54 protein-coding genes and 3 pseudogenes are annotated in these 56,488 nt (G+C 71.2%); 22 read left to right on the top strand and 35 right to left on the bottom strand.

The features are described 5' to 3' along the window. The first annotated feature begins 171 nt into the window (after positions 1-171). On the top strand, positions 172-438 hold the full coding sequence (locus ABD332_RS35785) for a hypothetical protein (protein ID WP_344507134.1): 267 nt from the start codon (positions 172-174) through the stop codon (positions 436-438). 567 nt (positions 439-1,005) lie between these two features. Here the strand turns inward: ABD332_RS35785 and ABD332_RS60200 are convergent. From ABD332_RS60200 to ABD332_RS60480, 6 genes and pseudogenes are all read right to left on the bottom strand, one after another. Continuing rightward, positions 1,006-1,290, bottom strand: a complete 285-nt coding sequence (locus ABD332_RS60200) for a hypothetical protein (protein WP_425552343.1) — start codon at positions 1,288-1,290, stop codon at positions 1,006-1,008. Continuing rightward, positions 1,291-1,422, bottom strand: a pseudogene (locus tag ABD332_RS60195) (ABC transporter); the annotation flags it as partial. It lies immediately after the preceding gene. 76 nt (positions 1,423-1,498) lie between these two features. Continuing rightward, a complete protein-coding gene (locus ABD332_RS60190) occupies positions 1,499-1,744 on the bottom strand; it encodes an ATP-binding cassette domain-containing protein (RefSeq protein WP_425552340.1) in 246 nt (81 codons plus the stop codon). 3 nt (positions 1,745-1,747) lie between these two features. Then, the gene (locus ABD332_RS35775) at positions 1,748-4,447 is read right to left on the bottom strand and encodes an FtsX-like permease family protein (RefSeq protein ID WP_344507132.1); all 2,700 of its coding nucleotides are present in this window, start codon (positions 4,445-4,447) and stop codon (positions 1,748-1,750) included. Between the two features lie 1,104 nt (positions 4,448-5,551). Further along, the gene (locus ABD332_RS60485) at positions 5,552-5,716 is read right to left on the bottom strand and encodes a WCX domain-containing protein (protein WP_486303845.1); all 165 of its coding nucleotides are present in this window, start codon (positions 5,714-5,716) and stop codon (positions 5,552-5,554) included. 266 nt (positions 5,717-5,982) lie between these two features. Further along, positions 5,983-6,486: pseudogene (locus ABD332_RS60480) on the bottom strand (helix-turn-helix transcriptional regulator); the annotation flags it as partial. 115 nt (positions 6,487-6,601) lie between these two features. Between ABD332_RS60480 and ABD332_RS35765 the strand changes: the two are divergent. Next, positions 6,602-7,051: a hypothetical protein gene (locus tag ABD332_RS35765; RefSeq protein ID WP_344507128.1), complete on the top strand. Its 450-nt coding sequence runs from the start codon at positions 6,602-6,604 to the stop codon at positions 7,049-7,051. A gap of 311 nt (positions 7,052-7,362) precedes the next feature. Here ABD332_RS35765 and ABD332_RS35760 read toward each other — a convergent pair. Next, positions 7,363-8,002, bottom strand: a pseudogene (locus ABD332_RS35760) (IS6 family transposase). 305 nt (positions 8,003-8,307) lie between these two features. Then, complete coding sequence (locus ABD332_RS35755; RefSeq protein ID WP_344507267.1) at positions 8,308-8,721, bottom strand: tyrosine-type recombinase/integrase; 414 nt, start codon at positions 8,719-8,721, stop codon at positions 8,308-8,310. A 646-nt stretch (positions 8,722-9,367) separates the two neighbouring features. Here ABD332_RS35755 and ABD332_RS35750 point away from each other — a divergent pair. Then, the gene (locus ABD332_RS35750) at positions 9,368-9,850 is read left to right on the top strand and encodes a hypothetical protein (protein WP_344507126.1); all 483 of its coding nucleotides are present in this window, start codon (positions 9,368-9,370) and stop codon (positions 9,848-9,850) included. 91 nt (positions 9,851-9,941) lie between these two features. On the opposite strand, the gene ABD332_RS35745 is transcribed toward ABD332_RS35750, so the two are convergent. Further along, positions 9,942-10,109 (bottom strand): hypothetical protein, encoded by a 168-nt coding sequence (locus ABD332_RS35745; RefSeq protein WP_344507124.1) that lies wholly within the window; start codon positions 10,107-10,109, stop codon positions 9,942-9,944. 148 nt (positions 10,110-10,257) lie between these two features. On the opposite strand from ABD332_RS35745, the gene ABD332_RS35740 reads away from it, so the two are divergent. The 3 genes from ABD332_RS35740 (at position 10,258) to ABD332_RS35730 (ending at position 13,834) form a co-directional block, all read left to right on the top strand. Then, positions 10,258-11,055: a hypothetical protein gene (locus ABD332_RS35740; protein WP_344507122.1), complete on the top strand. Its 798-nt coding sequence runs from the start codon at positions 10,258-10,260 to the stop codon at positions 11,053-11,055. 139 nt (positions 11,056-11,194) lie between these two features. Then, on the top strand, positions 11,195-13,048 hold the full coding sequence (locus ABD332_RS35735; RefSeq protein WP_344507120.1) for a hypothetical protein: 1,854 nt from the start codon (positions 11,195-11,197) through the stop codon (positions 13,046-13,048). 345 nt (positions 13,049-13,393) lie between these two features. Continuing rightward, positions 13,394-13,834 (top strand): cytidine deaminase, encoded by a 441-nt coding sequence (locus tag ABD332_RS35730; protein WP_344507265.1) that lies wholly within the window; start codon positions 13,394-13,396, stop codon positions 13,832-13,834. A gap of 355 nt (positions 13,835-14,189) precedes the next feature. On the opposite strand, the gene ABD332_RS35725 is transcribed toward ABD332_RS35730, so the two are convergent. Continuing rightward, entirely contained in the window at positions 14,190-14,876 is a 687-nt protein-coding gene (locus ABD332_RS35725; protein WP_344507118.1) for a hypothetical protein, read from the bottom strand. 958 nt (positions 14,877-15,834) lie between these two features. Here ABD332_RS35725 and ABD332_RS35720 point away from each other — a divergent pair. After that, positions 15,835-16,371: a hypothetical protein gene (locus ABD332_RS35720; protein WP_344507116.1), complete on the top strand. Its 537-nt coding sequence runs from the start codon at positions 15,835-15,837 to the stop codon at positions 16,369-16,371. Positions 16,372-16,392: 21 nt separating this feature from the next. On the opposite strand, the gene ABD332_RS35715 is transcribed toward ABD332_RS35720, so the two are convergent. From ABD332_RS35715 to ABD332_RS35705, 3 genes are read right to left on the bottom strand one after another with little or no spacing between them, the layout of a single operon-like run. Further along, positions 16,393-17,622 carry an NAD(P)/FAD-dependent oxidoreductase gene (locus ABD332_RS35715; RefSeq protein WP_344507114.1) on the bottom strand — a complete coding sequence of 410 codons (1,230 nt, stop codon included), beginning with the start codon at positions 17,620-17,622 and terminating at the stop codon, positions 16,393-16,395. Beyond that, a complete protein-coding gene (locus tag ABD332_RS35710; RefSeq protein WP_344507112.1) occupies positions 17,615-19,003 on the bottom strand; it encodes an NAD(P)/FAD-dependent oxidoreductase in 1,389 nt (462 codons plus the stop codon). The genes ABD332_RS35715 and ABD332_RS35710 overlap by 8 nt, the downstream gene beginning before the upstream one ends. Then, positions 19,000-20,403, bottom strand: coding sequence for an FGGY family carbohydrate kinase (locus tag ABD332_RS35705; RefSeq protein ID WP_344507263.1), 1,404 nt, complete (start codon positions 20,401-20,403; stop codon positions 19,000-19,002). The genes ABD332_RS35710 and ABD332_RS35705 overlap by 4 nt, the downstream gene beginning before the upstream one ends. A 113-nt stretch (positions 20,404-20,516) precedes the next feature. On the opposite strand from ABD332_RS35705, the gene ABD332_RS35700 reads away from it, so the two are divergent. Then, a complete protein-coding gene (locus tag ABD332_RS35700) occupies positions 20,517-21,098 on the top strand; it encodes an HD domain-containing protein (RefSeq protein WP_344507110.1) in 582 nt (193 codons plus the stop codon). A gap of 31 nt (positions 21,099-21,129) precedes the next feature. Here the strand turns inward: ABD332_RS35700 and ABD332_RS35695 are convergent, their stop codons facing one another. The 5 genes from ABD332_RS35695 to ABD332_RS35675 all read right to left on the bottom strand — a co-directional run bounded on the left by ABD332_RS35695 (position 21,130) and on the right by ABD332_RS35675 (position 24,992). Continuing rightward, positions 21,130-21,363, bottom strand: coding sequence for a cold shock domain-containing protein (locus ABD332_RS35695; protein WP_344507108.1), 234 nt, complete (start codon positions 21,361-21,363; stop codon positions 21,130-21,132). A gap of 182 nt (positions 21,364-21,545) precedes the next feature. Beyond that, entirely contained in the window at positions 21,546-22,178 is a 633-nt protein-coding gene (locus tag ABD332_RS35690) for a hypothetical protein (RefSeq protein ID WP_344507106.1), read from the bottom strand. 13 nt (positions 22,179-22,191) lie between these two features. Then, complete coding sequence (locus ABD332_RS35685; protein ID WP_344507104.1) at positions 22,192-22,713, bottom strand: DUF3592 domain-containing protein; 522 nt, start codon at positions 22,711-22,713, stop codon at positions 22,192-22,194. Positions 22,714-23,081: 368 nt separating this feature from the next. Then, entirely contained in the window at positions 23,082-23,552 is a 471-nt protein-coding gene (locus ABD332_RS35680) for a hypothetical protein (RefSeq protein ID WP_344507102.1), read from the bottom strand. 393 nt (positions 23,553-23,945) lie between these two features. Beyond that, the gene (locus ABD332_RS35675) at positions 23,946-24,992 is read right to left on the bottom strand and encodes an NAD(P)-dependent alcohol dehydrogenase (protein ID WP_344507100.1); all 1,047 of its coding nucleotides are present in this window, start codon (positions 24,990-24,992) and stop codon (positions 23,946-23,948) included. 167 nt (positions 24,993-25,159) lie between these two features. On the opposite strand from ABD332_RS35675, the gene ABD332_RS35670 reads away from it, so the two are divergent. From ABD332_RS35670 to ABD332_RS35650, 5 genes are all read left to right on the top strand, one after another. Next, entirely contained in the window at positions 25,160-26,065 is a 906-nt protein-coding gene (locus ABD332_RS35670; RefSeq protein WP_344507098.1) for a helix-turn-helix transcriptional regulator, read from the top strand. Between the two features lie 190 nt (positions 26,066-26,255). Beyond that, positions 26,256-26,783 (top strand): MarR family winged helix-turn-helix transcriptional regulator, encoded by a 528-nt coding sequence (locus tag ABD332_RS35665; RefSeq protein WP_344507096.1) that lies wholly within the window; start codon positions 26,256-26,258, stop codon positions 26,781-26,783. 71 nt (positions 26,784-26,854) lie between these two features. Continuing rightward, complete coding sequence (locus tag ABD332_RS35660) at positions 26,855-27,520, top strand: SDR family NAD(P)-dependent oxidoreductase (protein ID WP_344507094.1); 666 nt, start codon at positions 26,855-26,857, stop codon at positions 27,518-27,520. Positions 27,521-27,691: 171 nt separating this feature from the next. After that, positions 27,692-28,141 (top strand): GNAT family N-acetyltransferase, encoded by a 450-nt coding sequence (locus ABD332_RS35655; RefSeq protein WP_344507092.1) that lies wholly within the window; start codon positions 27,692-27,694, stop codon positions 28,139-28,141. A 48-nt stretch (positions 28,142-28,189) separates the two neighbouring features. After that, on the top strand, positions 28,190-28,825 hold the full coding sequence (locus ABD332_RS35650; protein ID WP_344507091.1) for a LysE family translocator: 636 nt from the start codon (positions 28,190-28,192) through the stop codon (positions 28,823-28,825). Positions 28,826-28,975: 150 nt separating this feature from the next. Here the strand turns inward: ABD332_RS35650 and ABD332_RS35645 are convergent, their stop codons facing one another. From ABD332_RS35645 to ABD332_RS35620, 6 genes are all read right to left on the bottom strand, one after another. Continuing rightward, on the bottom strand, positions 28,976-29,674 hold the full coding sequence (locus ABD332_RS35645) for a hypothetical protein (RefSeq protein WP_344507089.1): 699 nt from the start codon (positions 29,672-29,674) through the stop codon (positions 28,976-28,978). 132 nt (positions 29,675-29,806) lie between these two features. Then, positions 29,807-30,079, bottom strand: a complete 273-nt coding sequence (locus ABD332_RS35640) for a hypothetical protein (protein WP_344507087.1) — start codon at positions 30,077-30,079, stop codon at positions 29,807-29,809. Between the two features lie 167 nt (positions 30,080-30,246). Beyond that, positions 30,247-31,383, bottom strand: coding sequence for a glycosyltransferase (locus tag ABD332_RS35635; protein ID WP_344507085.1), 1,137 nt, complete (start codon positions 31,381-31,383; stop codon positions 30,247-30,249). 22 nt (positions 31,384-31,405) lie between these two features. Then, positions 31,406-31,987, bottom strand: coding sequence for a TetR/AcrR family transcriptional regulator (locus ABD332_RS35630; RefSeq protein ID WP_344507083.1), 582 nt, complete (start codon positions 31,985-31,987; stop codon positions 31,406-31,408). 1,161 nt (positions 31,988-33,148) lie between these two features. Then, the gene (locus tag ABD332_RS35625) at positions 33,149-33,373 is read right to left on the bottom strand and encodes a hypothetical protein (RefSeq protein ID WP_344507081.1); all 225 of its coding nucleotides are present in this window, start codon (positions 33,371-33,373) and stop codon (positions 33,149-33,151) included. A gap of 190 nt (positions 33,374-33,563) precedes the next feature. Then, positions 33,564-34,070 carry a hypothetical protein gene (locus ABD332_RS35620; protein WP_344507079.1) on the bottom strand — a complete coding sequence of 169 codons (507 nt, stop codon included), beginning with the start codon at positions 34,068-34,070 and terminating at the stop codon, positions 33,564-33,566. A 249-nt stretch (positions 34,071-34,319) separates the two neighbouring features. Here ABD332_RS35620 and ABD332_RS35615 point away from each other — a divergent pair, with 249 nt between their 5' ends. Next, positions 34,320-34,802 (top strand): hypothetical protein, encoded by a 483-nt coding sequence (locus ABD332_RS35615; RefSeq protein ID WP_344507077.1) that lies wholly within the window; start codon positions 34,320-34,322, stop codon positions 34,800-34,802. A gap of 248 nt (positions 34,803-35,050) precedes the next feature. Here the strand turns inward: ABD332_RS35615 and ABD332_RS35610 are convergent, their stop codons facing one another. Continuing rightward, entirely contained in the window at positions 35,051-35,320 is a 270-nt protein-coding gene (locus tag ABD332_RS35610) for a hypothetical protein (protein ID WP_344507075.1), read from the bottom strand. 370 nt (positions 35,321-35,690) lie between these two features. Beyond that, positions 35,691-37,661: an AfsR/SARP family transcriptional regulator gene (locus ABD332_RS35605; RefSeq protein WP_344507073.1), complete on the bottom strand. Its 1,971-nt coding sequence runs from the start codon at positions 37,659-37,661 to the stop codon at positions 35,691-35,693. Between the two features lie 105 nt (positions 37,662-37,766). Here ABD332_RS35605 and ABD332_RS35600 point away from each other — a divergent pair, with 105 nt between their 5' ends. Beyond that, positions 37,767-38,645, top strand: coding sequence for an alpha/beta fold hydrolase (locus tag ABD332_RS35600; RefSeq protein ID WP_344507071.1), 879 nt, complete (start codon positions 37,767-37,769; stop codon positions 38,643-38,645). 120 nt (positions 38,646-38,765) lie between these two features. Here ABD332_RS35600 and ABD332_RS35595 read toward each other — a convergent pair whose 3' ends face one another. From ABD332_RS35595 to ABD332_RS35585, 3 genes are read right to left on the bottom strand one after another with little or no spacing between them, the layout of a single operon-like run. Then, positions 38,766-39,641, bottom strand: coding sequence for a bile acid:sodium symporter family protein (locus ABD332_RS35595; RefSeq protein WP_344507069.1), 876 nt, complete (start codon positions 39,639-39,641; stop codon positions 38,766-38,768). A 10-nt stretch (positions 39,642-39,651) separates the two neighbouring features. Beyond that, positions 39,652-40,917, bottom strand: coding sequence for a Dyp-type peroxidase (locus tag ABD332_RS35590; RefSeq protein WP_344507067.1), 1,266 nt, complete (start codon positions 40,915-40,917; stop codon positions 39,652-39,654). 15 nt (positions 40,918-40,932) lie between these two features. Beyond that, positions 40,933-41,076, bottom strand: coding sequence for a hypothetical protein (locus ABD332_RS35585; protein ID WP_344507065.1), 144 nt, complete (start codon positions 41,074-41,076; stop codon positions 40,933-40,935). Positions 41,077-41,253: 177 nt separating this feature from the next. On the opposite strand from ABD332_RS35585, the gene ABD332_RS35580 reads away from it, so the two are divergent. Together ABD332_RS35580 and ABD332_RS35575 are read left to right on the top strand one after the other, a co-directional pair. Then, positions 41,254-41,829, top strand: a complete 576-nt coding sequence (locus ABD332_RS35580) for a hypothetical protein (RefSeq protein WP_344507063.1) — start codon at positions 41,254-41,256, stop codon at positions 41,827-41,829. 56 nt (positions 41,830-41,885) lie between these two features. After that, positions 41,886-42,680: a hypothetical protein gene (locus ABD332_RS35575; protein WP_344507061.1), complete on the top strand. Its 795-nt coding sequence runs from the start codon at positions 41,886-41,888 to the stop codon at positions 42,678-42,680. On the opposite strand, the gene ABD332_RS35570 is transcribed toward ABD332_RS35575, so the two are convergent. Beyond that, positions 42,667-43,887 (bottom strand): M48 family metallopeptidase, encoded by a 1,221-nt coding sequence (locus ABD332_RS35570; protein WP_344507059.1) that lies wholly within the window; start codon positions 43,885-43,887, stop codon positions 42,667-42,669. The genes ABD332_RS35575 and ABD332_RS35570 overlap by 14 nt on opposite strands. A gap of 146 nt (positions 43,888-44,033) precedes the next feature. On the opposite strand from ABD332_RS35570, the gene ABD332_RS35565 reads away from it, so the two are divergent. Beyond that, positions 44,034-44,573, top strand: a complete 540-nt coding sequence (locus ABD332_RS35565; protein WP_344507057.1) for a hypothetical protein — start codon at positions 44,034-44,036, stop codon at positions 44,571-44,573. Positions 44,574-44,617: 44 nt separating this feature from the next. Here ABD332_RS35565 and ABD332_RS35560 read toward each other — a convergent pair whose 3' ends face one another. After that, a complete protein-coding gene (locus tag ABD332_RS35560) occupies positions 44,618-45,289 on the bottom strand; it encodes an HAD family hydrolase (protein ID WP_344507055.1) in 672 nt (223 codons plus the stop codon). 89 nt (positions 45,290-45,378) lie between these two features. Here ABD332_RS35560 and ABD332_RS35555 point away from each other — a divergent pair, with 89 nt between their 5' ends. Then, positions 45,379-46,125 (top strand): SDR family NAD(P)-dependent oxidoreductase, encoded by a 747-nt coding sequence (locus ABD332_RS35555; protein WP_344507053.1) that lies wholly within the window; start codon positions 45,379-45,381, stop codon positions 46,123-46,125. Positions 46,126-46,186: 61 nt separating this feature from the next. Here the strand turns inward: ABD332_RS35555 and ABD332_RS35550 are convergent, their stop codons facing one another. Continuing rightward, positions 46,187-47,584 carry an NAD(P)/FAD-dependent oxidoreductase gene (locus ABD332_RS35550; RefSeq protein ID WP_344507051.1) on the bottom strand — a complete coding sequence of 466 codons (1,398 nt, stop codon included), beginning with the start codon at positions 47,582-47,584 and terminating at the stop codon, positions 46,187-46,189. 81 nt (positions 47,585-47,665) lie between these two features. On the opposite strand from ABD332_RS35550, the gene ABD332_RS35545 reads away from it, so the two are divergent. The 3 genes from ABD332_RS35545 to ABD332_RS35535 are packed head-to-tail and all read left to right on the top strand — an operon-like array spanning position 47,666 to position 50,200. Next, positions 47,666-48,499 carry a hypothetical protein gene (locus ABD332_RS35545; protein WP_344507049.1) on the top strand — a complete coding sequence of 278 codons (834 nt, stop codon included), beginning with the start codon at positions 47,666-47,668 and terminating at the stop codon, positions 48,497-48,499. Between the two features lie 48 nt (positions 48,500-48,547). Then, positions 48,548-49,198, top strand: coding sequence for a HEAT repeat domain-containing protein (locus ABD332_RS35540; RefSeq protein WP_344507047.1), 651 nt, complete (start codon positions 48,548-48,550; stop codon positions 49,196-49,198). 6 nt (positions 49,199-49,204) lie between these two features. After that, entirely contained in the window at positions 49,205-50,200 is a 996-nt protein-coding gene (locus ABD332_RS35535) for a HEAT repeat domain-containing protein (RefSeq protein ID WP_344507045.1), read from the top strand. A 28-nt stretch (positions 50,201-50,228) separates the two neighbouring features. Here ABD332_RS35535 and ABD332_RS35530 read toward each other — a convergent pair whose 3' ends face one another. From ABD332_RS35530 to ABD332_RS35520, 3 genes are read right to left on the bottom strand one after another with little or no spacing between them, the layout of a single operon-like run. Beyond that, positions 50,229-51,833: an SCO2524 family protein gene (locus ABD332_RS35530; RefSeq protein WP_344507043.1), complete on the bottom strand. Its 1,605-nt coding sequence runs from the start codon at positions 51,831-51,833 to the stop codon at positions 50,229-50,231. Position 51,834: 1 nt separating this feature from the next. Continuing rightward, positions 51,835-55,215, bottom strand: a complete 3,381-nt coding sequence (locus ABD332_RS35525) for an NACHT and WD repeat domain-containing protein (RefSeq protein WP_344507041.1) — start codon at positions 55,213-55,215, stop codon at positions 51,835-51,837. Between the two features lie 32 nt (positions 55,216-55,247). After that, complete coding sequence (locus ABD332_RS35520) at positions 55,248-56,438, bottom strand: MFS transporter (protein ID WP_344507039.1); 1,191 nt, start codon at positions 56,436-56,438, stop codon at positions 55,248-55,250. Between the last annotated feature and the right edge of the window lie 50 nt (positions 56,439-56,488).

Here is a 56,488-nt window from a genome sequence, read left to right as displayed (position 1 = left end):
TGCAAGGTAGGTACTTCACCGCTTTGCGCTTGTCAGTAGGCCGAGGACCTGCAGCGGTCGGCGGGGGGTCTCTGGCGTTGGCGCGGAGGGCTCGGGCGGATCGAGGTCACCTTCTTCGACACCCGCCAGACCCTCGGCGTCGGCCAGGCCCGCAACCGCACCCCACAAGCGGTGAACCGCACCTGGGCGTTCGGGATGTACATCTACACCCTCGTCGTGCTCTGGTACGCACTGCACGGCCACCGGTCCGGGATCGTCGCAGACCGCCGCGTCCACGCACCCTGGTACCTGCCAAAGACCGACTCGTCGTTCGCCGACATGCTCACCACACTGCGACGAACCCTCATCGCCGCCCGATTTATGGGCTCTCGCCCAGCTCAACCCACCAACGCCGAAATCCGTCAGGTCCAGCGAGCATGCGCACTCGCCGCAGCATAGACCGCGAAAGTCGCGATCCTCGGCACTGCGCCACTATTGCCGGTCAAGATGGCATTGAGCAGCCGAAATGCTGACGCCGGCCGTCTACTGTGGATCTGAAGCGCTCCGTGGATGCTCGTCTGTTTCGGAGCGATTGAGTGTGCCCACGTCCAACCGAAGGCGACGTTGCCCGACGGTGTCCCGCAGGACAAGCGAGCCTCGGAAGCCGGCGAATGATCGAGCCGCGCGCTGGCCATGTCAACGGTTCTTCGTTAAATCGGCAGTGCGGTTTCGAGCCGTCCTGGCGACCACATTGCCACGCACTCCGCGCGACTTCTCACGCAGGCAGGCCAGCTGGTATGCCCCTTGGCATTCGAAGGCGGCGGCCCTGGAGAGGCCGGCGTGCTCCGCGATCCTGGCAACGGACGCCTTCTCCAAACCCATCTCCGCGATGACAGCCACGGTGGCTGACGTCCTCGATCCCCCCGGTCTACTCGCGGACCCCGACCATGACCGCGATGACCGCGGCTGGCCTGGACTACGTCCTGATCACCTCGATGCCCTCGGCTTCGTACACCGCAGGCCCGGCTAACGCCGCAGTTGGGCGGCTCGGGCCAGTGTCGACTCCGGAGGCTCGCCGGCCGTCAGGTCTATGTCTTCGGTGATCCGCCCGTCGGCGAGGTGGAGCAGTCGGTCGCAGCGGGCCGCGATGTGATGCTCGTGGGTCGCCAGCAGCACTGTCATCCCGCGTGCTCCGCGCAGGTTGAGCAGCAGGTCGAGGATCTGCGTGCCGTTGGCGGAGTCGAGGTTGCCGGTCGGCTCGTCTGCGAGCAGTAGTCTCGGCTCGCCGATGAGCGCGCGTGCGATCGCCACCCGCTGCTGCTGGCCGCCGGGCAGCTGAGCCGGCAGCGCTCGCTCCCGCCCGGCGAGGCCGACCGCGTCAAGTAGGTCCCGTGCGCGTGCGCGCTTGTCGAAGCCGACCCGGAAGGGCAGGACCGGCGCGATGACGTTGTCCAGGGCCGTCAGGGCGGGCAGTAGATGGTACCGCTGGAAACGAATCCGACCGTCCGGCGATACTCGCTCAGCTGCTTGCGCCGCAGCGCCGTCGCCTCGACTCCTCCACCACGATCGTGCCGTTGTGCGGTGCCTCGATGGCGCCGATGAGGTGCAGCAGTGTCGATTTGCCGGACCCGCTCGGCCCGGTGATCGCGGTGCAGCTCCCGCCGGCGACTTCCACGATGAGGTCGTCGGCCGCGATGATCTCCTGGGCACCGGTGTGGAACCGGTTCGTGAGTCCGGAGATGGTCAGTGCGGCACCTGTTGGCATCGGTCACTCCTCGGCGAGCAGTCGGGCGGTCGGGATGCGCTGGACGAGCAGGGCGGGTACGAGCGCGGCGGCGGTGGCCGACAGCGCGCCGGCCACGATGGCGGCGACCGCGGTGACGACGAGGCCAGTGGTGATGTCGCCGACCAGCCAGGCGGCCCCGACGAGACCCAGGCTGGCACCGAACGCGCCGCCGAGCACGCCGATGCCGAAGCCTTCGGCGGCGATCAGTCGCGCCAGCGCTGCGGCGGTCCAGCCGAGCGCGCGCAGTGTCGCCAGCTCGGCGGCGCGGTCGCGGATGTTGAGGTACAGCACGTCGGCGACGGCGAACGCGCCCAGCAGTACCGTCGCCACCACGGCGATCGTGTCGACCGTCCGGACCTGGAGCGACACCGCGTCGCCGAGCAGCGTTCCGACGATCGCACCGTGGAAGGCGAACGTGACCGCTCCCAGCAGCGTGGCCGCGGTGGTACCGATCGCCAGTGCCGATGCCCCGAGCAACGTCCGCCCCGGCACTCTGAGCAGGTTCGCCAGCCCGAGCATGAGCGGACCGCGTGGACTTCCGGTCCGGCGGAGGAGCGCCACGGCGGGACGCAGCCCGCAGGCCGGGCGCATCCGTGCCGCGTTCGCCGCCGGCACGGCGCCGGCGAGCAGCGCAAGCGCGAGCGCGATCGGTACGGCGAGCAGCACCTGCGACCACGTCAGGCGAATGTCGAGCAGCAGCCCGAGTGGCGCGGCCAGCAACACCGTGCCAGCCCCGGCGACCAGGCCGATTGCGGCGACCTCGCCGAGCACCGCAGTGAAGACCTGGCGGGCCGGCCAGCCAAGAGCGGTGAGCGTGGACAGTTCGGCACGCCGGTCGCGGACCCCGGCGGCGACCGCGTTGGTCAGAAACAGCGCGCACACGACCAGCACCAGTGCGAACAACACGACGCTCTTGCGGTCAACGGCGCTGACGATGGCCGCGGCGACGCCCTTGTGCGTCCAGGGCTCGGTGACCCGCAGTTCGGGTCGTTGGTACTTGCCTGCGGCCAGGGTCACCGTCTGCGGCGTCGGCGACGATCCGTAGGCGATGTCTACATCGAGCCCGGTCGCTGCGGCAATCTGCTCTGCGACGATCCGGACCCGCTCGCGGGAGGTCGACGTGAAGCCTTGCACCCCGGTGACCCGTACGCGAACGGCGCTGATCGGAGCGTCCTTGTTGGGCGCGTCGGTTTCCCGCAGGGTCTCGGCCAGCGCCTCCAGCGTGGTGAGCAGCATCGGCGGGGAGGAGAGGTAGCCGGCCGGGTTACCGTCGGGTCGTAGTGCCTGGTCGCCGAGCAGGTCACGGGTGCGCTGGTCGGCGCCGACCGCCTCGGGCGCTTGGTAGGTCTCCAACGACACGCGGCTGAGCGGGTCGAACGTGGCGAGCTTGCGCGGGTCGAACGTTCCCACCACTTCGGTGCTGTGGAAGACGCTCGAGGGGTTGTTCCAGTTGACCTGGCCGATCTCTCGGAACGCGGTGTCGTCGATCTGCCACGGCACGGCGAGTCCGCGTACCTCCGGCGTGCGCCACGCATCCGGGTCAGCGTCGATGGTCTCGGCGACCAGCGTGCCGTCTGGAGCGGTGCGGTACCGCACGCCTCCGACCTGCATGAACTGAATGAGGTCGGGGCGGTAGCCACGCTTGGCGAGCGTTTCCGCGAAGGCCTGCTCGGCAGTGAAGTTGCGGGTGGCCAACTGCTGGCCGTGCAGGCCGTCGAGCATCGCGAGCGCGTCCTGGGCCGACGACCCCGGCGGCGGTCGGTCGAGCGCCGTCCGGGTCATCGTGACGATCGCGCTGTTGTCCGGGTACGCCCGGTCCGTCGCGATTACCGGCAGGATCCTGTTGATGCTGTCGGACCGCGTCCGGTCGGTGCTGTCGAGATACCGGCCGCCGGTGAGTGCCTGGCGCAACCCGACGAGCCGCTCCTCGGCGATGGGGTCGACGCCGGCGACGAGGAGCGGCACGTGCCAGGTGAGGCGGGCGACCGCCCGGTCGGAGGCCGGCGACGGAGGGCGCTGCTCGAACCGGCCGTCCCGGGTCAGTTGCAGGACCTGCATGTCGGTGTAGTCGCGGTCGGTCATCAGGTCGGACATGGTCGCCCGGGTCAGCCAGGCGCAGAGCGGCGCGCCGTCCTCCAGTACCGCGAAGCCGTCGCACAGCTGATCGACGGGAAGTACCTCGCCGCCGGTGAACCGGACCGTCGTCCCCCGGTTCTCAAGCACGGGCCAGGAGATCTCGTGCCTGGTGACGTAGACGTACAGCGGGCGGGCGGTCACGGTGGAAAGCCCTCGGTCGGCGAGAAACGTGCGGTCGAGGCGGATCACCTGCCGGTCGAGGTTCTTGTCGATCAGGTCGGTGATGTCGACGTCGACGGTGATCCCCGCGTTGGCGTAGCCGGCCATCGCGATCGGCGCCGCGACGTCTACTCCGGGCACCGCGGCGACCTTGTTGACGTCGTCGAACGTGAGTCCGCCGTAGATGCCGGACAGCGAGTTGGGCCGGATGAGGGCGCGTTCGTTCTCCAGCGCCGTCCGGGTGCCCTTGGGTCGGACCAGGATCTCGTAGGCGGTTTTGGCGCTGCTGTCGACCTCGCCGGTGACCTCCAGCCGCGCGGTGTCGGTGGCGCCGGTAAGCACGGTGAATCCGGTGGTCGCGGTGAGCACGCCTAGCAGGAGTGCCACCGACCTCGCCGCGCGCCCTCGCAGTGAAGCCCAGATGAAGGAGATCACGGCGCTACTCTGTCGCAATACATTGCGACAATGCAAGATGCGGGCCCAGTCCGGGTATGCCGATCCACCACGCGGTGCTCTCACTGCTGGCCCACGGGCCTAGCTACGGATATGAGCTCAAGAGCGCCTTCGAAGCGGCAGTCGGCCCGCAGTGAGGCCCGCTGAACACCGGCCACCTGTACCAGATCCTCGACCGTCTGTACCGCGACGGCATGGTGAGCTCCGAACGACGGGTCCCAGGCGGTGAAAACCGGACCGCGTGATCTACGAGACCACCGAAGCTGGAGCGGTCGAGCTGCGGCGCTGGCTCTCCGAAGCAAGCCCCCCGTAGCGGCGGCTTCCGGGACGACTTCTTCCTGAAAGTGACAGCGGCCGCACGAACAGGCGATTCGGATACGGTGCAGATGGTGCTCGGCCGGCAGCGCACTCATCTGCTAAGGGAACTTCGCAACCTCGACGGCCTGCGGCCGCGCGGCGACAGACCCGGTGGTCGGCCTGTTGCTGTCGTCCGCAACCCGGCACGTGCAGGCGGACCTGTCCTTCATCGACGAGGAAGTCGTCGTCACGGAGGTCCGCGACCTTGAACCACTCGCCGAGCAGCATCGACGCCACCCGGCGGGCCGGCGCCGGGCCTCTGCGGTTCCGGGTGTCGGGGCCGGTGACCGTCGTGGCGGATGCCGGCGAGGCGGTGGTGGTCCTGTGCGCGAAGCTGCGACCGCTGCTCGCAACACGGCCATCGCGCACACGATCAGACCGTCGTGGTCCTGGCCAGGAAGGCGACCACCTCCTCGCGCAGATCCGCCGCTCCGACGATCGCCGTGCTCACCAGCAGCCCAACGACGGCCGGTCCGAGTTTGGCCAGCGCCTTGTCGCGGTAGCTCGGGGTGGGGAATCGCAGTATCTCATCCGCCGATTCCGAAGCGGGGTCCAGGCGGCGGACAGCAGCCAGCCCACCGACCCACCGGTTCGACCGCCGCGTGCAACGCCTCGCATATGGTCGGCAGCGACCTCAGCCAGCCCGCGCGCTGCGGCTGCCGCACAAGCGGACTCGATATGTCAATCCTTCGACGTCGTCGGGTACAGCCTGGTCATTGCCCGGAGCGTAGTGGTGATGCGTGCGACCAGCTCGGGAGGGGCGAGCGCCTGCGCGTCCGCACCGAGCCGGAGCAAGCTGGCCGCGGCGTGGTCCACGTTTCCAGCGGGATGGTGACGCGTCGCCATCCGTCCGGGTCGGCGGGTGTGAGGGTGCGCGCTGCCAGCCGGCCGGCCCTCGGGCCAAGGATGTCGGGTAGCGCGGCGATCCCGGCAGGCGACAGGCGTACCACGGCGACCTCGGCCGTTTCGGCCCGCTCGTATCGTTCGACGTGTGCGTGCCAGAACGTGGTCAGGTCGAAGCCGTCCGGGCGGGTGAACAACTCCGGCAACTGCCGGAGCTCGACGATGGCGGAGACCCGGTAGGTGCGCGGCTCACCGCTCCCGGCGGCGATCAGATACCAGACTCCCGCCTTGAGGACGAGGCCGAGCGGGTGCAGCCGCCGGCCGACCACGCCCGGCCGAGGGGCCCAGCGACGGTACCGGACCTCGATGACCTGGTCCTGCCAGAGCGCCTCCGCGACGGCGAGCAGGTGCGGCACCGCGTCCGGCTCCCGGTACCAGCCCGGCGCGTCGAGGTGGAAGCGCTGCCGGATCCGTCTCGACGCCTCCCGGTACGGGGTGGGCAACGCGGCCATCAGTTTGAGTTCGGCGGCGGCTACCTGGGCACCGAGTCCCAGCTCGGCGGCCGGCTGCGGCATGCCGGTCAGGAACAGCGACTCGGCCTCGTCAGCGGTCAGCCCGGTCAACCGGGTGCGGTAGCCGTCCATCAGCTGGTAACCGCCGGTGGGTCCCTGCTCGGCGTAGATCGGCACGCCCGCCGCGGCCAGCGCCTCGACGTCGCGGTAGACGGTCCGGGCGGTGACGCCGAGCTCCGCGGCGAGCTGTGCGGCGCTCATCCGCCCACGGTTCTGCAGCAACAGCAGCAGGGACAACAACCGGCTGGCACGCACCGCGACAGTCTTCCAGACCACTGACAGAAGATGTCAGGGGTAGCGCCCCATGATCGCCGGCATGAACGACTTCGACTTCATCATCGGCTCGTGGAACGTGGCCAACCGGCGCCTCAGGACGCTCTTCGCCGGCAGCGAGGAGTGGGACCACTTCCCGAGCACGGTGACCAGCCAGAGCATCTTCGACGGTGCCGGCAACACCGAGGAGATCGTCTTCCCGACGCTCGGCAGCCGCGGCTTCTCGCTGCGACTGTTCGACGTCGAACGCAAGGAGTGGTCGATCCACTGGGCGAGCAGCACCACCGGCCTGCTCTACCCGCCGGTGGTGGGCACCTTCACCGACGGCCGCGGCGACTTCTACGGCGACGACACCCACGACGGAAGGCCGATCAAGGCGCACTTCATCTGGTCAGACATCACCTCCACCTCGGCACGTTGGGAGCAAGAGTTCTCCGCCGACGGTGGACACACGTGGGAATCCAACTGGGTCATGGAATTCTCCCGCGCCTGACCAGCGGCCGGCGACACGGCTCCCCTGACTTCGGGACGGTCGGCGCCACCACAGTGGATGGTCGACGGACCCAGTTCCTCATCACCGGCAACTCCACCACGCAGGCGGTCCGGCAAGCCTGCACACCGTATCGGAGGTCGCCCTGTACGACGCGAACCGACCGTGAGAGCTTCCAGCGCACGGCCGTGTTCGAGGCCGACTTGGCCCGTTGCTGCACCAATTCGACAGGGCGGGTTGCTGCCGTACGCGACGACGGGCACTGTTGCACTTGGCGATCGGGAGACCGCGGTTAAGGCCGGTGCGGGCCGGTGTCAGATGGTGGCGGCGAGCGCGGTGAACGCGGCAGCGAGTCGGAGTCCGCGTGGAGCGTCGACGCCGAGTTCGTAGTGGCCGCGGCGAACGTTCTGCATGAACGCGTGCCCGGCGATGATCGTCTGCGCGGTCCGGGCAGTACGGAGTCCACGCATCGGTCTGAGCCGGTGTTTGAGCTGGCTGTGTTCGGCCTCAATCCGATTGTTGGCGTGCCGTTCCACGTGGTGCCAGGCCGAAGGGACCAGCTCATCGAGCACGGCCGGGTACACCGGTGCCGCGTCTGTGACCACCTCGCTCGGTGTCACCTTCAACGTGGCCAACGCCCGGCGGAAGAACCGGCGGGCCGCGGCAGCGTCACGGCGGGCGGAGAAAAGCACGTCGATGACCTGGCCATACTGGTCGACGGCCCGGTACACGTACCGCCATACGCCGTTGACCTTGATGTACGTCTCGTTGACGAACCACCTGTCGCCTGGTGAATGCCAGCCGAACCTGGCTGCGTCAGCCAGCAGCGGTGTCAAACGCTGGACCCAGCGGAAGATCGTGACGTGATCGACCTCGACACCATGCTCGAGCAGTAACTTCTCGACGTCGCGGTAGGAAAAGGTTGTACCGCAGGTACAGCCGAACGGCGACCATGACCACCTCCGGCGGGAACCGCAAGCTGGCGAACGCTGACTGCGGTGGTACGGCTGCCCGCCGGTTCGAGAACCTCACTGCTCACGTCTGCTTCGATCTTGCCGAACGGCGGATGCAACAGAGCCCACGCAGGATTACAACTTACCTTCGTACCGACGACCCGAAGTGTTGGCGGCACGGTGCATGAATCATGACCATGGCAGTTCCCGCCCATCCGTGCGCGAACGGCGGCAGATCCGGACGCTTGACCGATCGTGTTGGCGGGCAGTGGGCTGCCCGCTGCGTCGGGGGAAGTGGCACCGGGTTCACCAGAGTTGCTGTTGCCCGGGAACCTCGTCGCTGATCGAGTCGGGGAGTTGCCACAGCCGTACGGTGGCATCCTGCCCCCTGGTGATCCAGCGGCCATAGCCGTCGGTGGCGGCAATTGCGTTCTGGGTCATGTAGTGGCCGTAGTTGACGTTGGCCTGCCAGCGCAGGCTGGTCGTGACGAAGGTGTGCCGCAGCATGTGTGGGTGCTTCCTCGGCATCCGGACGCCGGCGGTGGAGGCCAGGTGCTTGAGCCGGCGGGTCGCAGCGTGTCGGTCCATCCGGGTGCCGAGCGTGCTGCGCAGGATCGGCCCGTCGAGGCGGCCGTTGACGGCGCGTTCGATGGCCCGGGCGACGGCCGGGGGCAGCGGGATGAGCACGACCCTGCCGCCCTTGCCCCGGACCCGTAGGATGCAGGTGCCCGAGCCCGAGGGTGGGTGACTCCGCAGGCACGGTGGCCGGCGGGTGAGTGGGCAAGGATGCCGTCGATGACGCAGGTCCGGTAGAAGACGACCACGATCGACAACCGTCGGGACACTGTAGATGGTTGGTACTGGCGTACGTCCTGCAGCCAGCGCAGGTACCGTTCGATATCCGTCCGGACCGCTGCGAGCGGATCGAGGTCATGGTCGGCGCACCAGCATAGGAAGACCCGTAGGTCTGACTCTCAGTGTAGCCGGGTCTGACCGCGGTAGAGGCCGAGGTGCTCGGCGGTCGCCGCACGCAGTACGAGCTCGTTCGGGGGCCCGCCGCTGACGGCTGGGACGGTGATGGCAGCCATACATCACGATGCATCACCCGTGGTGATGAACGCCAGGGCGCTCGCCGCGGCATACGTGCGCGCCTGATCTTGTAGCACGCGTCTGCGTGGGTGACCATGGCAGCCATGAGCCGGCCAGGCCGAGCCGGCGCCACGTCGGGTGGGGCATGAGGATGCGTCGCATCAGGCTGTCGTGGCTGCGTCGCCGACCCGCCGGAGCCGGGCAGGACCGTCGGTGGGCGTAGCTCGCGTCGACACTCGCGGACGTCGGCTTCTGGAGCGACCTGCCAGCCGCCGCGGTGGACGACCAGCGGCGCGAGGTGGCGGCAGGAGGGTATCCCTTCAACTGCGCCGTCCTTGACGATGTGACCTTTCGTGCCGACGGCGAGGACCTTGCGGAGGGCGGCGTTGAGGACCTGTTCGGCGAGATGGCTCCGGCGCTGCGGCGATTCGGTGTCACACTGCGGATCCGCACGGTATGCGGCAACGGCGACGAGGAGGGTTACGTCCTGGACATCAACGGATGCCGTTTCCCGGTCCTGGACGCCGACGATTGGCGTTACAACTCGCCGTGGTTGGAAGCGACCGTTCGCCCCCTCGCCGTCGTGAACGACCTGCTCGCCGCGGCGGGCACGCCGGTTCGTGTCTTCACGCTCTACGCGGGCGAAAACGACGGTCTGGCATTGCTGCTGGACCCAGCGGTCGTTCACACCGTACGACGCAGCGGCCTGGTCGATGACCGCAACACTCCTGAACTTCCAAGACCCAACCGCGACCGCTGAAACTCCACGCCCTCAGCGGGTCCTCCGCTGTGGAACGTCAGCGACGCCCGTGCCTACCGCGCGACCAGCGGCTACGGATACGACCGACGCGTCAAATCGCGCGTCTCGGCGAGCGCATCCCGGCCGCGGTCGCAGACAAGCGCGCAATCGCGTTCGGACGGCGGCTGCTGCCCGGCACGTAGACGTCGATGAGAATCAAGTCGCGCAGCCGTGCTGCGACGGACAGGTAGCGCACCGATCCAGACAGGGCGGAGCTCATGTCCCCAACTGGGTCATGTGTCCCTGACGAGTGGTCCCCGCAGCCGTCGTGAAGTCCGCTGGAGCTGAAGCCTGCACCTGCGGCGGGCACCGAGCCGAAGCGTCGCACATGCTGGCCAGCGCTGGCCGTACCCCCGTACCCTGCCGGGATGTTCTCCGCGATCTTCGACGGCATCGGACGGCATCCACGTTCGATGATCGGTGGTGTGGTCCTCATCGCGGTAGGGTCCGCCGGGGTGCAGCTGCTGGCGGCGCCGGACAGCGACACCAGGTACGCGATCCCGGCGGTGCTGTCGTTGCTCGTGCTCGCGTCCAGCGTGCTGTCGCTCGTCGCGTTGGCCAGGCCCCGGCCTGCGGCGTTCGTCGTCGATGCCCGGTCGGCAGCGTTTCGTACCGTCTCGCACCCCCGTCAGGTCCTCGCCCGCGCCGCCGCTGTGTTGATCAGCACGGCCCAGGCCACGTCCCGGATGGCCGCGCATGCCCGGGAGGGCGATCCCGCCTGGGACCCGATGTCCAGGACGTCGGACGTGCTCGCTGCCGTGCTGGTCGTGCTGGCGGCGCTGCTCGTCGCGGCGGTATGGCGCGGCAGCGGTCTGTGGCTTCGACAGGACGGGCTCACGGAACGCAACCCACTCGGCTCCGTCACCGTGCCGTGGGACGCCCTGTCCCCAAGTGCACTACCGCCGACCACACCGTCCGCTTGGTCGTTGCGGCTCGGGTACGCCAAACCCGAGCTGGTTCGACGCCGTGGACTGGCCAGCAGCCGGCGGATCAGCACGGACACCGTCAACGCGCTGTTCCTCGTGCATACCCTCCACTACTACCTCACGCATCCTGAACAACGGCAGGCCATCGGCACCGAATCCGGGTACGCCGACCTGCTGCGGGTGCTGTACGGCGCGACACCGCGTCAGCCGGTCGACGGGTACACCCGGCGAACCCCATGAACATCCCGACGACTACTGCGGCGGAGACGCCGTCAATCGCCGCGTCATCGACTGACACATGGCTGTTCGGGGGACCTCGAGCATGGGTTCCTCGCTACGATGCCGGCCATATCTACGGGGGAGGCAATACCGCATGTCCGTGCCCGGTTCCGAAATCCCTGAGGGTCCTCCTGCTTCGCAGGCCGCCGCTGCGTCGGCGCCCGGCGACTACCCGGCCCTGCCCGACGCCGGCCTGCCGCCCGGAGGTGCCCCGGCTCCCGCGTCCGGCGGAGCTTCAGCGGCCGGCAACGGTCCGACGTTTGGCGACGGCGCCGCGTTCGGCAACCCTCCAGCATTCGGTGACGGTCTGGCGTCGGTGGACACGACCCTGCTCGCCGGCGTCCCCGCGTCCGCCGAGGTGATGTTCGAGGACGGAACCCCGGGGCCGCGCAAACCCCGCCGCCTCGGCGCGGTCCTGGCCGCCGCCGGCGTCGCCACCGCGGTACTCGTGGCCGGCGGCGCGTTCGCCGTCGTCCGCTACTGGAACGGCCCGGTCGGCACCCTCCCCGAGGCGGTCATGCCCGCCTCGGTCGCCGCGTTCGCCCGCCTGGACCTGGCACCTGGCATCGGGCAGCGGGTCAAGTTCGACGCGCTGTTACGCCGCGCGGGCGGCAGCGGCCCGAAGTCGGTCGACGAGGCCAAGCGCCAGGCGTTCAGTGACCTCCAGGCATCGATCTCCTACGACGACGTCGCCGCCTGGTTCGACGACCGGATCGGCGTCGCCGTCTGGCCGGACGCCGCAGGCAAGCCCACGGTGCTCGCAGCCGTCGCCGCGAAGGACTCGCAGAAGGCGAAGAAGAGCCTCGCCGCCGTACAGCAGAAGCAAGGATCGGACCACTTCGGCTTCGCCATGCTCGACGGCTACGCGCTGCTCGCCTTCGCGAAGAAGGACTCCCAGCAGGCCGCCGACGCCGCTGCGAAGGCCCCGCACCTGTCGGCCGACCCGGCCTTCACGGCCGCCCTCGCCAAGCTCCCCGCCGACCAGCCCGGCCTCGCCTGGGCCGACCTGAGCCGCGCCGCCGCCCTGGAGCCCACCGTCTCCGACCTGGCCTTCGGCGAGTCCATCGGCGGCCCGGGCGCACCGTTCGGTGGGCCGGGCGAGCTCACGGACACCGCGGGCGCCGCACCCATGCCCGAGCTGTCCGGCACCCTGATCGCCGGCCTGCAGGCCACCGACGACGCGCTCGAACTGCGCGCCCGGTTCATCAACACCAAGAACGTCCCCTTCACCGGTACGGGCAACGGCGCCGACCTCATCGCCAACCTCGGCGCGCTCCCTTCCGACGCGCGGATGGCCGCCGCGGCCGACAGCCCCGCAGGCGACCTGTCCGCGTTCGGCGCCGAGGGCATGTTCCTCACCGCGTTCCTGTTCCCCGAAGCCCTCATGGGCGCCGAGCCGGCGGGCTCCGACGAGCCCCCGTTCAAGCTCCCGCCGAACATCGACCCGAACGACGACGAGGCCGTCGACAAGTACCTCAGCGAGCACCCCGAACTCTTCACCGACCTCCTCGCGGGATCCGTCGGCGACCCGGCCGTACTCAAGGGCGGCGAATCCCTGGCCAAGGCGCTGCCGACCGCCAAGTCCTTCACCCTGACCATCGCCGGCGCCGACACCGACGAGCAGGGCCTGCCGGTCCAGCTGGACCTCCGGCTGCCCACTGCGGCAGCCGCCACGCAGCTCAAGAACGACCTGGCCTCCGTCGTGAGCACCGCCAAGGCCACTTGCACCGTCCAGGGCGACCATCTGGTCCTGCGCACCGCCAAGTACGCCGGCGCCCAGACCCCGCTGTCGTCCACCCCGCTCTTCAAACAGACGATGCAGGGCGCTCTGCAGAACCCGACGGCCGCGATCTACGTGCCCGGCACCGCCGACATGGCCCCGATCAAGTCCATGGGCCTGACCACGGCCCGAGACGGCCAAGACACCGTGCTTCTGGCCCGCATCCTCCTCTGACCCTCCTCCAAGAATCGAGATCATGATCGGGTGCGCGCTTCTCGGCACAAGCGCGCACAGCCGCACGGTTCGATGCGCCCGCCAGTCACCACGAAGCGTGACGATCTTCGAACCGGTTGCCGCGCGAGACCTGCGGCAGAAGAGTAAGGCGGCTGAATCGAGGACCGGAGCCACGCCCGAGGCCCTGCTGACGCATCGGTCAATTTAACGAAGCTGACCATCGTGTTCCGAGCTGCGGAGCAGCCACCACTTCACCTCCAGCCTGTCCGTGCTCGGCTGATCGGCACGCCAGCCGACGGTGGTCGGCCGCGCAGTCTGTATGCATGGCAATATCTCGGCGTGACCATGAATCAGCGGCTCGTCGACGCCGCGATTGACCAGATGAATCGCCGGTGGCCCAGCGGAGAGACTGGTGGCGCTGCGGCCGTGTGCCTGGACGACGGCCAGATTCTGACCAGCGTATGCCTCGACAATCTCAATGGCGGCGTCTCGCTGTGCCATGAGACGGGGGCGATCTGCCAGGCCTATACGCTGAACAAGCGGGTGACCGCGTCAGTTTGCGTGCTGCGTGAGGTGGGCAGCTCGGAGATCGTCGTGCTGGCGCCGTGCGGCATCTGCCAGGAGCGGCTCGCATTGTGGGGCCCAGAGGTGCAGGTTGGCGTCGGCGATCCGGGCAGTCCGTCAGGGTGGTCGGTGCGCACGCTGCTCGAGGTAAATCCGTACTACTGGGGTGCTCACTTCGCCGACGGCGGGCGCTGGCCGTCGTCGGCGCAGCACTCCTCGTGACGGATCGCGTGCGGCCGGACGCGTCCGAGTTTCGTGGCCCGAGGGCCAGGCGGTCAGACGGGATCACGGCTACTCGCGGTTGAGAAGGCGCCGGAGCGGAAAGAGCGGCCCGAATGGCAGCGACCGTCCTTACGACGTCAGCGATGCATTCGTGGGCGCCGGCGTCGGTAGTGAAATGATCCGGCCCGTTCCCTCCGGCATGATCATGTGCACTCAACTCGGCATGTGCGAGCGTCCAGGAGATGCGGCAGACGACAAGCGAGCCTACGGACCGTGATGGCCGTACAGTTGGCCAGCGCGCACGGTCGGCGGCTATGAGCGGATGCGGAACCGCTGGCGTGGCTGCGGGTGGCCCCTATCGGGAGGATTCGTCGATGAGCCAGGTCGTCACGACGGTCGGCGTCGGGCTCATGCCATGTCCGTCGGCCGTCAGCCGCGCCTCGAGTCCGTTGATGCACACGGGCCTCTCATCATCGGTCCACCATCCCACCGAGAATCCGCTCGCCGAGTTCGTCGGCCGTAGGCGTGGATGACGGGCACGTAGGGCGGTCAGGTAGGCATTGGCGTCCGGCGGTGTCTCCGTGGACAGGAGCCGCTGTTGGTGGGCGTGGTGGAGCAGGGCGTCGCACTCCAGAAAGTGATCGAGTGAGGGAAACGCCGGCGCGTCACGGTCCAGGAAGCCGAACCACACCGTTTCGTCGGGGCGCACAGATCCACTGCGGCAGCCGTCGGGCGTGGCGTCCATGACGGCGTACGCAAAGACGACGTGTCCATCGAGATCGACCTCGAATGTGGGCTCGAACAGGATCTCGGCTTGACGAAACACGCTGAAGTAGGTCAATCCCGAGTATCGACGCTGAATACGCCGAAACGTGGCCAGGATACCCTCATCGCTGTATCCGAGCACCGAACGCATCGCAGCCCGGCACTCGTCATCACTCGGCCCCGGCTCGAGCGGAGCCACCCGCGCGTGCATGGTCAGGAACTCCTGCGCACGCGCGCCCAGCGGTGATGGGGAGACAAGGACGTGCGCTTGCGACATCAGCCAATTCTCCGACACGCCGCGGCACGCGCTTACCGTCCGCCTCTCGGCATGTGCGAGCGTCCAGGAGATGCGGCAGACGACAAGCGAGCCTACGGACCGTGATGGCCGTACAGTTGGCCAGCGCGCACGGTCGGCGGCAGATGCGGAAACCAAGAGGGCTTGCCAGGCGCCTCACCGGTACAGGGTATGGACCGCTGGATTTGCCTGGTCGCGGCAAGATGGGCGGGCGTGCAGCCACCAGTGGTCGACCTGGCGGGACACCCAGGGCGTCACGCCGGGCTCCTCGGCCCGAACTTTTCGCGAAGCTTGGCAAGGTGCTGCGGCGCGTCTACCCACTCTTCGACGAAGCCGCAGTTCAGGCATACATAGCGGGCGACCGGGACAGGCCTTGTGAACTGGCCTACCTGGATGTTGTTACCGGATCCGTACGCACCTGTGTGGCCTGGAATGCGAATGATGTCCGACGCATGACACTTGGGACACGCATGGCTGTACTTCATGGTGCGATCATCGGTCATGACCGCAAGGCGCAGGGCCTCCGCCAACCTCCTGATCTTCGATCGTTTCTGCGGGCGGCAGCGGCGTCAGCGTGCACGCACATCGGCAGATGCGCGCGACTCGCAACTACTCGTCATGACGGTCAACCCCTACTGACAGTGACTTGACGTCGTGGTTCGACTCGTCCGGTGCCTTGCATCTTGGTCAATAGCTGGTGCCTGTCGTGACGGTGGCGGGCTGCAGGAGCCGCCGGCCGTCCGCAACGGCCTGGCGGCGCTGGCTGGCGTCGGGGTGTCAAGCAGCGGACGGGGCTGGCGCGCAAAGGCGACACGGAGGCGGTGATCAGGTAACTACGATCACTGGCTCTGAGCGTCGGAGGCGTTGAATGACCGTGCAAGAGCAGACATCGACACTGGCCAGTGGGGTTGAGTGGGTCCGCAGGTTGGGGGTCGCGGTGTTGGCCGGTGGCGTTGCCGGGCTGGTCGCCGGGGGTGTCGGCGGGCGGCTGATCATGCTCGCGCTGGCCCGGATGAACCATCCCCGGGCGACCGGGGTGCTGAGCGATGACGGCTTCGTCATGGGCCAGTTCACCCTTGCCGGCACCGTCAACCTCATGCTGGTCTGCACCGTCATCGGCGCGATCGGCGGGCTGGTCTGGGTTGCCATCCGGGGTCTGCGCTTCGGTCCAGTGTGGTGGCGGCGGGTCAGCGTGCCGCTCGGAGCGACGCTCGTCATCGGGTCGATGATGGTCCACAGTGACGGTGTCGACTTCACGCTGCTAGACCCGCCGCTCGTCGCCGTGGCCCTCGTTCTCTGTATTCCGCTGCTCGCGACGGTCCTCGTCACGTGGCTCGGCGACCGCTGGATCGGCAGCGACCAGACCGTCTGGCAGCGGATGCCGGCGGTGGTCGCCTGGATCGCCAGGGGCGCCTTGGCCCTGTTCGCCGGCTGGGCGCTGGTCGACATCGCCACCAAGGTCAGTCAGATCCTCTGACGGACGCCGCCCGGAAGCCCGTCAGGAGGCGAGCGAGATGGTCACGGGGCCGCCGGTGGGGTCGGCGGCCGTGACGAGACTGAACGGGACCCGGAAGACGCGGCCGGGGGCGGCGGGCCAGGGGAGACGGGCGGCGCCGATGCGGTGGCCGTCCTGGGTGGCGAGGACGTGGGGGAAGCGGCGGTAGGTGTCGGTCCACAGCTGGAGGCGGCCGCGGACCGGGGGCGGGCCGGTCGGGTGGAACCGCTGCGGTGCGACCCAGCGCAGCGGGGGCTCGCAGGTCAGGGCGACGGGTCGTACATCAGCGGCGGCACCGGCGAGGAAGGACAGGACGGCGGGGGTGACGTGGCGGCCGTCGAGGGCGGCCAGGTCGGCGGTGTCGACGGGGTGCAGGAGGTTGCCGGCCGCGAACACGCCCGGGACGCTCGTCGCGAGGGTGGTGTCGACGCGCGGGCCGCGGGTGCCGGGGTCGAGGGCGAGGCCGCCGGTGCGGGCGAGCTCGTGCTCGGGGATCCAGTCGCCGGTGAGGACGACGGTGTCGCACGGGACCCGGTGGCGGCGGCCGGTGCGCAGGTCCTCGATGTCGACGGACTCGACGCGGCCGTGGCCGTTGACGGCGGTGACGCGGGTGCGGGTCAGGACGGGGACGCCGAACGCGAGCCGGCCCGGCACGCGCAGCGTCGCGTGCGGCGACTCGGTGGTCATGAGCGCGGGGCGGCAGCCGGCGTGGCGCAGGGTGAGGGCGGCGGACCAGCTGACGAGGTCGGCACCGACGATGATCGCCCGGGTGCCGATGTCGCGCCGGTACAGGTGGACGAGCTGCTGGAGCTGGCCGGTGGTGTACACGCCGTCGGGGCGGTCGCCGGGGATGTGCCTGGCTGGTCTCGGGCGTTCGCGGGCGCCGGTGGCGAGGACGACCGCATCGGCGGTGATGACGCGCCGGCCGCGGGGGGAGGTGACCTCGAGGGAGCGGTCACCGGTCCAGCCGGTGACGGTCGCCTCGGTCTCCAGCCGGGCGCCGGCCGACAAGGCGGCATCGGTGAGGTGGCGGGCGTAGGCGGGGCCGGAGACGAAGCGGCGAAGGTCGCGGATGCCGTACCCGAGGTGGGCGCTGTGTCTTGGGATGCCGCCGGTCGCGGCCTCCCGCTCCAGGACGAGGACCCCGTCGCCGAGCCGCCGGGCGAGGGCCGCGGCGGCGGTGAGCCCGGCCGGCCCGCCGCCGACGATCGCGACCCTGACGTGCTCATTCATGCCCACCACCGGTGCCTCCGAGCGTCTCGACCAGGTCGCGGAGCTGGGCGCCGCAGTAGAAGCCCTGGCAGCGGCCGTTCATCGCCCGTGTACGACGGCGCAGGCCGTTCAGATCCGCCGGCGGGATCGGGGACGTGTACGCGTCGCGGATCTCGCCCATCGTGACCCGCTCGCAGAAGCACACGACGCGCCCGTACTCGGGGTCGGCGGCGATCGCGGCCGCGTCCTGGTACGGGCGGGGGAACGCCTCACCGAGGTTCGGCATGCGCGGCGGGTCCGGCAGTTCGTCGCGGGGCGTCACGTCCAGATGGCCGGACAGCAGCGAGCCGACGTGCTCGGCGATCGCCATCCCGGCGGTGAGGCCGGTGGAGCGGATGCCGCCGACGAGCACGTACCGGCGCGCGGGGTCGACGTCGATCAGGTAGTCGTCGCGGTCGATCGCGGCGCGCAGCCCGGCGTACGTGGCGGTGACCTCCTCGTCGAGGAGGCGCGGCAGCAGCGCGCGGCCCTTGTCGAGCAGGAAGTCGAGGCCCGCCGGGGAGGTGCCGGTCGCGGTGCGGTCGTCGAGGTCCTCCGCGGTCGGGCCGAGCATGACGTTGCCGTAGACCGTCGGGCTGACCAGGACGCCCTTGCCCACCTTGGACGGCACGGGCAGCACGATGCACGGCACCAGCGGCCGGGCCGCCTTGTCGAACACGAACAGCTCCCCGCGGCGCGGCGTCACGGTGAACCGTTCGTGGCCGAACAGCCGGTCGACGGTGTCCGCGCCGAGCCCGGCCGCGTTGACCACCCAGCGTGCGGTGACGTCGCCGCCCGTACACACGAGGCGAACGGCATCGGGAGTGCTGTCGACGGCCATGACGCGGTGCCCGAGCAGGAGCGTCACGCCGCGGTTGACGGCGTCGGTGGCGAGGGCCAGGTTGGTCGTCCACGTGCAGGTGATCGACTCCCCGGGCACGGTCATACCGCCGAGAGCGCCCGTACCGAGGTCGGGGACGCTCGCGTAGATGTCGGCGGCGCTGACCAGCTCGCACTCGAGGTACCCGTTGCGCTCCGCCTTCGTCCGCAGTGCGGGTAGCGTCGCGAGCTGCTCGTCGTTCCACGCGACCAGCAGCGCGCCGGTGCGCTCGACCGGGATGCCGGTGGCCTTCGCGTAGTCGCCGAGCATGGTGTACCCGCGGGCGACGAGACGGGCCTCGAGCGTGCCCGGGGTGGCGTCGAACCCGGTGTGCAGGATCGCCGTGTTGGCCTTGCTGGTGCCGTCGCCGACGTCGTCGCGGGCCTCGACCAGCGCGACGGTGAGCGAGGTGCCGCCGAGCATGCGGGCGATCGCCGCGCCGACGAGGCCGCCGCCGATGACCGCGACGTCGTAGGTGGTCATCGGTGTTCGACCGCGGCGTGGAAGCGGGCCATGTGCTCGGCGGCCCGGTCCGGCGACCATCGCGGCTCGTAGACCGCGGACGGCTGCCACCCGCCGGTCACGTCCGCCGCGGTCAGTGCCGGGTCGAGGGCGAGCGCGGCGCAGGCGGCGGCGCCGAGCGGGGTCGCGTGCGGCGACGGGTACACCTCGACCGGCAGCTGCGCGAGGTCCGCCTGCGCCTGCATGAGGACCCGCGAGCGGGTGAGCCCGCCGTCGACCCGCAGCCGCGTCAGGGGCGTGCCGAGGTCGTCGCCGGCGAGCCGCGCGACCGCCGCGACCTGCGCGGCCACGCCTTCCAGGACGGCTCGGACGAGATGGCCGCGGCCGGTGCTGAGCGTCATGCCGGTGAGCTGCGCGGTCGCGCTGGCGTCCCACCACGGCGCGGCGAGCCCGGCGAGCGCCGGCACGCACAGCACGCCGCCGTTGTCGTCGGCGGCGACGGTGTCGAGCTGGTCGGCGCCGTCGATGAGCCCGAGGTCGGCGAGCCAGCGCACCGCGGACGCGGCCGTGTACACCTGCCCGTCGAGGCAGTACTCCACCCGGTCGCGCAGCCGCCACGCGATCGACGCCGACAGGCCGTGCGCCGACCTTCTCGGTGCCGCGCCGAGCTGGGCGAGCATGAAAGCGCCCGTACCGTACGTGCACTTCGCCTCCCCGGCCCGCAGACAGGCCTCGGCGAGCAGCGCCGCCTGCTGGTCGACGATGAGCCCGGTCACCGGCACCTCGCCGCCGAACGCCGTGGTCGTGCCGACGACCGCGTCGCTCGCCACGACCTCCGGCAGCGCCTCCCCACCGAGGCCGAACACGTCGAGCAGCTCCCCGCTCCACGCGCCCGTGTCGAGGTCGAGCAGCAGCGACCGGCTGGCCGTGGACGCGTCCGTGACGAACGCGCCGCACAGCTGGTGCACCAGCCACGTGTCGGTGGTGGTGACGACACCGTCGGTGGTGAGGTGCTCGCGGATCCAGCGCATCTTCGGCGCGGAGAAGTACGGGTCGAGGACCAGTCCGGTACGGGCGGCGACCGTCGTCTCGTGGGCCCGCCGCGCGTCACAGACCGCCTCCGCGCGCCGGTCCTGCCAGACGATCGCCGACGTGAGCGGCGCGCCGGTCGCCCGGTCCCACGCGAGGACCGTCTCGCCCTGGTTGGCGAGCGCGACCGCGGTGATCCGGTGCCCCTCGGCGGCACGTCGGCCGGCGGTGAGCACCGACTCCAGCAGCGCGCCCGGGTCCTGCTCGACACCGCCGCCGCCGATGTACGAGGGCCGCAGCGGCTCCTCGGCGATCGCCAGCACCGCCCCACGGCCGTCGGTGACCACGGCCTTGGTGCCCGACGTCCCCTGGTCGACCGCGAGAATGCGCATGGTCACGTATACCAGTTCTCGTTCGCTCCCTAAAGATGAACAACAGGTGAAGCAGGCGCGAACTCCCTTCCGGGATCTCGGCACCGGGCGTTCAGCGTCCTACGGTCGTAGGTATGACGACCATGGTGCGGCAGCGGGTCGACGTCGCCGCGGCCAGGGACCTCGCCGAGGCCCTGCTCACCGACCTGCCGCAGCGCTGGGCACACACCGCGGGCGTGGCCGCCCGGGCCGTCGAGCTCTGCGCCGCCCTGGGCCCCGCGATGTCCCCGGCCGACCGCGACCGCGTCGTCGCCGCCGCCTGGCTGCACGACATCGGCTACGCCGACCCCGTGCGCGACACCGGCTTCCACCCGCTGGACGGCGCCCGGTTCCTGCGGGGCGCCGGCTGGGCCGCCCGGATCAACGCTCTGGTCGCCCACCACTCGGGCGCCTGCTACGTCGCGGAGGTCCGCGGCCTGCACCACGAGCTGGCGGAGTTCCCGCGCGAGCTGTCCCTGGTCGCCGACGCCCTCACCTACGCCGACCAGACCGTCGGCCCGGACGGCACCCGCGTCGACGTCCGCACCCGCATGACCGAGATGCTGTCCCGCCACGGCGCCACCTCCGACAACGCCCGTGTCCACCACCTGCGCGCCCCTGACATCCTCGCCACCGCCGCCCGCGTCGAGCACCACCTCCACCTCGCCACCGCGTAGCACCCTCCGCGCGGCTCAGGTCGCCGCGCGGTCACGGGACCACGCGGACGGCTCGGTAGTCGAAGCCGTCCTGGCCGGGGGACTCCCAGTCGAGGCGGACCACCTGGCCCCGCTCCAGGGCCCGGAACCCGGGCATGTCGATGGCGCTGAAGTGCGCCCAGCACCCGCCCGGCGTGTCCGGCGAGTCAAGGACACCCCAGCCCTCGTCGATCCGCCACTCCCGCGTCGTCGCCGTCGTCGTGCCGGTGCGCGCCTGCTCAGTCACCCGCGCAGCGTAAGCCGGACGTGCCGCCACCAACGCGTTTCTGGTTTCTGGCTTTGTCCGCGGAGATTGGGCACCAGATGCCGCTGAGTTCCGGGACCAGCGAGATCTCGCGGGGTTCGATGTTCGCCAGTTCGGGTCCCGATCCGGTCGCGACGCGCGCGACCGGATCTCCGTGCGACGCGTCAGCCGAGAGCGGCCTTCACGTCATCGAGCGTCGCTGGCGTATTCGTTTTGGACACGAACGGTGACGGACCTGCGAATTTGAGTTGTCCGCTCGCATCGACCGTGGCGATGCCGGCGACGTACAGCCCGGCGGCCTTCACCGGCACCGTGGCCGGCTTCGGTGCCGCAAAAATCGCGAACGCGGTGCCGGCCAGTTCGGTCGGACTCTTGAGCCGCGAGTCGGCCTTCTGTACGTTCGCCAACTTGTCATGGGTGTACCCCAGGCGGGGACCCTTCTTGTCTTCTTTGTTCCACTTGCCGCTCAGGTACACGATCGTGAGCGTGGCACCGGGCTTGATGTCGCCCTTGATGACGGAGTCGAGCTTGAACGAGATCGACCCGTAAACCTCTGGCCCTTCGCCGGGGATGTTGCCCTCGGCGTTCGGGTCGACCGGTACCTCGTAGGCCACGTCGTTCACGGCGGTCACCGTCCCGGTCGCAATGACCGGACGCTCGGCGACGAAGGCCTTGAGGCTGTCGAAGGGCACCGACGACCCCTCGTACGCGGTCGCCACCACTGCATCGTTGCCTGCCGCGGGACTTGCGCATCCGCCGAGCAGCACCACAGCCGCCACAGCAATCCACTTACGCACCGTGTCCACCTAACTACGCGACGCGGGAGGTGCCGTAGGCGGCGCCGGCCAGGAGCACGACTCCGCCGATTCCCACCATCCAGCGGGTGCTCCCGTCGCCGTTCGGGTCTTCCACCCGGCCGGTCGGGTCCTTCGGGTCGTACCGGACCTCCATCCGCGCGCCCACCTTGACCTCGGTCGCATCGCCAGTGTTCGACACGTCGGCCTGGACGGTCCTTCCGTCGGCGGTGGTGAACCGAACTTCCGCGAAAGCGCCGCCCTTGGTGTACGACACCGACACGATTTCGCCCGTGGTGACCAGCCCACGTTGCTGCAGGATCCGATGGTCGTAGTGCATCTGGAGCGCGATGCACACGAACACCAGCCCGGCGACGGTGGCCAAGACGATGCCGGCCCACTCCTTCGTGTTGGCGTATGGCGAGCTGTGCCGTGCGCGGCGTCGCCTGGGCAGCGTGGGGCGCGTTTTCAGCCTGTTCAACCTCGTCGCCTGATCGTCCGGCCGCAACCGTCGTCGCCGTTTCCGCTTCCCGGCCATGCGCTCATTATCCGTCGCGAGGCAGCGGCCAACGTGTCAGGACAAGTCACGTCAAGCCGTTGCTCGCGTGGGCCGGTATCGCAGGGCGACCACCCCCGACCGGAACTCGTGGCGGTCCACGAGCTCGAGCTGGATGCGTTCGCGCAGGCCGGTGAGCAATGTCGGTCCGTGTCCGGCGAGGACCGGCTGTACAACGAACACGTATCGTCGATCAGTCCCAGGTCTGCCAACGCCAGGGGGAGTGTCACGCCACCCATGAACAGGCCTTCGCCTGGCGCGACCGAAGCGGCTCCATCGCATCGCCGACCGCCGGCACGCTGACTGGGACGCGTCGCGGCACTCCTTCAGGCCGACCGCTCCGCGGCGCTCTACTCCTCAGCTTGGGGCTGGACAACCGTGCCCGACACGTGGTTGAAGATGGAGACCGCGAGCTGCTGCCGGCCAGCAGCGTCGGCCACCGGCAGGCCGACCTGCTCATCCCGTCCGGCCATGCCCGTGCAGCGTTCCACGATCTCGCCGATCTGATACATCACCCGGACGATCGCCTCGGCCTCGGCCCCCGAATACCAGTACGGGACCGTCACGCCGGCCTCGTCCGCGTACAGGCTGACCTGAATGCCGGTGGGTTCGTGGTCGAGCTCGAAGTAGCCCTCATGCCGACGAACGTCGACGTCGCCCAGGACGCTCCGCGACTCCTCGACGATGCGCTCCCAGGCCGCGCCGTCCGGCGCCTCCAGCGCCTCGTCGTCGTCATCGTCGTCCCAGCCCTCGTCCTCGACGTCCTCAGCGTCGGACGGTGAGGCCGAGTCCTTCAGCAAGAACGTGAGGTCATAGCTCATGTGTTGGCACGCTACCGGGGGCGGCGCCGGTCAAGGCCATCCGCACTGCGCAGTCCTGCTTCGGCGACGAGGCCGGCCCGAGAGCCGAGCAGAACTCGCGGAATCCCCGCACCTGAGTCTGCGCAAGGTGCGGGGTGTGTTAGCTGGAAGCGGGCAGCAGGTCGTGCTGAGTGCTACGCGGTAGTTTGTCGCCGCTGGTGTGGACGCCGTTGGGCTGGATGGTGTCGGAGCGTGCGGTGAATCTGCTGGATAAGGCGAGGATGCCGAAGGCGCCGACGTACAGCAAGGCGCCGACGCTGAGCCAGATCAACTGCGGTCCGGCCGCTTCTTGCGGGCGCGGCTCGGGTCGGCGGGCGTCGCGGGTGCCCGCCGACCGGCGCTTGGGTGGGGCGGTCAGGTCAGGGTGGCCGTGTCGATCACGAACCGGTACCGCACGTCGGAGGCGAGGACCCGTTCGTAGGCGTCGTTGACCTGGTCGATGCCGATGACCTCGATGTCGGCGCCGATGCCGTGCTCGGCGCAGAAGTCGAGCATCTCCTGCGTCTGCGGCAGCCCGCCGATGATCGAGCCGGTGAGGATGCGCCGTTGCAGGCTCAGCGAACCGGAGTGCACCTGCATCGGCTCGGGCGGTCCGCCGACACTGACCAGCACCCCGTCGACGACCAGCAGCGACAGGTAGGCGTCCAGGTCGACCGGGGCGCTGACCGTGTTGATGATCAGGTCGAACGTCCGGGCCAGGGCGGTGAACGTGTCCGGGTCGGCGGTGGCGTAGTAGCCGGACGCGCCGAGCGCCAGGCCGTCCTCGCGCTTCTTCAGCGACTGCGACAGTACGGTGACGTCGGCGCCCATCGCGTGGGCGAGCTTGACCGCCATGTGCCCCAGCCCGCCGAGGCCGACGACGGCGACCCGCTTGCCCGGCCCGGCGCCCCACCGTTGCAGCGGCGAGAAGGTGGTGATCCCGGCGCACAGCAGCGGCGCCGCGACGTCCAGGCCGATGCCGTCGGGGATGCGGCAGACGAATCGCTCGGTGACGACGACGGACTGGGCGTAGCCGCCTTGGGTGGGCAGCCCGTCCCGGCCGACGCCGTTGTAGGTGGGGGTGCTGCCGTTGAGGCAGTACTGCTCCTCGCCGCGTTCGCAGCTGGAGCATTCGCCGCAGGAGTCGACGAGGCAGCCGACGCCGACCCGGTCACCGACGGCGAACTTCGTGACGTTCGCACCGACTTCGGTCACGATCCCGGCGATCTCGTGACCCGGCACGACCGGGTAGTTGGCCGGGCCCCACTCGCTGCGCACGGTGTGGATGTCGGAGTGGCAGATCCCGGCGAACCTGATGTCGATCCGCACATCGAGCGGCCCGACATCGCGCAGTTCGATCGGGTGCGGCCTGAGCGGTTCGGTGGCGGACAGCGCGGCGTAGGCAGCGACGGTCGTAGGCATGACGAACGGAACTCCAATGAACTCGACGAACGACGGTGGCCGGCGTGCGATGGCCGACCGCTGGGCTTCTTCCAGGAAACCTGGGTCGGCGCGGCGGTGGCAGAGTCTGCGAGAGGGGTACCGCCAGTGACTCCTTCGCCGATTGCCGACCTCGTACCGTAGATGACGTGGGAGAACCCAAGAAGGTCGCCGCCGACGTGCGCCAGCAGCTGCGCGAGTTCCTGGCCACCCGCCGGGCGCGGCTCACGCCCGAACAGGCGGGCCTTCCCGTCTTCGGCGGCAACCGCCGGGTCAAGGGCCTGCGCCGGGGGGAGGTCGCCACCCTCGCCGGGATCAGCGTCGAGTACTACATCCGCCTTGAACGCGGCGAAGCCCACGGCGTGTCCGAATCCGTCCTCGACGGCATCAACCACGCACTGCAGCTCAACGAGGCCGAACGCGCCCACCTCCTCGACCTGGTCCGCGCCAGCGGCGGCACCCGCCCCCTCAAGCTCGTCACCGCCCGACAAAGCCTGCGCCCACCGATCCAGCGCATCCTCGACTCGATGACCACCACCCCGGCCGTCGTCTACTCCGGCCGTCTGGACGTCATCGGCACCAACGCCCTCGGCCGTGCCCTCTACGCCCCCATGTACGACGACCCGGTCCGGCCGGTCAACACCGCACGGTTCGCGTTCCTCAACCCGGCCGCCCGCACCTTCTGGCACGACTGGGACAAGATCGCCAACGATTCCGCCAACCTGCTGCGCGCCGAGGCCGGCCGCAACCCCTGCGACAGCGACCTCACCGCACTCGTCGGGGAGCTCTCCACCCGCAGCGAAGACTTCCGCATCCGCTGGGCCCGCCACGACGTCCGGCTCCACACCACCGGCGTCAAACGCGTCCACCACCCCGTCGTCGGCGACCTCGAACTACCCTACGAAGCCACCCCCCTCGCCGCCGACCCCGGCCAGACCCTGCTCATGTACACCGCCGAACCAGGCACCCCCAGCGAAGACGCCCTCCACCTCCTCGCCAGCTGGGCAGCATCCGAAGCGCCCACCAACCGCAGCGCCAAGTCCGAGCGCGGCTGACCAACCGACACCGCGGCACCGCCCACCGGCCCGTTCGAACCCACCTGTGATGATCACAAGACGACGTTCATCGGCCCTTGCTGTCCCTTCCAATATACTTCAAGCGTGTACTGAAACCTATGCGCAGTTTCCTTCAAGCAAAGAGTAAACGCGGGTTGGAGATGCTTCACGCTTGGAGTATGTTGGGGTGATGGACGACGCCCCGGAGGTCGCAGAGCCGCAGTGGCTCGACCCCGATGAGCAGCAGCACTGGTATGCGTTCGCCTACGTGCTGACCCAACTGCCCGCCGCACTGGAGGCGCAGATGCAGCGGGACGCGGGCATCTCCCACTTCGAGTACGTGGTGCTGTCCGCGTTGTCGATGGCGCCGGAGCGCACGCTGCGGATGAGCGAGGTCGCCCAGTACGTCGGCAGCACGCTGTCCCGGCTGTCGAACGTGGTGATCCGGCTGGAGAAGCGCGGCTGGGTGAGCCGGCACCCCGACCCGGCCGACGGGCGCGCCACCCTGGCGACGCTCACCGGCGACGGCATGGCCAAGGTCGCGATCGCCGCGCCCCGCCACGTCGCCGCCGTGCGCCGGCTGGTCATCGACCCGCTGACCAAGGCACAGCAACGTCAGCTCGGCGCCGTCTCCCAGCGGCTGCTCGCCGCCCTGAACGCGCCGTGCCCCACCGAATGGGCACCGCCCGGCGCGGCCGTGCCGGGCGAGCACGGCTGACCCGCCTGCGTCGCGCATGCTCACTCACCCGGCCGTCCGGCCGGGGCTGCACCTTCTGAAGGAGCTTCGCCATGCCCACCATCGCCATCGTCGGAGCCGGGCCGGGTCTCGGTCTGTCCATCGCCAAGGTCTTCGGCGGCCACGGATTCGATGTCGCCCTCATCTCGCGTAGCAAGGACAAACTCGACGTCCTGGTCGCCGAACTCAACGCCGTCGGGATCACCGCAGAGGGGTTCCCTGCCGACGCCGCAGACGCCGCCCAGGTCACCGCCGCGCTGCAGCACGCGATCACGCGGTTCGGGCGGATCGACGTGCTGGAGTATTCCCCGCACGCGGGCCTGACCATGACCGCACCCAAAGACGTGACCCTCGAATCGCTGCGTCAGCCGATCGACAGCCTCCTGTACGGCGCGGTCGCCGCGGTCCAGGCGGTGCTGCCCGCCATGATCGTGGCCGGATCCGGCACGGTGCTGTTCACCACTGGCGGCGGCGCGATCAACCCGTACCCGATGCTCGCCGACGTCAACATCGCCCAGGCCGGCCAGCGCAACTGGGCCATCAACCTGCACAACACCCTCGCCGACCAGGGCGTCTACGTGGCGAGCGTGGCCATCGACCTGATGATCGGCACCCAGGCCCCAGACGGCGTCCCCTATCGCGCGCCGGACGAGATCGCCCTCGACTACTGGACCTTGCACACCACCCGAACTCAGGCCGAGCACTTCATCGGCGCCTGACTACCTGCCCATCACCTGCCCACCGTCCTCCCGTGGTTGGTGGCGACGAGGTGGGCCGGTGGCCTTTAGCGGGGACGGTGGTCACCGGCCGGAGGTGTTCGTTGGCCATTGCAACGGTCAGTTGGCCAGGCAGCCCCCGTCTGATCGACGGGCATCGTGGATAATGTGGCGGTGGACGATCCCTCGGTCTCGGTGAGGCATGCCACCAGCAGCGACGCCGCGGCGGTAGCCGAGCTTGCAAGTCAGCTCGCACAGTCGTTCCAGTTCTCCCGAATGCGGTTCGATGCCAACTACGCCGCCCTGCTGAACACGGATGATGCCTGTCTGCTGCTTGCCGTCGATGGTGATACCGCACTTGGCTACCTCGTGGGCTTCGACCACATCACGTTCTACGCGAACGGGCCGGTGGCCACCGTGGCGGAAATCCTGGTTCGCGCTGAGTGTCGTGGGCGTGGTATCGGCCGCACGCTGATGGGGGCATTCGAACGGTGGGCCGTGAGCCGGAACTGCAGCCTCGTCACGCTTGCCACCCGACGGGCGGCGCTGTTCTACGTCGCGCTCGGGTACGAGGAGTCGGCGGCCTATCTGAGGAAGGTGCTGCGTGAGCACGCAGCACAGTGACGGCTCGGCCGTGGCGCGCGTCGCCGCGGAACGGAGGGAGGAACGGTGATGACAACCGCGCAGGTGCTGGCCTTCGGCGGCGTTGTCGCCCTCGGTGCCATGTCGCCTGGACCGGACTTCGCCGTCGTGATGCGCCGCTCGGCCCTTGCAGGCCGCGCGCACGGCATGGCGACAGCGGTGGGCGTCGCCGCCGGGGTCTTCGCCTGGGCGATTGCCGCCGCCACCGGCGTTGCGGCACTGGTCGCCATGAGCTCCGTCGCCTTCACCATCATCAAGCTTGTAGGCGCGGGCTATCTGGTCTACCTGGGTGTCAACGCACTGCGCTCGGCATGGCGCTCGCGCGACTTCCGATCCGATCCAGACGCCGAGCGCACCGCTGGCTCAGGTCTGTGGGGATCGTTCCGTGACGGTCTGCTGTGCAATGCGCTCAACCCCAAGGCGGCGATCTTCTTTGTCGCGCTCCTGCCCCAGTTTCTTTCGGCCGATGCCGGCCTCGCCCCGATGCTGACGTTGTCACTGATCGCCGTGGTCATCACGGCCGCCTGGTTCCTCACCGTGGCGAATCTGGTCGCCGCGGCTCGCCGGGTGCTCTCCCGACCGGCCGCACGTCGTTTCATCGACGGGATGAGCGGCACGGCGCTGATCGGCCTCGGGGTCCGGCTCGCGTTCACCACCGCCAGGTAAGTCCATCCCAGTCACCCCTCGCTCGATCTGCCGCTGCGCCCATCAGCTGGAACCCTCAGCTCGGACCGAGTCGAACTTCCGTCATCGGCACGAGCCCGTCGCCGGTTTCGACGACCGCCTCGCGCAGTGCGTTCCACCGTTCACATGGCATCACCAGTCGCCTGTTGCGTCATGCCGCATGTGTACGACGAAGCTTGCCACCTCTTCGATGGCGTCCGCCGAGAGCGACGTCAGGTCCCAGACCAGTCCACCGATGTGTGATCTGTAGTCCGGGGTGGGCTCGTTGCCTGACGGTGTGGGCACTGCACTGAGCGCCGCCAGGTCGTCGGGGCGCAGGTCGAGCACGTCGCCGAGGTAGAGCAGCCACACCGGCTTTGGGGGGAAGTACCCGAGGATGAGCCGGCGGAGCAATGCCTCCGCCCAGCCGATGACATGACACACGCTCGTGTCGTCGAGGTTCCGGACGAGCATGAGCCGTTCGAGCACCGCGCCGAACGTCACGGTCGCCGGTGGCGCTGCCTGCTGGCGCGGGTTGGGTGATGGGGCCAGTGCGCGGGCGTACTGGCGGATCGGACCTATTTCCTCGGCGGTCAGCCGGCAGGTTCCCTGGAGCACATTCTGGACCTGGCGTTTCGCGGTGGGGTCGGCCGGCATCAGATCGGCTGGTGTCGGCAGGCCGGCGATCGCGAGCATGTCGGCGAGGCGCCATCCGAGGTTGTCGGCAAACTCGGGTAGCCGCTCCTGGTCCGGCACTGCGACGCCGCGGTGTGCCGCCAGCCGACGCAGTAGCACGCTGTCCACGTCGGCACGATAGCCGAACACTGTCTCGACAGCGCCACGACTGCTCATCGGCAGTTCAGTGAACGCCGGTCTTCCCCGGGCTTGCGCATCCCATACGGAGAGTCACACCGGCGCGGATGACGGCGCGCTCGTCCGGCGGCATGAGTGCGCACGTGATCAGGCGGAACATGAGCACATGTGTCACAAGGTCACGATCAGGTCCGCCGACCACCAGTGAGGCCGGTTCTGCTCCCACCTGGCGACGTACCGCTGCTCGGTGATCTCCTCAACCACGGCCAGCAGTTGTGCCTGCGCTTCCTCCGGGGCCGCCTCCGCTGAGGCATCAAGCACGCCGTCGAGGACCCCCTTGTCGTTGTAGACGGTGTAACGCCACTGCCCCTTCGGGTTGTAGAGCACCAGCACGCGAGCGGTCGCCTTCCATGCATGCCGTCTTGGATCGATCACGTGCGCCACGATGCCAGCTGGACCCCACCACCCACTCATCGGCTTCTTACCGGATCATGGATGTCTGCGGGAAGCTAAGACGGAGTGTCGGCGCGGTCATTGGGTCGGTTTTTGGAGTCCTGGCGTCGGCGTTCAGGCTGAGCACTGCGGTCAGCAATGTGATCCTCGACCTCGGGTCACCGGCGTCCCGTCGGATCCGCTCGACTGTTGCTGAACTGCTCCAGCAGGTCAACGGCGGTGGCGGCGCCGTCGCGCTCGCGGATCTGCTCCCCGAGCCGGCGCGCGGCCGTGCGGTGCGGGCCGTCGGCGAGCAGCGCCGTTACGGCCGCGCGGATGGTCTTCGGCCGCGCCGACTTGGCCAGCATCCGGCCCGCGTCGTGCCGGACCAGCGCGCGGCCGATGGCGGCCTGGTCCATGAGCGGGTGCATCGGCAGGACGAGGAGCGGGATTCCATAGGACAGGGCGCGGGCGGTGGTGCTGTGCCCGCCATGGCCGATCACCAGCGACGTTTCCGGCATGACCGTTGCGTGGTCGAGGTAGCGGTGGACTGCGGCGTTGCCCGGCACCCGCAGGGAGGCCGGATCGATCGAGGGCCCGGTGGTGACGACCACGTCGGTGTCCAGACCGTCGACGGCGTCGAGGATCCGCTGCAGGGCTTTGTCCTGACCGGGGAACCGGGTGGTGCTCAGGCTGACGAGCACGCGGGGCGGCGCGGTGGGCTCGGCCGGGCGGGGCGTGCCGCCTGCTGGCACCTGCCAGACCGGGCCGATGTGATGCACGCGTGAGGGTGCCGGCGGACCCGCGGGCGGCTCGAAGTCCGCGCGCACCGTCACCAGGCTCAGCGCGGGCGAGGCCAGGACGGGCCGCATCCGGATGCCGCGCAGGCGCAGGATCGCGCCGACCGGGCCGCGCGCCTCGGCGTGGAAGAAGCTCCAGAGGGTGTGCACGAGCGAGACGGTCGGCAGGCCGGCCCGCACGAGCTCGTCGAGCGCGCCGAGCAGCAGGCAGTCCACGACGACCACGTCGGTGGGCTCGGCGCGGGCCAGCCGGACGGCGTCGGTGCCGATGCCCCGGTCGGCGAAGACCGCGGTCAGGTCGCGCAGGCCGGACAGGGTGCTGCGCGGTGCCGCCGAATCGTATTGCCGGCCCTCGCGCACGGTCTCGAAGCGGAACCCGGCGCGCTCGATGGCGGCGCGCTGCGGTTCGTGGCCGAGGAACCGTGCGCTCCCGCCGCGCCGCACGATCTCGCGGGCGATGCCGAGCGCGGGCGGCAGGTTTCCGCCGGCGTCGACGGTGGCGAAGAGTGCGTCCACGGTGCTCGCTCCTCCTTGCGGGTCATTTGCCGACGAGGATCGCGGTGACCAGGGCATGCATCCGGGCCTGCGTGGTCGCGGCGTCGAGACCGCGGTCGCGGCGCAGCAGCTTCCACGCGTAGACGTCGGTGGCGACCACGAGCAGGTCAATCAGCGTGTCCCGGTCGCCCCCCGCCGCGTCGAGCTGCGGCCGGAAGACGTCCTCGACCCAGCGGCGGTGCAGCAGTTTGCCCGGCCCGACGACGGCGGCGATGCGCGGGTCGTGCTCCTGGCCGAGCAGCCGCAGGACATAGTCACCGCGTCGCTCGTAGTGGGCGACGATGACCGCGAGCGCGCCGGCGACGTCGCCGACCGGCGCGCGGCGCTCCTCCTCGACGTCGGCGGAGGCGAGCCGCACCGCCTCGTCGAGGAGGTTGTCCCGGCTGCCGAAGTGCCGCAGCACGGTCTGCACGCTCGTGCCGGCGCGGGAGGCGACCTCGTCGAGCGTGATCTCGATCGTCATCTTCTCCTCGCTCAGCTCGAGCACGGCGCGCAGCACCCGCAGGTGCGTCGCCGCCTTCGCGTCAGCGCGCGCCCGCATGGTGTAGGTGCGTGGGGCGTCCATCCGTGCTCACGCTACGCCGCGCGAGAATTTGATGTCAACGAGTACTAACGCGAAATAGCAGGGCGCACTCCGGCCGGCAAACCGGCGACCGGAATGGCTACGGCGAGCCTGACCAGCAGGCAAGCGGCGCGCCAGCCCGCAGGTGGCGGTTACAGCACGCCCACGACGAACGACCGGCGGTCGCTCCGAGGTAGCCGGCGCACCGGGCCTTCACGGACAACGTGATGGACACCTGCGTGCTCGCAGCGCGCGATCGGCGGGCCGATATCGAGATACGGATGGCCATGATTCACGTACGTCGATAGAGTGATGGTCTTGCATGATCCGGGTTCCTCAATTCGGCACGAGCGAGCGCCGAAGCCGTGATTCGATGTGCCTGTCCACCGCCACGAAGCGTGACGATCTACAGGACCTCGACGCGCGAGACCCGCGGCATGACCGGACACCTGATCAGAGGTGCGATGCCGCTGGAGATGTCTGGCGCGTGATCACAGCGAGGAAGCGGGGCTTCAGCGCTTCGACGCGGGTGTTACGCCAGCACGCAGCAGTGGCATGATGTAACGACATTGCTGATGCTGGAAGTGTTCATGCCTCGCCGGTCAGCGAGTCAGATCAGGATGCAGTCGTCCTGCCGCCGCCGCTGGTATCTGGTCCCCGCATCACGCGTGCCGTTGCCCGCCAGTCTGTCAACCTCGACCGAGCACCAGATACGCGACTTTGAACGTCGTCACGGCCTCGACTCCGACCAGGTCGCACGAGCGTTGCTTCGGTGGACCGGTTGGGCCCGATGCCCGCGGCCAGACCGATGGCGTTACGGATGGCAGTTCAGCCCACCTTTTGCCGACGATCGTGCGTTGCTGGAGGCTCTGCTCGCCGAACTCCGTCGACCAGCACGCCGACAGCTCTGGCCGATCGTGGCGACGCTGGACGCGCGCTACCGTGCCGTGACGGTTCCCGATCCCTTCACGCCCGCCTACCTTCCATGGTGGCGCCGCCGGACAGAACTTTGACTCCGGACGCCCTCGCCCTTGGCCCCTTCCGGACGGTCAAATAGCCGGTCCGCCCGTCATCGTTGCAGCAGATGGTCGATACCGCGCGGATGCGCTCGCGGGCGTCGTCGCGCGGTACACCGGCCATCAGATGAGCGATGATGGTCGCTGGTCAGGGAGCCTCCTCGACGAGCGGGCCGACTCCCGCCGCCGGTGTCGGCCAGCCCGGTGGAAGCACTGACCGCAGAACGTCGAACACCCGCCGGGCGGCGGCATGGTCGTAGCCGGCCAGCCGCCCGGTCGCCTGCGCCCAGACACCACCCGGGGGCAGCGCCACGACCTCGTGGAACGCGCCGCTGGCCCGCAACCCGTCGGCGCCACCGAGCCGCGCCGCCACCTCGCCCGGGATGACGGTGATCCACGAGTGTCCTTGAGTTGAACCGCGGCCATGATCATGTCGGGCGGAAACCGGAATCCGGCGAACGCCGCCCGTGGCGACGGGGACGCACGTCGGCCGATCTGGAGCTTCACCGGTCAAGCCTGCCTGACCAGGGAGCGCCCCAATGCAATGGACCCCATCAGGCTCGTCAGATCCACTCGACGCCGCGGCTCTCAACGAACCAACTCGTCACATGTGCCGCCACCATGACGACACCCACCGACCACACCGACCAGGTCCAGAACGAATCCAGCGACGGCAGCATCCAGGCCAGGCCGAACACCGGCACCGCAGGGACCAGCATGAGAAACGCCATCCACATCGCGAACCGACTGCGCCACCCCGGATACATGTCCTGCGTCAGGTACCGCTGCCACCGCCACAGCCGGTCGTCGCCGGCCGTCTCGACGATGACGGGCCGGACATGTTCGTCGATGTACGCGCCGACGCCCTTCGCGTGCACGGTGTACTGCTGGTACAGCAACCCAAGTGCGACCGACACGAACGGCGCGACCAGCAGGAGCTTCGTCGGCACAGCGTTCGACAGCACGAACCCGAACAACGCACCCGCCGCCGTCACGTTCAGAATCAAGATCTGGCGCTGGCCCCGGGCGATCTCATCCAGCTCTCCGCGCAATGCCACGAACTCGGCCAACGCCGCCTCGAAACCCGTCGATCCCGCTCCTCCGGCATGCATCGGCCGTATCGACCGATGTCAACGCACGGTGGTGGTGATCGTCCGCAACGGCCGGGTGTTCGTGACGTCCGCTGCCAGCGCCACCGACTCCCGCTACTGCATGGGCCTGTCAGGCGCCGGTCCTGCAAACGTCGTCGAGCCCGTCGCGGCAGATGTGTGCACGCCGGTCACTGGGCGGTGTGGTTGCGCCATTGCTACATTGCGGCCGTGCATGATGAGCCGGACCCGTCCGTCGAGCCGGCCCGGTGGGTGGCGCTGGCCGAAGAACTGACGGCGCGTCCGTTCCCGACCACGCCGACCGGAGCCGACAACTGGGTCGTCGGCCAGGCGCAGAGTGGACCGGATCGTCACTTCGCGCCTCTCGCGTCGAGCGAGATCCTTGAGGATGCGCCGGGGGAGCGGTGGGCCGAGGTCGAAGACGATTTTGAGCGGCGGCGCGGCGCGGTCGTCAGCACACTTACTGCCGCTTGGGGCGAGCCGCAGACCTATTCGTTCGATCGCGACTTCGACCGGCTCATCGCCGGTGAAGCGCTGCCGACGGTGATCCAGGACCTCACGTACTGCTCGTTCGGCCATCACGCAGACACATGGCGGCGCGGCGACCGTACGGTATGCGTCGTCCTCGGCCAGGTCGACAAGCACTTCCCGATCATGGTCCTGCTTGCGGTCATCATGCAGCCGCTGCCATGAGCCGTGGGTCGTCTCTCGCCACAGCGGCATTGAGCAGGTGAACTCGGATTGCCATGGCGCGCACCCGATCAAGTCGCGTCGCGCGCCCAGCGGCATCACAGCGCACGTGATCTCAAGGCAGCCTGCTTCGCCCACGGTCTGGCCATTGGTTGCGGTCGCAGTTTCCGCGCGCCTCGCCCGCCGCACATGCCTCGACCTCGTCGAGCTTCGCCCCGAGGTGCTCGACGGGCGCATTGCCGCCGTAGGAGTCAGTTCAGGAAGTGCAGTTCGTTGCCGTCGGCGTCGTAGGTGACGACGTTGCCGGGCGGCCAGATCGAGACACCGCCGTCCCAGTTGACGATCCGGACCTCGTTGTCGGCGCTGGCGTCCTCGACCACGGCGGTCATGGACTGGCCGCCGACCAGGTCGTAGGTCATGCCGGTCGGCTCGAACATCACCGTGAACGGCGCGTCGTGGTCGGCCTCGACCTTGATGACGAAACCGCTGAGCGACGTTACGGGCCTGGGTTCCCGGGACATGCCCTCAACCTACCCACCGCGACCTGGCCGACCGAACGCGATCCAGAAGGTGGCGGAGGGTGAGAGTCTGAATTCGCTGGGCCTGCGAACGAGCACCAGGTGCGGCGTGAGCGGACGTCACGACGATTGGCGCTACAACTCGCCGTGGCTCGAGGCGACCGTTCGCCCCCTCGCCGTCATGAACGACCTGCTCACAGCGGCGGGCACGCCGGTTCGTGTCTTCACGCTCTCTGCGGGCGAAAACGACGGTCTGGCACTACTGCTGGACCCGGCGGTCGTTGGCGGCAGGCCGAACGCGATGCGGGAGGGCCGTACTCGTGGTGGCCTGGCGATCGGGAGCGACCTGGATGTCATGGCCCAGCTGTCCGGCTCATCGGGTGCGGCTGAGGGCCGCGTTGAGGTGGTCGAGATGGCGTGCGACGGGGCCGGCGGTGAGCATGCCGCTGCCGGCCCCGGCCAGCTCGTTGGCGGCCGGCGTGAGTTCGGTCCGGGCGCGTTTCATCGCCGTCCGGTCGTTCAGGGCGATTGCGGCCTTGGCGGTGAGGCACCACAGGGCCTCGAACAGCAGATCGCGCGGCGGATCCGGGGCCTGACGCAGTGCCGCGGTGGCATTGGCCCGGCGGTCCCGGGCCAGCAGGACGAGCGGGCGCACCCAGGGTGTGTAAGGGCCCCAGTCGGTGTCATCTTCGAAGCGGATCGGCTCGCCGTGCCACACGCGCAGGCACAGCAGGGCCAGCGGTAGGAGGCCCCGCTCGACACCGGGCATGCCGGCGTTGGCGAGCTGTGCCGCGGCGTCGCGGTAGGCGGCTTCCGCGGCCTGTGGCGACGGCCCGGTCGCGGCGAGTCGCAATGCGCGGTACCACTGGGTGAGCACGCCGACCAGCGGGCGGTCGTGCCGCTCGGCGAGCCGGTCCGCTGCGGCGGCGTGCTGGTCGCCGGTGGCGAAGTCCGCGAGCGCGCTGCGGGCCTGTAGCCGGACGAGATGACCGAGGATCTCGAACGTCGCCAGGCCGTGCCGGGCGGAGAGCGCGACCAACTCCGCACCGATCTCGTCCCGCTCGGGAGCCAGGCCCGCGCGGTGAAAGGTCTGCATGAACACGCCGTTCAGGGCGAAGGCCAGCAGGGCCGGGTCGCCCAGGTGGCGCGCGATCCGCTCCGCCTCCCGGGCCGCCTCGGGCCCGCGCGCCGCGCGCGTACCGCGTGACTCCACCGCGATCGTGGCCAGCAGGCGAGCTCGGGTGGTCTCGGACGAGCCGGGGTGAACGGCGGTCAGGGCCCGCTCGGCCGCGGCGACGATCTGCGCCGCCTGCGCCGGATCATCCGAGCGTGTCCAGATCGCGGGTACGTCGTAGCCGCCGATTACCCGGGCGGTGAGCTCGGGATCGCCCAGCTGCTCGGCCGCGGCGATGGCGGCGATCCGCTGCTCCCGCGCCGCCTCGAGTCCGCTCGCCCCCGTCACGGCGAGACTTCGCAGCAAACCGACGGTGGACTCCAGTCGAGCCCCGGAACCGGACGCCACGGTACGGTCGTATGCCGCCGCGGTCTCCGCCCAGACCCGTTCCGGTCCCAGGGAACCGGGACCTTCGCTGACCCGGTCGGCCTGGCGGAGGATGTCGGTCTCCAGGCGACGCAGTCGCGGGCCCGGATCGATGCCGAGCTGTTCCAGGAGTAGGCCGCGGGCTCGGCGCAGTACCGCAAGTGCATCACCCTGCCGCCCCGCGCGGGACAGCGCAAGCGCCAGCAGCCGCCACGCCTCCTCCCGCCACGGATGCTCGGCCACGTGCGCGTCGAGATCCGGTACGACGTCGGAGGCACGCCCGACAGCCAGTCGCGCCTCGGCCCGCTGCTCGATCGCATTCAGCCGTAGCTGTTCGAGGCGGGAGCGCTCGACGCGGGCCCACGGCTCGTCGTCGAAGCCGGCGAACGCCGGCCCCCGCCACCAGCTCAGGGCACGATCGAGCCGCTCGAGTGTCTCGTGCGGGGGCGCCGTGGACGCGGCGGCGACCGCGTCCTCGAACCGCCAGGCGTCGACCGCGTCGGGCGCCGCCCGAAGCGCGTAGCCCGGGCCCTCGGTGACCAGCAACCGAGCCGGCTCGCGCGGTGGACGCTGCGGCTCCAGCGCGCGCCGCAGCGCCGCTACGAACGTGCGGATCGCGCCGACCGCGCCCGGTGGAGGCTCCTGCCACAGGTCGTCGACGAGGTGGCCGACCGGTACGACCCGGCCGCGCGCGATGACGAGCCGCGCCAGCACCGCGCGGTGTTTCGGCCCTTTCAGGTCTATCGGCGCGCCGACGCCGTCCCAGGCGACAACCGGCCCGAGAACACCGAACCTGACCTGCACTGATCGAACCGTCCTTCCGCGCCTGGGCACAACCTGTCGCGCTCATCGTTTGCTCATCCGCGACCGGCACGCTGACATCGTCCACCCGACGAGAAGAGGACGATCATGACTTTTGCCATTCCCGGGTTCGGCTACCAGCGTGTCGCGGTCGACGATGACGTGACACTCAACGTAGCGGTGGGAGGTACGGGCCGCCCGATCGTGCTGTTGCACGGCTTTCCGCAGACCCACGTCATGTGGCGGCACGTCGCCGCCGACCTGGCCGCCGACCACACCGTGATCTGTCCCGACCTGCGCGGCTACGGCGCCAGCGACAAGCCCGATGCGTGCGACGGCGACACGTACTCCAAGCGGACCATGGCCGCCGACGTCGTCACCCTCGCCGGCAAGCTCGGCCACGAGCGCTTCGCTCTGGCGGGACACGACCGCGGTGCCCTTGTCGCCATCCGCGCCGGCCTCGATCATCCCGCTACGATCACCCACCTCGCCATCCTCGATGTCCTGCCGACCCTGGACATGTGGGACATCCTGCACGGGACTACCGCCGCGGTCGCGTTCCACCTGTACCTGATGGCCCAGCCACCCGGCCTGCCCGAGCAGATGATCAGCGCCAGTGCGGACGCCTTCTTCGGTTACTTTCTCGACGTATGGGCGCAGAGCCCGCAGGCCATTCCTGCGGACCTGCGGGCGGAGTACCTGAAGGCATCCCGGGAGGCGGTTCCCTCCATCATCGCCGACTACCGCGCCTCGGCCGGCATCGACATCGAACACGACCAAGCCGACCGGGCAGCCGGGAGCCGGCTGACCATGCCGGTCACCGTCGTCCAGCAGGACTGGGGAGCCGCACTCGGCTACGACGCCGCCGCGCTGTGGCGCACCTGGGCCACCGATCTGGAGCACCGCACCACCACGGCCGGGCACTTCATGGCCGAGGAAGCACCTGACGAGATCATCAAAGTGCTTCGCTCCCTGCTCGCCCGGTAGCGAATCGCCTGCACGCCGACAGCGCGGTGACGCGCTCAATTCGGCGGTGGCCAACTGCTCAGGCATCGCGGCCATGATCACCGCGGTGCCGGTCTGAGCGCTGTGCGCACCACGACGTTGTTAGGTGGGTTCGGACTGGGCTGCGGTGCGGTGGCGGGCGAGGAAGGCGGCGATGGGGAGCGCGGCGACGACGCCGCTGAGGAGGATTGCGGCGAGGGCGCCGAGGATCGCCGGTGAGTTGTCGAAGGCGAGGCTGACCGCGGCGAGGGCCGGGCCGATGTTGCGGACCGCGGCGACGCCGCCCATGGTGGTGCGCCGGCGCGGGGGGCCGGTGGACAGCAGCGTGCCGAGGCCGAACGACGCTGCGGCGAACAGGAAGCCGGCCAGCAGGGTCCGGGTGCCGAGCAGGGCGACGACGTCGGCCCAGTTGCCCAGCAGCATGCCGGTGAGGACCATCAGGAACGTCGCGTCCGACACCTTGACCGAGGCGGGGTGCCAGGCGAGGGCGGTCGGCGGCGCGTACCGGCGCATCGTCAGGCCGACCGCGAACGGCACCAGCTGCAGGAGCGCGACGCTGCGCACCAGCGCGCCGACGTCCAGCGCGGCGCCGGTGCCGACGTGGGCGAACCCGAGCAGCGCGTTGGCGGTGAAGCTGAACGTGACGCTGCCGACGGCGGCGAGCAGGACCTGCATCGCGGCGGCGGCGGTGACGTCACCGGCCTGGATCATGCCAAGCTTGACGGCGAACGGTCCGCCGGGTGACGACGCGGTCAGCAGCAGGGCGACGAACGGGGCGGTCGCCAGGCCGAACAGCGCCGCCAGGCCCCAGCCGAGCAGCGGGACGGCGACGAGGTTGGCCAGCAGCACGAGCAGCAGCAGCGGCACGTCACTGAACGCCGCGCGCAGCGCGGGCAGGGTCGCGCCGAGGCCGGCGGCGAACATGGTCGCGGCGATGAAGACGACGGTGACGGCGTTGAGGAGCTGATGCAGGTCCACGGCCGCGCACTCAAGCCCGCCGCTCGCCGAGCCAGCGCAGCGCGGTGAGGCTGGGCAGGAACGCGTATTCGCCGCCGCGAGTGGTGACGAAGTTCGGCACGCCGCGCAGCTTGCGGCGCACGGGACGCCGCAGGATCGTGGAGTCCACCGTGCCCGGGCCGCCGGTGGCGGCGATCGGGTCGCGGGCGTCGCCAGCGCCGAAGAAGACGCCGTTGTTGAGCCACTCGGTCTGCACGAACTCGAACTGGCGCCCCAGGTGCGCGCCGACGAACGCGAACAGCAGACCCCGGTCCGCGCCGTCGTCGTCGAGGACGCCCTCGGGCAGGGGCGGGCCGTAGGCGGTACCGCGGCGGATCATGCGATGCAGCCGGACCTCTCCCGCTACGGCCGAGTCGCGCGGGTTGGCGCGGCGGATGTGGCTCCCGCCGCGGTCCTGACCGGCGAGCACCAAGGCGTCGGCACGGCACAGCGCCAGGGCGTCGCGCTTGGGCGCGAGTGCCAGCTGCGGGCCGCCGCGCCACCGGCCCATGAGCTCCTCGCCGTCCGTGTCCGCGCTCGCCCGCAGGAACCGGCGGAACGCGGCCACGTCCTGCCGGAGCTTGCGGAACGCGACGTAACTGCCGTTGCGGCCGAGGACGTCCGGGGTGGTGGTCTGCACGCCGCCGAGCTCGTCGGGGTACCCGAGCACGACCTCGCCGGCCTTGAGCGGCGTCTCGAAGGGGTTCGACCCGGGGATGCCGCTGCCCTCGACGGCGGGGTGGCTGATGCCGTCGCGGACGCCGAACGGCTCGGTCCCGGCCGGCGGCGCGTGGCAGTCCTGCCGCCAGATCGCGGTGACGCCGGGCAGCCGCTCGTACGCGGGACGGGCCCGGTCGATCGCGGCGTCCAGCATCGCCGTGTCCGGTGCGAGGGCGACGAGGACGACGTGCACGGCCGGTGACCCGAGCGGCGTCTCCCACACGTCCGGCGCGCTCGGCCCGGTGTCCCCGAGCACGGTCGCGCGGGCCGCCATGCCCTGGCGGAACTCCCACGCCATCGAGTCGAGGGATTCCTCCGGTACGCCCAGCGCCCGCAACCCGTGACAGGTCACGGCGGCGCTGACCCAGGTCTCGCCGAGCGGGCCGGCCGGGTCGGCGGCGGAGGTGACGACGGCCGCGACGCGGCGCATCAGCTTCCGGCCGGCGGCGCGGTCGTCGATGCGGAACGCGAGGTACGCCGCCGCGTACGACGACGGGCGCGGGCTGAGCACGCCGCGCTGGATGTCGTGCAGGTCCATGGTCGCGGTCTCCCGTCACCCGGTGACGAGGTGGGCGGGGCCGAACACCAGGCCGAACACCGGCAGCGTGTCGGTGTCCTCCAGCACCCACTCGTCCAGCGGCGTCACGTGCCCGGCCCGGTCGACGCGCTGGTACGCCGCCGCCGGCCTGATCTCCATGCGTCCCTCCGGTCACGTCCCCCGGCTTCCCGAGCGCGACCACTGCCCCCCGACCGCCACCCACAAACCCGCGACACCACGCTTCGCCCCCCGCCCCACCACGTGTGCCTGGCTGGTCGGCGCGAAGGCGTCCTTTTGCCGGATGGCGTCGGAGCGTTCCGTCCGTACGCTTGGTGCATGCCGCGCCCTGAGCAGATCCCGCCGCCCGCTGAGGACGCTGTGACGTTTCGCCCCGGGTTCTGGCGCGCGTTCGGTTTCGGCCTGGCGATCTCAACGGCGCTATGGGCGGTGTTCCCGCTCATCATGCTGGCCGTGGCACCCCCTCCGCCGCCCGCCCGGAACTTGTTGATGTTGGGCGGCAACGCCGTTGTCTACAGTTGTACCTACGCCGCATGTTTCGCCTTCTTCCGGTGGCGGTGGTGCCGGGACTGGCTGCGCATCTCCAGCGCGGGCCTGGAGCTGGCCTCCCGCGGCTCGTCCCCGATGATCGTGCGCTGGCCGGCGGTCGAGTCGGTGCGCTTCACCCGCCGCTGGGGCACGCCGCTGCTGGAGGTGACACCGACCGGGCCGCACGGCGTCGCGGTCCTCACCGCCGGCGCGTCGATGCCCCCGATCCGGACCCGCGACGGACGCGACACGTTCGAGGTCGAGATCTGGCTCACCCGCCCCGGCCGCGCCGTGCTGCGCTCAGCCTTGGCAGATCACCTGCCGTCCGAGCATCCTGTACTGGCCGCGGCCGGCCCGACCCGGTAGGTCCGCTTGCCGACGCCGCGCTTCCCAGTCAGCGCCGTGCCCCCTACGCTGCCCGGATGATCTCCGCGATCCTCGCCGGCGTCGCGCGTCACCCTCGCTGGGTGCTCGGCGGCGCGGTAGCCCTTGCCGGCGTGCTCGTGGGCGCGCACCTGCTGTCGGCACCGGACAGCGACCTCAGGTACGCCATACCGACGTTGCCGCCCCTGCTCGGCCTCGCGGCACTCGTCCTGGCGGTCGTCGCGTTGACCCGGCGGCGACCGGCGGCGTTCACGGTCGATGCCGGCGCGGGCGTGTTCCGTGCCCCGTCACCGCCGAACCACGTCCTCCACGCCGCCGGCGCGGCCTTCATGAGCGCGACCATCATCATGATCGCGGTCAACTCCCGTACGCTGCAACGCGACCGGCCGGCCGAAGACCCGGCAGGGTGGTTCATGGGTGACGCGTTGCTCGTCCTGGCCTGCCTGGTCGTCGTGTTGAGCGTCCTGCAGATCGCCGCGGCGTGGCGGGGCGTCGGTGTGCAGCTGGGACCGGACGGCGTGAAGGACCGCGGCCCGCTCGGCACGCTCACCGTTCCGTGGGACGCCCTGACGACGGCCTCGCTGCCACCCACCACACCGACGGCGCTGTCGCTGCGGCTCACGTACGCCAGGCCCGACCTGGTCCGCGCCGCCGGCCTGCCGTTGACCCGGACCCGGATCCGCACCGACACCATCGACGCGCTGTTCCTGGCCCACGCCGTCCACCACTATCTCGTGCATCCCGAGCGTCGCCAGGGCATCGGCACGGCGGCCGGATACGCCGAGCTGATGACCGTGCTGTACGGGGCACCGCCGAATCTCAGCCGTTCCTGAGGTCCCGCACCAGCCGGCGGTACATCGGCCGCAGCTCGACGTCCGTCGCCGCGGACTCGTCAGGGTCCGCCGCCGGCGTCGCCGTTTTCTCGGTGAGCATCTCGATGCGCCGGCCGAGCGGGGGCGTGACCGCGAAGGGTGACGCGGTGCGTGCCACGTCGGCGTCGCACAGCTCGGGCATCGACGGCGCGTGCTTCGCCACGAGAGCGGCGGCGAGGGGGGGCCAGCCGGCGACGACCACCTCGGGCTCGTCGCGCCGGACCACACCGGAGCGGTCACCGGCCCGCGCGTCGCGGCGCAGGACCGTCACCATCGGCTCGACGAGCAGCCGCGTGGCGAGGACCGACCGGACCTGCGGCGTGCCCGCCACCGCCGCCGCACGGGCGTCGGCGGCCAGGACCGCCCGGAGCGCCTCGGGTTGCAGCAGCGTCAGGTAGCCGAGCCGTACCAGGCCGAACCCGCCGTGCAGGAGCGCCACGAACGGCCGTACCAGGTCGCCGGCGAGGTTCGTGTACGACTGCGAGTGCTGCTGGCCGATCCGCGTCGGGTTCGCCGCCATCATCTTGGTGACGTCCTCCTCGCGGCCGGCGTGCAGCAGCTTGTCCGCGCCGGGCTCGAAGATGGCGACCATCGTCGCGAGGGTGCGTTCGACGGTGCCGGTGAGCGCTGCGCGGCTCGGGTCGCCGCCGCCGAACCGGGCCAGTTCCAGGGCCACCAGCGCGGTGCGCTGCGCGGGGTCGAGCACCGCCCAGAGCGGTGCGCCGATGCGCAGGTACCGGCGCCGCAGGAGCCCGGCGTGGCCTGAGCCGGCGGCGAACCGGTCGTCCAGCACCACGAGGTGGGGCCGGGGCACGCCCAGCGCGGCGGCGACCCGGTCGACCAGCGCGTGCAGCGCGGGCATGTCGGCGCGGCGAGCTGTGACGACGTCGCGCGGCAGGGTCGCGGGGCGGGGCAGGGTCAGCACGCCGAAGAGGACCAGCACGGCGCCGGGCAGCAGCGCGACGCTGGGGAACCGCACCGTGCACAGCCATGCACCGAACACCAGCGTCGCGAGGGCACCGGCCTGCACGACGGCGGCGACGGCCGCGGTGGCGGCCCGGCGCAGACGGCTCGGTGCCGGTAGGGCGCGGACCAGCCGGCGCGCCCGCCGGTGCAGCCGCACATCGAGCCACCGCCAGCCGACGACATTGTCCACGCTGTCCGTCATGCGTGAATTATGTGCCGCCGCCGCCGGAAGCGCCGCCCCGAGCGCCACGCTTGCCGAGAACGCCGCCGGCGGCGGGTTCGAGCAGACGGTTCGTCCGCTGCCCGACGCGGGACTGCCAAACGCGGAACTGTCGGCCATGATGAGGAATGGCCAGGCGCAAGTCGGGAAACGTCGTGGACCGGCATCCGACGATCGTGGTGCTGCCGCTCCTGCTCATGACGGCAATCGGGGTGAGCATTGATGCCCAGAGGCTGATCGCGGCGATGTCGGAGCGCGGTTGGTCGATGGTCACAGCGACGGTCGCGGGCGCGGCGCTCGGGGTCGTGAGCGTCGCCTTCCTCTTCTGGTCGGGCCGCAGGCTCCGGCGGTCCGACACAGATCCCCACCAGATGAGGTCCTCGGCAACGGTCCGGATCAGCCAGGGGGTCGGTGCCGTGTGGGTGATCGCCTGCTTCGTTGCTTTCCTCGTGACCCATCCCAACCCTCAGTTCCACACCGCCGAGGAATGGCGGCTCACGACCGCTGCGCAGACGGCAACCCTCGCGTACCTGCTGGCACTGGCCCTCGCGCTGACGATCGGGCTCTTCGTGACCTTCGTCGTCCTGCCGGTGCTCATCCGACGGGAGAACTCGCGCCGGCGCCGAGCCTCGGCGCGGCAGCAGGCAGCACAGCTGCCGCTCCCGTGACCGCGTCCCTGTCCGCGTGACAGGCCGACGGGGCCGGTTGCTGCTCAATGTGACGTTGAGACGTCGGCCGCCAGTATCGCCGGCGTCTCGATCGGCCGGGTGGTGTTCGCCTGGAGGCAGAGCGCGGCGAGGTGGTCGATCGCGGCGCCCGGTAGGTGGGCGGTCGGGGTGAGGTCGTCGGGCAGGTCGGGGCCGACGAACACGGACATGCCGCAGGCGCGCAGCATCGGCACGTCGCCGTGGCTGTCGCCGACCGCGGCGACGTCGGCAAGGGACCAGCCGCGGGACGTCGCGTACTGCTCGAGCAGCACCGGCTTGGACGACGGGAACACGTGCCGGAAGCCGCCTCCGGCGAGGATCTCGGTCGCGATGACCGTGGCGACGCCGAGCTGCTCGGCGAAGTGCGTGACGTGCGGGGCGAAGCCCAGCGACACGATCGCCACATCGATTCCGGCGGCGTGCAGGGCCGCGATCCCGGCCGCGGCGCCCGGGGCGAGCGGGATGTCGGCCAGGGGAGCGGTGAGCTGCTCGGGGGTCCAGCCGGACAGCAGCGCCCAGACGGCGTCGCGGATCTCGATGATGGCGTCGTCGCCGCGGGCCCGTTCCCAGATCGCCATCTGCTCGGCGAAGCCGTGCCGGGCCGCCGTCGCCTCCAGGCATGTCGGTCCCCGGGTCAGCGTCCCGTCGAGATCGAACGCCACCAACCGCACCACCATGCGACCAGTCTGTCGTACCGGCGCTGGAGAGCAACGCCGCGTCCGATCGCCGCCAGACGTGGGGCGCGCGGCGCGGAAGGCTGGTCCGCATGACGACGAACACGCTTGAAGGCAAGGTGGCCCTGGTGACCGGCGGAGGGCGTGGGATCGGCGCCGCCGTGGTGCGGCGCCTCGCGGCCCAGGGCGCCGACGTGGCATTCACGTTCCAGCACGACGAAGGGCGGGCGAAGGAGACCGCCGATGCCGTGACCGCGACCGGGCGCCGGGCCGTCGCGATCCAGGCCGACAGCGCCGACCCCGCCGCGGTCGCCGGGGCCGTCGACCGTACCGCGGCGGAGCTCGGCCGCCTCGACATCCTGGTGAACAACGCCGGCGCCTTCCTCCTCGGCCCCATCGAGGAGCTGGGCCTGGAGGCGTTCGAGGAGACGGTCGCGGTCAACGTCCGCGCGCCGTTCGTGGCCAGCCAGGCCGCGGTGCGGCACATGGCGGCCGGCGGCAGGATCATCAACATTGGGAGCAACGTGGCGGAGCGGGCCGTGTTTCCCGGGTTCAGCCTGTACGCCATGAGCAAGACCGCGCTGGTCGGCCTGACGAAGTCGCTCGGGCGCGAGCTGGGCCCGCGCGCGATCACGGTCAACCTCGTCCATCCGGGTGCCACGGACACGGACCTGAACCCGGCCGACGGTCCGAACGCGGCCACCATCAACGGTTTCACCGCACTCGGGCACTACGCGGACCCGGCCGACGTCGCGGCGACGGTCGCGTTCCTGGCCGGCCCCGACAGCCGGTACATCACCGGCGCCACCGTCAACGTCGACGGCGGCTTCACCATCTGATCCATCTGATCCATCTGATCCGTCGGAACCGGCTGATCCGTCGGAACCGAAGCGAGGGCGGTCAGGAGTCGAAGCCGAGGCCGAGCCGGTCCAGGGTGCGCAGCCACAGGTTGCGGCGGCCGTCGTGCGCGTCGGCGCGGGCGATCGACCAGCGGGTCAGCTGGATCACCCCGGACCGGACCGGCTCCGGCGGGAACGGCACCGGCTTCGAGCGCACCATCCGCAGCCGGGTCAGCGGCGTCGGCTCGCCGGACAGCAGGTCCAGCATCACCTGCGCGCCGAAGCGGGTCGCGCCGACGCCGAGGCCGGTGAAGCCCGCCGCGTACGCGAGCCGGCCGCCGTGCCCGGTGCCGAAGAACGCGCAGAACCGCGAGCACGTGTCGACGACACCGCCCCACGCGTGCGTGAACCGCAGCCCTTCCAGTTGCGGGAACGTCTCGAAGAAGTGGGTGGCGAGCTTGTCCGATGTGGACGGTCGCTGGTCGTACGCGGGACGGATCGCGCCGCCGTTGTGGTAGACGGCGTCGTAGCCGCCCCACAGGATGCGGTCGTCGTCGGTGCGGCGGTAGTAGTGGAACTGGTTCGCGGCGTCGGCGATGCCCTGCCGCCGGGCCCAGCCGATCGACGCCAGCTGCCCGGCGGTGAGCGGCTCGGTCATGAGGGCGTAGTCGTACACGGGGACGATGAACGGCCGGACCCGCCGCAGCGGCGACCGGAACGCGCCCGTCCCCAGCGCGACCTTCGCCGCGGTGACCGAACCGTCCGGGGTGCGCAGCCGCAGCCCCGCGCCGGCGGGGGAGATGCCGGTGACCCGGGTGCCCTCGTGGAAGCGCACCCCGAGCGCGGCGCACGCGTCGGCGAGCCCCCACGCGAGGCGCGCCGGGTCGAGCAGCGCTGTGCCGTCGCGGTCCCAGACGGCGGCCTCGTAGGTCGCGCCGTGGACCTCCGCGCGGATCGCGTCCCGATCCAGGAGCTCGACCCGCCGTCCCAGCCGCTCCGACAGCCGCTGCTGCTCGAGGAGCCCCGGCACCTGCCAGGGGGCGGTGGCGACCGACAGCTCACCGGTGCGTTCGAAGCCGCAGTCGATGCTGTACCGCTGGAGCGTCGCCTCGATGCCGTCGAGATTCTCCCGGCCCAGCGCCTCGAGGGTCTCGATCTCGTCGGGGAAGCGCTCGGCGCCGTTGGCGAGGCCGTGGGTGAGGCTGCCCGCGCAGAACCCGCCGTTACGCCCGCTGGCGGCCCACCCGATCCGGCGGCCCTCCAGCACGACGACGTCGAGCCCCGGGTCGCGCTCCTTCGCCAGCAGCGCCGTCCACAGCCCGCTGAACCCGCCGCCGACGACCGCCAGGTCCGCCTCTGCCGCCCCGCGCAGCGGCGGGTGCGGTGGCCGCTGTGGGCGCTGTGGCCGGTCCAGCCAGAACGGCGTGCCGGCGGCGTCGCGCAGCGCGGGGTGTCTCATCGCCGAACTGTACCGGCGCTTCACCCGACGCCGGTGGTGTTCGTGCATGTGGGTCACCGGGCGCGTCGATACACTGGCGTCGTGGCCGCGGACGACCTGCTGTTCGTCGTGCTCGACGGTGCCGGCGGCTGTCTCGTGGCGCTCGACGAGCCGACCTTCACCGAGCCGGTGTCCCGCACCGGCCGCGACGGCATCATCCACCTCATCCCGGCCCGCGCCGGCGCCCGTCCCGGTCCGCCCCGCCGCACCTCGCTGCGGCTGGCGACGGGCACCGCCGCCGGCGCGTCCGCCGCCGCGACCGTGCTGCTCACGCCGCTGGCCGGCGCCGCACTGGGCGCGGCCGCGCTGGCCCTGGGCACCGCCGGCGGGCGGGTGAGCTGGGAGGACCGGCGGGTGGCCCTGCACCGGCCCGCCGACACCGCCGTGTTCGCTGAGGCGTTCAGCGCCGTGCAGGCGACCCTGCTGGTGTGGCCGCGCCTGCGTGACCTGGTCTCCGTGCCCGCCCCGAGCGTGCCGCTCGCCGGGTCGCTGTGGACCCTCGCCGGTCTCCTGCACGACCGCGCCGCCGCAGGCCGGCGACTCATCGACCTGACCCGCGCCGCGGCCGGCCTGCCCGCCGGGCCCGCGTCGGCGGCGCTGCACGCGTCGCTCGCCGACCGGCGCGCCCGCCTCGGCGAGACCCTGACCGGCCTCGACGCCGAGATCGGCCGCCGGGTGCGGGCCCTGGAGTCCCTCGCCGGGGAGTGCGTCGACCTGGTCCGCGACGAGCGGGCCGTCCGCGCCGCCGTCGACGCCGTCCGGCGGGCCGACGGCCTGCTCGACCGGCTGCACCCGGCCCGCGACCCGGGCGTCGAGTTCGCCGAGCTGACCAGCTCGATCATCGGCGCGTACCGGGACCTGACGCACCTTCCTTGACCTTGACACGGTGACAAGCCGTTCACTGTGTCGCAGGAGGTGGTCGAGATGACCATGCAGGCCGTCCAGGCACTGGAGCACGGGAGTTCGTCGGTACGGCTGAAGGCGGCCCTCGCCGTCGGCACCGCCCCCGACCCGTCGCTCGTCGACACCCTGGTCACCCGGTGCGCGGTCGAGCCCGACTTCTTCGTGCGGGACATGCTCACCTGGGCGCTTACCCGCCACCCGGCGGCGGCGACGGTCCCCAGGCTGATCGGCGAGCTGCGGTCGGAGCGGGCGCAGGCGCGCAGCCAGGCGCTGCACACGCTGTCGAAGATCGGCGACCGGCAGGCGTGGCCGGCGATCACCCGCGAGCTGCTCACCGACGCCGACGACACGGTGGCGCGCACCGCGTGGCGGACGGCGGTCGCGCTCGTCCCGGCCGGTGCCGAGGGTGAGCTGGCCGGCGTGCTGGCGACCCAGCTCGGGCGCGGCGACCGCGAGACGCAGCTGAGCCTCAGCCGGTCGCTGGTCGCGCTCGGTGAGATGATCGAGCCGGCCCTGCGCGCCGCGGCGTCGAGCCCGGTGCCGCTCGTACGGCAGCACGCCGCCGCCACGGAGCGGCTGCTGCACGACCCGGACGCCGGCTTCGCGCTCGCGGTCGAGGAGGCGAAGCGCGTCAGGGCCCTCGGCCCGGCCGCCACTGCCCAGGAGGAGTGACCCGCTTTGCTGATCGGTGACGTGGCCCGGCGGTCCGGCGTGAGCGCCCGCATGCTCAGGCACTACGAGTCGCTCGGCCTGGTGCGGCCGACCGGCCGGACCGTCGGCGGCTACCGCGAGTACTCCGACGACGACATCCGCCGGATCTTCCACATCGAGAGCCTGCGGACCCTGGGCCTGTCGCTGCGTGAGGTCGGCCGCGCCCTGGACGACCCCGGCTTCACCCCGTCGGACCTCGTCACCGACCTCATCCGGCAGACCACGGACCGCATCGCGGCCGAGACCGACCTGCTCACCCGGCTGCGCCGGATCGACGCCGCGGAGCCCGCCGCCTGGGACGACGTCCTGCAGATCGTCGCCCTCCTGCAGGCGCTGGGCTCCGACAGCGCCGGCCGCCGCCAGCGCGCCGCCCTGACCTCGGCCCCGGACGCCCCGACGGACGCGCTCGTCGAGGCCGCGCTGAGCGAGTCGGACCCGAACGTCGCCGGCGCCCTGCGCTGGGCCCTCGCCCAGTCGGGCGACGGCGGCCTCACCCTGCTCGCCGAGGGCCTCACCGCCCCGGACCCCGCCGTGCGGGACCGCGCCGTGCAGTCCATCGCCGAGATCCCGGACGCCGCGGCGACCACCCTGCTCCGGTCCGCCCTCACCGACCCCGACGTCACCGTCCGCCGGCACGCGGCCCTCGCGCTCGGCCCCCGCGGCGCCGCCGACGCGGTCCCGACCCTCATCGACATGGTCGTCGACGGCGCGAACGACGTCGACGCCGCCGACGCCCTGACCACCCTCGCGGCCGACCCCGACCTGGGCGAGCGGATCGCGACCGGCCTCACCGCCCGCATCACCCCCGGCGCGGACGCGGCACCGGTCCGCCGGCGGCTGGCTCAGGCCCTGGCGGACATCCCGGGCCCCACCGCCTCGGCCGCCCTGACGGACCTGGCCGGAGACGAGGACCGCGGCGTCGCCGTCACCGCGGCCTACGTCCTGCAGCTCCGCTCCCGATGACCGACGCCCCCGGGCCGCTGGACGGCGGTCAGGTCGGGCGGTCGAGGTCGGCGACGAGGCGGTAGAGCAGCGCCGCGGCGCGGGCGGGCGCTGTGTCGACGAACCCGCGGGCGCGCGCCACGACCGGATGATCCTCACCGGCGAGGGTCTCCGCCGTCGTCAGCAGCTCATGTACGAACAGCGCCGGCGCCGGCGGAGCGACACCGGACGTCAGTCGCGTCGCCAGGGTCAGGGCGTCGACGGCGTGCAGCGTGTCGTGCCAGTTCGGCGTGTGGCCGGCCGGGAACAGCGGCAGATGCCGCCACAGCTGGTCGGCGAGGTCCTCGAACCCGGTCCGCAGCGGACCGTCGTCGACCGCGGTGGCGGCGCGGACCGCCACGCGGAACAGGATCGGGACAGTGGCGGCGGCCCGCTGCGTCGTGCCGGGCAGGCCGGGACACGGGCAGCGATGCTCCGGCAGCACCGCCGGCGGCGACGCGGCGAGCGGCGGGCGGGCGACGCCGTGCCGGGCGGCCAGGCCGGCGAGGACCCGCAGCAGGTACGCGTACGGCAGCTGCTGGTTGCCGCGCCGGGTGCCGAGCTCCACGCTGGTGATCGCGGCGACCACGGCGCTGTTGTGCAGCGACTCGTCGCCGTCGGCGGTGCGCCACGGGACGCGCTCCAGCGGCCACCGGTGCTCGCCGAACGTGGCGACCCAGGCCCAGTACGCGCCGGTGAGGTCCGAGCGCAGCTGCAGCGCCCGGGCCAGGCGCTGCTGGTCCTCGGTGAGCAGGCCGAGGATCCTGGTGCGTTCCGTGAACAGCTCGTCGACGGCATGGAGCGCGAGGAGTGTGCTGTACAACTGCGGCGCCACGGCGGGACCGGGCCGCTGCGTGATCACCACGCCGCCCGGCAACGGATCGAGATCGACGGGCAGGGCGCCGGCGACGACCGTCCAGGCCCAGCCGCACTCGAACCAGGCGCCCCGGTAGACGGCGTTGTGGTCCGGCAGCGCGCCGATACTGATCTCCCGAAGGCCCGCCTGCACCTCGACGAGTCCCGCCGCGAACTCGTCGCGGACGGCCTGCTCGTCACGCGGGCCCGGCCGCACGAGGTGGCGCAGGTGCGTGTCGTCTGCCGACGCGCGGACCGAGTACGCGCGCAGCAGGCCCGTCATCGCCGCGGTCAGCCGGACCTCGGTGAGCCGCTCGACGTCGGCGGTCTGCTGCCGGTACACGCGGCAGAACCCGAGCATCGCGAGACACAGCCGCAGGTCGGCGCTGAACCCGGCGACCGCTTCGACGGCTGGTGCCGGCGGCTCCAGCGACGGGCCACCGGGGAAGACCGGCGCGCCGGTGCCGTCGCTGTACCGGGTGAGGTACTCGCGCATCGCGACGACGAGCCGCTCGGGGATATCGAACCGGTCCCCGAGCGCCCGCAACGCCCCGGCCGCGTCGTCGGCGGTCTCGCCGGGCACGTCCAGGCGCAGCCCGGGCAGGTTCGCGGCCGGCCCGAGGATGCACAGCAGCTGGTGCGCGTCCTCGAGCGCGTCACCGGCGGCCGGGTCGCCCCAGAGGAACCCGCCGTCGCGGAACGAGTACCGCGCCACGGCCTCCCAGACGCGCAGCAACTCCGCCCGCGGATCCAACCGCACCTCAGCCCCCTTCCACCGGCGGCAGGCCGGCGACGTCGCGCTCGCGGGCGGTCAGCGTCCGGCGGTGATGCCGGCCGGCGATCCGGGCGAGCGCCGCCGCGTCGAGGGTAGGCCGGATCCGGATTGTGCCGCCGCTGGACGCCACGGCGAGACCGGCGTCGCTGAAGGCGATGGCCGTGACGTCCCCGCCGAACCGGAGGCGATGGACAGGACGGCCGTCGACGTCCCAGAGCCGCACGTCGCCGCCGAGTCCACCGGAGACGAGCCGGCCGTCGGCGGCGTACGCGAGCGCGGTGATCGTCTGGCGGTGCCGGCCGATGGGACGGCGGACACGGTCGGGCCGGTCCCACACGATGATGCCGCCGTCCGAGCCGCCGGCGGCGAGCCGTCCGTCCGGTCCGGCTGCCAGTGCCTTGACGGAGCCGTCGGCCGGCACCGGGGTCGCTCCGCCCGGCGTGACGGCGACGAGCCGGGATCCCGCGACGAAGACCCGTTCTTCGTCGGCGCAGGCCAGGCCCGAGAGGCGCCCGGCCGTTGCGTCGAGGCTCCACCGGCAGCGGCCGGTCAGGTCCCACACCTGCACGACGCCGTCGAGGTCGCCGGTCGCGAGCCACCTGCCGTCCGGGGCGAATGTGACCGCTGTGACCTGGCCGGCATGGGCGATGCGTCGCGGCGACGCGTCCGCGGTGTCGCTCAACAACAGGTCGCCGGTCTGCGATACGAGCGCCACCATGCCGGACGGAGACACGGTGAGGGCGCGTGCGGCACCCGGCTCGCCCGGCAACGGGACGATCGGCCGGTCCGCACCGCACCAGAGGTGGCAGCCGCTGGGTCCGCCGATGACGAGGCGTCCGTCCGGTGTCCAGCCGAGGTGGTGGGCGGGCAGGTTGGTGACGACGTGCTCTGGCCCGTCGGCGAGGTCCCAGACGCTCGCGGTCGAGTGTTCGGTGCCGATTGCCAGCCGGCCGTCCGTGCTGCAACCGATCGAGGACGCGTCCTGACCGTGATCGTGGAAGCTGTGGGCCAGGGTTCCAGCTGCGTCCCAGACGACGGTGGCGGCTCGCGTGCCGCAGACGAGTGAGCCGTTCGGGGCGATGGCCAGCGCGGTGACGTCGGGGCAGTATGCGCGCCACGCGACGGTCGCCGAGGGCAGGTCCCACACGGTGATCGAGTTGTTGCGACCACCGGCGGCGATCCGACCGCCGGGACCCGCCGCGACCGCCAGCACCCGGTTGTCGGGGACGTCGCCGGCGAGCCTGTTCGCGATGCGGCCGGCGGCGTCCCACACCAGGACGCTGCCGTCGCCGCGGCCGGCGGCGAGGCCACCGCCGGGCACGGCGCACATGGCGTAGACGGGGACATGGCCGTCGGACAGGACGCCGACCTCGCGCATGGTCGCGGCGAAGCGGCGGATCCGGCCCTGCTCGTCGGCGGTGGCGAGCAGGGCGTCGTCGGTCCAGCAGACAGCGGTGACCCGGCCGTCGCCGGTGTCCGCTGTGCCCAGCGGGTTGCCGGCGGTGTCCCAGACGTGCACGACGCCTCGGGCGACCGTGGCCAGGCGACCGTCGGGGGCGAACGCGACGGGGCCGTCGCCGTCCGCGCGGAACACCAGACTGCCGTCGAGAGCCCAGACGTCGGTGACGTCCGCGGCTGTGGCGAGGCGGCCGTCGGGGGCGAAGGCCACGTGGACGGGGCGCCGCTCGTACCGGATGGACCGCAGCAGGCCGCTGGCCAGGGCCGACGAGACGGCGTGGGTGGCGAGGGGGGTCGGGGCAAGCTCGCGGTAGGCGGCCCAGGCGAGCGCGAACGCCAGCTCCGGGTCCGCGTCGAGGGTGTCGAGCGCCTGGCGGGCGACGGTGTTGGCGCGGCGTTCGAGGGCACCGGCCTGGTTGCGCTCCGACGCGTCGAGGAACTCCGTGACCTCCGCGGCGACGGTACGGCCGGACCGGGCCCAGGTGAGGGCGTCGGCGAGGCGGGCGCCGCCGATGAGGTAGTCAGGCATCCGGCCGGCGCGGATCCACGCACGGGCGAGCGGCGCCAGCTCGGTGAGGCGTCGCAGGCTCTCCTCGTGCAGGAGGATGTGCTCGGCGAGCGGGCGCCACTGGCGCAGCAGGGCCTCGTGCGCGATGTCGAAGACGGGGCTGCCGCTGGCCTCGTCGCTGGTGAGCAGGCGGGCGTCGACGAACGCGGCGACGACGGCGCGCTGCCGGTGGTCGAGGATCGCGGCGGGGACGCGCTGGCGGGTCGCGCCGCCCGGGCCGAGCGTGACGAACAGCAGCAGGGTGTCCAGGCACAGCGGCAGGCTGCCGTCGCCGAGGTCGCGGACGGCATCGTCGGCGCGCCGGCCGATGGCGCCGGCGACGCCGCCCGAGGCGTGGTACTCCCGCCGGGTGATCCGGCGGTCGGTGGCGGCGCCGCGGTAGAGGTCGTTGAGCAGGTAGCTCAGCAGCGGCAGGGCGTCGCCGCCGCCGGTGTCGCGGACGATCTCGTCGACCAGGCCGTCGTCGAACGTCACCGCGGCGAGGCGGGCCGGCTCATCCACGACGAGCCGCAGCTCATGCGGGCCCATGACGTTGACCATGAGCGGGTCGCGGAACAGGTCCCGGCCCGGCCCCTGCTGAAACTCGCCGATGGTGTCGGAGCGGACGGTGGCGACGACCCGTAGCCGCGGCTCGTGCTCCAGCAGCGCCTGGACGACCGCGAGCAGCCCGTGCCGGTCCTCCTCGACGCCCTGCGTGACGGTCTCCTCGAGCTGGTCGACGACGATCAGGACCCGGTGGGTGCCGTCGCGGCGGGCGGTGAGGGCGGCGAGCGGCGCGTCGAGGCGGGGCGGCGGGCTACCGGCGCGGGCGGCGGCGAGGGCGGTCGCGGCGGCGGCGGTCAGGTCGGTGCCGAGCACAGCGCCGAGTTCCCCAAGTGCGTCGGTGCCCGGCGTCAGCGGCGGCAGCACGCGGTACGCGTCGCCGAGGGCCGGCAGCAGACCGGCGAGGACGAGCGACGACTTGCCGGACCCGGACGGGCCGAGGACCGGCACGAACCGGCGGGTGGCCGAGCGGGCGTCCCGGATCCGGGCCAGGAGCTGTTCCGTCTCGCTGGTCCGGCCGAAGTAGACACCGGCCCAGCGCGACGTGTACGCGGACAGGCCGGGCCACGGGTTGCCGTCCGTCCATGTCGGACGCCGGATGCCGGCCCGGCGGACGTCCCACGCCGCCTTCGCGCCGACGGCGACGACCAGCCCGGCGCCGATGGCGGGGGAGTACGTCGCGACCGGCTGCAGGACGGCCGGCCAGCCCGACGGGTCACCGGTGATCAGATTCGTGATCATGCCCATGCCGGTGCCGAGCAGGAACGTCCCGTACCCCGTGGCGCCCCACCGGCCCATGCCGCAGATGGTAGCGATCGGCGTCCAGAACGTCAGCCCACCGTCACCGGATCGGGACGTGGAGTCGCCTCGGTGGGCCTGGTCAGGCGGCCGGTGACGAACAGGGCGGTGGAGACCAGCAGGGAGCCGACGGCGAGGATGCCCATCGCGGTCGCCGGTGGGGTGTGCTGGGCGATGAGGCCGCCGAGGGTGGCGCCGACCGCCTGCATGGCGAGCAGCCCGGAGCCGAACAGGCCGAGGGCCTGGCCGTGCAGCGACTCGGGGGTGGTGGCGAGGAGGCGGTCCTGCAGCAGGAGGGTCGCGCCGTACCCGACGGAGGCGACGCCGGCGATCGCCACCGCGACCGGCAGCGGCGGGTCGAGGAAGAACAGCAGGTACGGGGCGGCCAGGAGCCAGCGCAGCGGGCCGCTGAGGCGGTAGCGCAGCCGCGGCGGCACGAACCGGCCCGCGATAGCGTCGCCGGCGAGCATGCCGATCGCGGCGGCGACGAAGAGGATGCTGGCCGCGGCGGGGGAGTACGGTACGAACAGCGCCTCGCAGCCGACGATGAGGCCGTTGGGCACCCACATGGCGATGTAGGTCGCGGGCCGCCACACCTTGCGGTTGCCGTGCCAGGTCGCCCGCACCGACGGCCGGTCCGTCGCCCGCGGCGGCCGCGCGGTCAGGCCGAACCGGGCGATGAGCGCCGACACCGCCTGCAGGGCCGCGCCGGCGACCAGCGCGCCGCGCGGGGACACGGCCGCGACGAGGGCACCGCCGGCGGCGAAGCCGAGGATCTGCATCGCGCCGATCGACATGTTCAGCAGCGAACGGCCCAGGATGTAGCCGTCGGCCGGGAGGATCTCGGCGAGCAGCCCGTACCGGACGCCACCGCCGACCGACGCGGCGAGGCCCTGCGCGAGCACGACCGCGAACAGGGCGGCGATCGGCAGGCCCGGCACGGCCAGGACGGCGGTCGTGACCGCGGCGAACACGGCGAGGCCGGTGAGCGCGGCCCGCGGCGGCACCCGGTCCGCCCACGACAGCAGCGTCGCCGCGCCGATCAGCTGCGCGAACGACGCGCCGAACATGCTCAGCGCCGACAGCAGCGGCGAGTCGGTGGCCGCGAAGACGAGGGTGCCGAGCCCGATGCCCGCCACGGTCCCCGCCGCGACCTGCCCGGACAGGGTCGCGAACAGGGCGGGGAACTCGGGCGTGCGGAACAGTTGCCGGTACGTGCGCATGATCGGCATCGTGCTGCGCCGGCGTCGCCGCACGGTACAGTTTCGGGTGG

The organism is Dactylosporangium maewongense (genome assembly GCF_039531485.1).
In the GTDB taxonomy this organism is placed as follows: Bacteria; Actinomycetota; Actinomycetes; order Mycobacteriales; family Micromonosporaceae; genus Dactylosporangium; species Dactylosporangium maewongense.
The sequence above is the reverse complement of the archived record's forward strand: the minus strand, read 5'-3'. Positions and strand labels throughout refer to the sequence as shown.

Bases quoted from the DNA above. Each gene is read 5' to 3' on its own strand.
- ABD332_RS35685 (WP_344507104.1), bottom strand. From the start codon at position 22,713: ATGGCCGGGAAGCGGAAACGGCGACGACGGTTGCGGCCGGACGATCAG.
- ABD332_RS35520 (WP_344507039.1), bottom strand. From the start codon at position 56,438: ATGCGCACGTACCGGCAACTGTTCCGCACGCCCGAGTTCCCCGCCCTG.
- ABD332_RS35715 (WP_344507114.1), bottom strand. From the start codon at position 17,622: ATGAATGAGCACGTCAGGGTCGCGATCGTCGGCGGCGGGCCGGCCGGG.
- ABD332_RS35610 (WP_344507075.1), bottom strand. From the start codon at position 35,320: ATGTCCCGGGAACCCAGGCCCGTAACGTCGCTCAGCGGTTTCGTCATC.
- ABD332_RS35700 (WP_344507110.1), top strand. From the start codon at position 20,517: ATGACGACCATGGTGCGGCAGCGGGTCGACGTCGCCGCGGCCAGGGAC.
- ABD332_RS35745 (WP_344507124.1), bottom strand. From the start codon at position 10,109: ATGAGCTCCGCCCTGTCTGGATCGGTGCGCTACCTGTCCGTCGCAGCA.
- ABD332_RS35650 (WP_344507091.1), top strand. From the start codon at position 28,190: ATGACAACCGCGCAGGTGCTGGCCTTCGGCGGCGTTGTCGCCCTCGGT.
- ABD332_RS35590 (WP_344507067.1), bottom strand. From the start codon at position 40,917: ATGGACCTGCACGACATCCAGCGCGGCGTGCTCAGCCCGCGCCCGTCG.
- ABD332_RS35705 (WP_344507263.1), bottom strand. From the start codon at position 20,403: ATGCGCATTCTCGCGGTCGACCAGGGGACGTCGGGCACCAAGGCCGTG.
- ABD332_RS35680 (WP_344507102.1), bottom strand. From the start codon at position 23,552: ATGAGCTATGACCTCACGTTCTTGCTGAAGGACTCGGCCTCACCGTCC.
- ABD332_RS35765 (WP_344507128.1), top strand. From the start codon at position 6,602: ATGAACGACTTCGACTTCATCATCGGCTCGTGGAACGTGGCCAACCGG.
- ABD332_RS35660 (WP_344507094.1), top strand. From the start codon at position 26,855: ATGCCCACCATCGCCATCGTCGGAGCCGGGCCGGGTCTCGGTCTGTCC.
- ABD332_RS35560 (WP_344507055.1), bottom strand. From the start codon at position 45,289: ATGGTGGTGCGGTTGGTGGCGTTCGATCTCGACGGGACGCTGACCCGG.
- ABD332_RS60190 (WP_425552340.1), bottom strand. From the start codon at position 1,744: ATGCCAACAGGTGCCGCACTGACCATCTCCGGACTCACGAACCGGTTC.
- ABD332_RS35630 (WP_344507083.1), bottom strand. From the start codon at position 31,987: ATGGACGCCCCACGCACCTACACCATGCGGGCGCGCGCTGACGCGAAG.
- ABD332_RS35730 (WP_344507265.1), top strand. From the start codon at position 13,394: ATGAATCAGCGGCTCGTCGACGCCGCGATTGACCAGATGAATCGCCGG.
- ABD332_RS35740 (WP_344507122.1), top strand. From the start codon at position 10,258: ATGTTCTCCGCGATCTTCGACGGCATCGGACGGCATCCACGTTCGATG.
- ABD332_RS35665 (WP_344507096.1), top strand. From the start codon at position 26,256: ATGGACGACGCCCCGGAGGTCGCAGAGCCGCAGTGGCTCGACCCCGAT.
- ABD332_RS35645 (WP_344507089.1), bottom strand. From the start codon at position 29,674: ATGAGCAGTCGTGGCGCTGTCGAGACAGTGTTCGGCTATCGTGCCGAC.
- ABD332_RS35580 (WP_344507063.1), top strand. From the start codon at position 41,254: ATGCCGCGCCCTGAGCAGATCCCGCCGCCCGCTGAGGACGCTGTGACG.
- ABD332_RS60485 (WP_486303845.1), bottom strand. From the start codon at position 5,716: ATGGCGACGCGTCACCATCCCGCTGGAAACGTGGACCACGCCGCGGCC.
- ABD332_RS35555 (WP_344507053.1), top strand. From the start codon at position 45,379: ATGACGACGAACACGCTTGAAGGCAAGGTGGCCCTGGTGACCGGCGGA.
- ABD332_RS35600 (WP_344507071.1), top strand. From the start codon at position 37,767: ATGACTTTTGCCATTCCCGGGTTCGGCTACCAGCGTGTCGCGGTCGAC.
- ABD332_RS35585 (WP_344507065.1), bottom strand. From the start codon at position 41,076: ATGGAGATCAGGCCGGCGGCGGCGTACCAGCGCGTCGACCGGGCCGGG.
- ABD332_RS35540 (WP_344507047.1), top strand. From the start codon at position 48,548: ATGACCATGCAGGCCGTCCAGGCACTGGAGCACGGGAGTTCGTCGGTA.
- ABD332_RS35570 (WP_344507059.1), bottom strand. From the start codon at position 43,887: ATGACGGACAGCGTGGACAATGTCGTCGGCTGGCGGTGGCTCGATGTG.
- ABD332_RS35525 (WP_344507041.1), bottom strand. From the start codon at position 55,215: ATGGGCCGGTGGGGCGCCACGGGGTACGGGACGTTCCTGCTCGGCACC.
- ABD332_RS35725 (WP_344507118.1), bottom strand. From the start codon at position 14,876: ATGTCGCAAGCGCACGTCCTTGTCTCCCCATCACCGCTGGGCGCGCGT.
- ABD332_RS35710 (WP_344507112.1), bottom strand. From the start codon at position 19,003: ATGACCACCTACGACGTCGCGGTCATCGGCGGCGGCCTCGTCGGCGCG.
- ABD332_RS35550 (WP_344507051.1), bottom strand. From the start codon at position 47,584: ATGAGACACCCCGCGCTGCGCGACGCCGCCGGCACGCCGTTCTGGCTG.
- ABD332_RS35675 (WP_344507100.1), bottom strand. From the start codon at position 24,992: ATGCCTACGACCGTCGCTGCCTACGCCGCGCTGTCCGCCACCGAACCG.
- ABD332_RS35565 (WP_344507057.1), top strand. From the start codon at position 44,034: ATGGCCAGGCGCAAGTCGGGAAACGTCGTGGACCGGCATCCGACGATC.
- ABD332_RS35575 (WP_344507061.1), top strand. From the start codon at position 41,886: ATGATCTCCGCGATCCTCGCCGGCGTCGCGCGTCACCCTCGCTGGGTG.